General features: G+C 70.8%; 49 protein-coding genes (2 of these 49 only partly in view). 19 read left to right on the top strand and 30 right to left on the bottom strand.

Annotated features, from left to right (window positions below; all coding sequences use genetic code 11):
* The 4 genes from ACFY5C_RS19225 to ACFY5C_RS19210 form a co-directional block, all read left to right on the top strand.
* Nucleotides 1-2,151 carry the 3' portion of a nitrate- and nitrite sensing domain-containing protein gene (locus ACFY5C_RS19225; protein ID WP_389445668.1) on the top strand. It extends 1,083 nt beyond the left edge of the window, so only the last 2,151 of its 3,234 coding nucleotides appear in the window; its start codon lies off the left edge, out of view; it ends in the stop codon at nt 2,149-2,151.
* Nucleotides 2,152-2,161: 10 nt separating this feature from the next.
* Nucleotides 2,162-2,575, top strand: a complete 414-nt coding sequence (locus tag ACFY5C_RS19220) for a roadblock/LC7 domain-containing protein (protein WP_005479603.1) — start codon at nt 2,162-2,164, stop codon at nt 2,573-2,575.
* Between the two features lie 95 nt (nt 2,576-2,670).
* Nucleotides 2,671-3,243, top strand: a complete 573-nt coding sequence (locus ACFY5C_RS19215) for a DUF742 domain-containing protein (protein WP_389445667.1) — start codon at nt 2,671-2,673, stop codon at nt 3,241-3,243.
* The gene (locus ACFY5C_RS19210; RefSeq protein ID WP_026248371.1) at nt 3,224-3,805 is read left to right on the top strand and encodes an ATP/GTP-binding protein; all 582 of its coding nucleotides are present in this window, start codon (nt 3,224-3,226) and stop codon (nt 3,803-3,805) included. The genes ACFY5C_RS19215 and ACFY5C_RS19210 overlap by 20 nt, the downstream gene beginning before the upstream one ends.
* Nucleotides 3,806-3,953: 148 nt before the next feature.
* On the opposite strand, the gene ACFY5C_RS19205 is transcribed toward ACFY5C_RS19210, so the two are convergent.
* The 3 genes from ACFY5C_RS19205 to ACFY5C_RS19195 form a co-directional block, all read right to left on the bottom strand.
* Complete coding sequence (locus ACFY5C_RS19205) at nt 3,954-4,148, bottom strand: acyl-CoA carboxylase subunit epsilon (RefSeq protein WP_389445666.1); 195 nt, start codon at nt 4,146-4,148, stop codon at nt 3,954-3,956.
* A 46-nt stretch (nt 4,149-4,194) separates the two neighbouring features.
* On the bottom strand, nt 4,195-5,778 hold the full coding sequence (locus ACFY5C_RS19200) for an acyl-CoA carboxylase subunit beta (protein ID WP_389445664.1): 1,584 nt from the start codon (nt 5,776-5,778) through the stop codon (nt 4,195-4,197).
* Nucleotides 5,779-5,932: 154 nt separating this feature from the next.
* Nucleotides 5,933-8,263, bottom strand: a complete 2,331-nt coding sequence (locus ACFY5C_RS19195) for a polysaccharide lyase 8 family protein (RefSeq protein WP_389445663.1) — start codon at nt 8,261-8,263, stop codon at nt 5,933-5,935.
* A gap of 151 nt (nt 8,264-8,414) precedes the next feature.
* Between ACFY5C_RS19195 and ACFY5C_RS19190 the strand changes: the two genes are divergently transcribed.
* Nucleotides 8,415-8,969, top strand: a complete 555-nt coding sequence (locus tag ACFY5C_RS19190; protein ID WP_389445661.1) for a YceI family protein — start codon at nt 8,415-8,417, stop codon at nt 8,967-8,969.
* 51 nt (nt 8,970-9,020) lie between these two features.
* Here ACFY5C_RS19190 and ACFY5C_RS19185 read toward each other — a convergent pair whose 3' ends face one another.
* Both ACFY5C_RS19185 and ACFY5C_RS19180 read right to left on the bottom strand, forming a co-directional pair.
* A complete protein-coding gene (locus ACFY5C_RS19185; protein ID WP_389445659.1) occupies nt 9,021-9,590 on the bottom strand; it encodes a YdeI family protein in 570 nt (189 codons plus the stop codon).
* A 238-nt stretch (nt 9,591-9,828) separates the two neighbouring features.
* Nucleotides 9,829-10,443, bottom strand: coding sequence for a TetR/AcrR family transcriptional regulator (locus ACFY5C_RS19180; RefSeq protein WP_389445658.1), 615 nt, complete (start codon nt 10,441-10,443; stop codon nt 9,829-9,831).
* Between the two features lie 76 nt (nt 10,444-10,519).
* Here ACFY5C_RS19180 and ACFY5C_RS19175 point away from each other — a divergent pair, with 76 nt between their 5' ends.
* The 3 genes from ACFY5C_RS19175 (at nt 10,520) to ACFY5C_RS19165 (ending at nt 13,252) form a co-directional block, all read left to right on the top strand.
* Nucleotides 10,520-11,518 carry a DMT family transporter gene (locus ACFY5C_RS19175; protein WP_389445656.1) on the top strand — a complete coding sequence of 333 codons (999 nt, stop codon included), beginning with the start codon at nt 10,520-10,522 and terminating at the stop codon, nt 11,516-11,518.
* 546 nt (nt 11,519-12,064) lie between these two features.
* Nucleotides 12,065-12,295 carry a hypothetical protein gene (locus ACFY5C_RS19170; RefSeq protein ID WP_389445654.1) on the top strand — a complete coding sequence of 77 codons (231 nt, stop codon included), beginning with the start codon at nt 12,065-12,067 and terminating at the stop codon, nt 12,293-12,295.
* 174 nt (nt 12,296-12,469) lie between these two features.
* On the top strand, nt 12,470-13,252 hold the full coding sequence (locus ACFY5C_RS19165) for a S1 family peptidase (protein WP_389445652.1): 783 nt from the start codon (nt 12,470-12,472) through the stop codon (nt 13,250-13,252).
* An 82-nt stretch (nt 13,253-13,334) separates the two neighbouring features.
* On the opposite strand, the gene ACFY5C_RS19160 is transcribed toward ACFY5C_RS19165, so the two are convergent.
* Nucleotides 13,335-14,351 (bottom strand): GlxA family transcriptional regulator, encoded by a 1,017-nt coding sequence (locus ACFY5C_RS19160; RefSeq protein ID WP_389445650.1) that lies wholly within the window; start codon nt 14,349-14,351, stop codon nt 13,335-13,337.
* Between the two features lie 178 nt (nt 14,352-14,529).
* Between ACFY5C_RS19160 and ACFY5C_RS19155 the strand changes: the two genes are divergently transcribed.
* Nucleotides 14,530-15,108: a cysteine hydrolase family protein gene (locus tag ACFY5C_RS19155; RefSeq protein WP_389445648.1), complete on the top strand. Its 579-nt coding sequence runs from the start codon at nt 14,530-14,532 to the stop codon at nt 15,106-15,108.
* Nucleotides 15,109-15,165: 57 nt separating this feature from the next.
* Here the strand turns inward: ACFY5C_RS19155 and ACFY5C_RS19150 are convergent, their stop codons facing one another.
* On the bottom strand, nt 15,166-16,512 hold the full coding sequence (locus ACFY5C_RS19150) for a hypothetical protein (RefSeq protein ID WP_389445646.1): 1,347 nt from the start codon (nt 16,510-16,512) through the stop codon (nt 15,166-15,168).
* Nucleotides 16,513-16,616: 104 nt separating this feature from the next.
* A complete protein-coding gene (locus tag ACFY5C_RS19145; protein ID WP_389445645.1) occupies nt 16,617-19,643 on the bottom strand; it encodes a glycoside hydrolase family 3 N-terminal domain-containing protein in 3,027 nt (1,008 codons plus the stop codon).
* A 237-nt stretch (nt 19,644-19,880) separates the two neighbouring features.
* Here ACFY5C_RS19145 and ACFY5C_RS19140 point away from each other — a divergent pair, with 237 nt between their 5' ends.
* Nucleotides 19,881-21,743: a lectin gene (locus ACFY5C_RS19140; protein ID WP_389445644.1), complete on the top strand. Its 1,863-nt coding sequence runs from the start codon at nt 19,881-19,883 to the stop codon at nt 21,741-21,743.
* Between the two features lie 9 nt (nt 21,744-21,752).
* Here ACFY5C_RS19140 and ACFY5C_RS19135 read toward each other — a convergent pair whose 3' ends face one another.
* The 10 genes from ACFY5C_RS19135 to ureA all read right to left on the bottom strand — a co-directional run bounded on the left by ACFY5C_RS19135 (nt 21,753) and on the right by ureA (nt 31,052).
* Nucleotides 21,753-22,187: a VOC family protein gene (locus ACFY5C_RS19135; RefSeq protein ID WP_389445643.1), complete on the bottom strand. Its 435-nt coding sequence runs from the start codon at nt 22,185-22,187 to the stop codon at nt 21,753-21,755.
* Nucleotides 22,188-22,242: 55 nt separating this feature from the next.
* Nucleotides 22,243-23,847 (bottom strand): citramalate synthase, encoded by a 1,605-nt coding sequence (gene cimA / locus ACFY5C_RS19130; RefSeq protein ID WP_389445642.1) that lies wholly within the window; start codon nt 23,845-23,847, stop codon nt 22,243-22,245.
* Nucleotides 23,848-24,154: 307 nt separating this feature from the next.
* The gene (locus tag ACFY5C_RS19125; protein ID WP_389445641.1) at nt 24,155-25,414 is read right to left on the bottom strand and encodes a TolB family protein; all 1,260 of its coding nucleotides are present in this window, start codon (nt 25,412-25,414) and stop codon (nt 24,155-24,157) included.
* Between the two features lie 26 nt (nt 25,415-25,440).
* Nucleotides 25,441-25,602 carry a hypothetical protein gene (locus tag ACFY5C_RS19120; protein WP_389445639.1) on the bottom strand — a complete coding sequence of 54 codons (162 nt, stop codon included), beginning with the start codon at nt 25,600-25,602 and terminating at the stop codon, nt 25,441-25,443.
* Nucleotides 25,603-26,313 (bottom strand): TolB family protein, encoded by a 711-nt coding sequence (locus ACFY5C_RS19115; protein ID WP_389445637.1) that lies wholly within the window; start codon nt 26,311-26,313, stop codon nt 25,603-25,605.
* A gap of 140 nt (nt 26,314-26,453) precedes the next feature.
* Nucleotides 26,454-26,999 carry a TetR/AcrR family transcriptional regulator gene (locus ACFY5C_RS19110; RefSeq protein ID WP_389446108.1) on the bottom strand — a complete coding sequence of 182 codons (546 nt, stop codon included), beginning with the start codon at nt 26,997-26,999 and terminating at the stop codon, nt 26,454-26,456.
* A 56-nt stretch (nt 27,000-27,055) separates the two neighbouring features.
* Nucleotides 27,056-27,547 carry a hypothetical protein gene (locus ACFY5C_RS19105; RefSeq protein WP_389445636.1) on the bottom strand — a complete coding sequence of 164 codons (492 nt, stop codon included), beginning with the start codon at nt 27,545-27,547 and terminating at the stop codon, nt 27,056-27,058.
* A gap of 9 nt (nt 27,548-27,556) precedes the next feature.
* Nucleotides 27,557-28,609 (bottom strand): agmatine/peptidylarginine deiminase, encoded by a 1,053-nt coding sequence (locus tag ACFY5C_RS19100; RefSeq protein ID WP_389445635.1) that lies wholly within the window; start codon nt 28,607-28,609, stop codon nt 27,557-27,559.
* A gap of 20 nt (nt 28,610-28,629) precedes the next feature.
* Nucleotides 28,630-30,342: an urease subunit alpha gene (locus tag ACFY5C_RS19095; RefSeq protein ID WP_389445634.1), complete on the bottom strand. Its 1,713-nt coding sequence runs from the start codon at nt 30,340-30,342 to the stop codon at nt 28,630-28,632.
* Complete coding sequence (gene ureA, locus ACFY5C_RS19090) at nt 30,339-31,052, bottom strand: urease subunit gamma (protein WP_389445632.1); 714 nt, start codon at nt 31,050-31,052, stop codon at nt 30,339-30,341. The genes ACFY5C_RS19095 and ureA overlap by 4 nt, the downstream gene beginning before the upstream one ends.
* Nucleotides 31,053-31,181: 129 nt before the next feature.
* On the opposite strand from ureA, the gene ACFY5C_RS19085 reads away from it, so the two are divergent.
* Nucleotides 31,182-32,633 (top strand): cytosine permease, encoded by a 1,452-nt coding sequence (locus tag ACFY5C_RS19085; RefSeq protein WP_389445630.1) that lies wholly within the window; start codon nt 31,182-31,184, stop codon nt 32,631-32,633.
* On the opposite strand, the gene ACFY5C_RS19080 is transcribed toward ACFY5C_RS19085, so the two are convergent.
* Both ACFY5C_RS19080 and ACFY5C_RS19075 read right to left on the bottom strand, forming a co-directional pair.
* Nucleotides 32,630-33,736, bottom strand: coding sequence for a branched-chain amino acid aminotransferase (locus ACFY5C_RS19080; protein WP_389445629.1), 1,107 nt, complete (start codon nt 33,734-33,736; stop codon nt 32,630-32,632). The genes ACFY5C_RS19085 and ACFY5C_RS19080 overlap by 4 nt on opposite strands.
* Nucleotides 33,737-34,010: 274 nt before the next feature.
* Nucleotides 34,011-35,054 (bottom strand): 3-isopropylmalate dehydrogenase, encoded by a 1,044-nt coding sequence (locus ACFY5C_RS19075; protein WP_389445627.1) that lies wholly within the window; start codon nt 35,052-35,054, stop codon nt 34,011-34,013.
* A 142-nt stretch (nt 35,055-35,196) separates the two neighbouring features.
* Between ACFY5C_RS19075 and ACFY5C_RS19070 the strand changes: the two genes are divergently transcribed.
* Nucleotides 35,197-36,771, top strand: coding sequence for a purple acid phosphatase family protein (locus ACFY5C_RS19070; RefSeq protein WP_389445625.1), 1,575 nt, complete (start codon nt 35,197-35,199; stop codon nt 36,769-36,771).
* A gap of 23 nt (nt 36,772-36,794) precedes the next feature.
* On the opposite strand, the gene ACFY5C_RS19065 is transcribed toward ACFY5C_RS19070, so the two are convergent.
* Together ACFY5C_RS19065 and ACFY5C_RS19060 are read right to left on the bottom strand one after the other, a co-directional pair.
* The gene (locus ACFY5C_RS19065; RefSeq protein WP_107083653.1) at nt 36,795-36,935 is read right to left on the bottom strand and encodes a hypothetical protein; all 141 of its coding nucleotides are present in this window, start codon (nt 36,933-36,935) and stop codon (nt 36,795-36,797) included.
* Nucleotides 36,936-37,193: 258 nt separating this feature from the next.
* Nucleotides 37,194-37,751 (bottom strand): GNAT family N-acetyltransferase, encoded by a 558-nt coding sequence (locus ACFY5C_RS19060; protein ID WP_389445623.1) that lies wholly within the window; start codon nt 37,749-37,751, stop codon nt 37,194-37,196.
* Between the two features lie 84 nt (nt 37,752-37,835).
* Here ACFY5C_RS19060 and ACFY5C_RS19055 point away from each other — a divergent pair, with 84 nt between their 5' ends.
* Nucleotides 37,836-38,042 (top strand): DUF5988 family protein, encoded by a 207-nt coding sequence (locus ACFY5C_RS19055; RefSeq protein WP_389445622.1) that lies wholly within the window; start codon nt 37,836-37,838, stop codon nt 38,040-38,042.
* An 84-nt stretch (nt 38,043-38,126) separates the two neighbouring features.
* Here ACFY5C_RS19055 and pruA read toward each other — a convergent pair whose 3' ends face one another.
* Together pruA and ACFY5C_RS19045 are read right to left on the bottom strand one after the other, a co-directional pair.
* Nucleotides 38,127-39,758 (bottom strand): L-glutamate gamma-semialdehyde dehydrogenase, encoded by a 1,632-nt coding sequence (gene pruA, locus ACFY5C_RS19050; protein ID WP_389445620.1) that lies wholly within the window; start codon nt 39,756-39,758, stop codon nt 38,127-38,129.
* Nucleotides 39,759-39,942: 184 nt separating this feature from the next.
* Nucleotides 39,943-40,869, bottom strand: coding sequence for a proline dehydrogenase family protein (locus ACFY5C_RS19045; protein ID WP_389445619.1), 927 nt, complete (start codon nt 40,867-40,869; stop codon nt 39,943-39,945).
* A 173-nt stretch (nt 40,870-41,042) separates the two neighbouring features.
* Here ACFY5C_RS19045 and ACFY5C_RS19040 point away from each other — a divergent pair, with 173 nt between their 5' ends.
* From ACFY5C_RS19040 to ACFY5C_RS19020, 5 genes are all read left to right on the top strand, one after another.
* On the top strand, nt 41,043-42,248 hold the full coding sequence (locus tag ACFY5C_RS19040; protein WP_389445618.1) for a PucR family transcriptional regulator: 1,206 nt from the start codon (nt 41,043-41,045) through the stop codon (nt 42,246-42,248).
* A gap of 103 nt (nt 42,249-42,351) precedes the next feature.
* On the top strand, nt 42,352-43,851 hold the full coding sequence (locus ACFY5C_RS19035) for an ABC transporter substrate-binding protein (RefSeq protein ID WP_389445616.1): 1,500 nt from the start codon (nt 42,352-42,354) through the stop codon (nt 43,849-43,851).
* Between the two features lie 17 nt (nt 43,852-43,868).
* Nucleotides 43,869-45,617 (top strand): ABC transporter permease subunit, encoded by a 1,749-nt coding sequence (locus ACFY5C_RS19030; protein WP_389445614.1) that lies wholly within the window; start codon nt 43,869-43,871, stop codon nt 45,615-45,617.
* 13 nt (nt 45,618-45,630) lie between these two features.
* Complete coding sequence (locus ACFY5C_RS19025) at nt 45,631-46,596, top strand: ABC transporter ATP-binding protein (RefSeq protein ID WP_389446106.1); 966 nt, start codon at nt 45,631-45,633, stop codon at nt 46,594-46,596.
* Nucleotides 46,593-47,297 (top strand): ATP-binding cassette domain-containing protein, encoded by a 705-nt coding sequence (locus ACFY5C_RS19020; RefSeq protein WP_389445612.1) that lies wholly within the window; start codon nt 46,593-46,595, stop codon nt 47,295-47,297. Before ACFY5C_RS19025 ends, ACFY5C_RS19020 begins: the two co-directional genes overlap by 4 nt.
* Here the strand turns inward: ACFY5C_RS19020 and ACFY5C_RS19015 are convergent.
* Nucleotides 47,251-47,844, bottom strand: coding sequence for a TetR/AcrR family transcriptional regulator (locus tag ACFY5C_RS19015; protein ID WP_389445610.1), 594 nt, complete (start codon nt 47,842-47,844; stop codon nt 47,251-47,253). The genes ACFY5C_RS19020 and ACFY5C_RS19015 overlap by 47 nt on opposite strands.
* Nucleotides 47,845-47,927: 83 nt before the next feature.
* On the opposite strand from ACFY5C_RS19015, the gene ACFY5C_RS19010 reads away from it, so the two are divergent.
* Nucleotides 47,928-49,481, top strand: coding sequence for an MFS transporter (locus ACFY5C_RS19010; RefSeq protein ID WP_389445609.1), 1,554 nt, complete (start codon nt 47,928-47,930; stop codon nt 49,479-49,481).
* Nucleotides 49,482-49,537: 56 nt separating this feature from the next.
* On the opposite strand, the gene serA is transcribed toward ACFY5C_RS19010, so the two are convergent.
* From serA to ACFY5C_RS18985, 5 genes are all read right to left on the bottom strand, one after another.
* Nucleotides 49,538-51,127, bottom strand: coding sequence for a phosphoglycerate dehydrogenase (gene serA / locus ACFY5C_RS19005; RefSeq protein ID WP_389445608.1), 1,590 nt, complete (start codon nt 51,125-51,127; stop codon nt 49,538-49,540).
* 230 nt (nt 51,128-51,357) lie between these two features.
* A complete protein-coding gene (gene ilvC, locus ACFY5C_RS19000; RefSeq protein WP_389445607.1) occupies nt 51,358-52,356 on the bottom strand; it encodes a ketol-acid reductoisomerase in 999 nt (332 codons plus the stop codon).
* Nucleotides 52,357-52,484: 128 nt separating this feature from the next.
* Nucleotides 52,485-53,009 carry an acetolactate synthase small subunit gene (gene ilvN / locus ACFY5C_RS18995; RefSeq protein ID WP_030051183.1) on the bottom strand — a complete coding sequence of 175 codons (525 nt, stop codon included), beginning with the start codon at nt 53,007-53,009 and terminating at the stop codon, nt 52,485-52,487.
* 21 nt (nt 53,010-53,030) lie between these two features.
* Entirely contained in the window at nt 53,031-54,887 is a 1,857-nt protein-coding gene (locus ACFY5C_RS18990) for an acetolactate synthase large subunit (protein WP_389445606.1), read from the bottom strand.
* Between the two features lie 237 nt (nt 54,888-55,124).
* Nucleotides 55,125-56,710: the 3' portion of a putative bifunctional diguanylate cyclase/phosphodiesterase gene (locus ACFY5C_RS18985; protein WP_389445604.1), read on the bottom strand. Its footprint extends 1,465 nt past the window's final position; the window shows 1,586 of its 3,051 coding nt (coding positions 1,466-3,051); its start codon lies off the right edge, out of view; its stop codon occupies nt 55,125-55,127.

The following is a 56,710-nucleotide window of genomic DNA, read 5'->3' as shown; positions in this document are numbered from 1 at the left end:
GCGGGCACCGCGGTGAACGAGGCGTCCGCCATCTCGGACGACGCCAAGCGCGACGCGCTGATCACCGGCGCCGTCGTCGTGGTCGCCCTGCTCGCCGCGTTCATCCTGGCCGGGATGGTCGCCCGCCAGATGAGCCGCGCGATGCGCCAGCTGCGCAACGCCGCCTTCGGCATCGCCGAGCAGCGCCTGCCGATGCTGGTCGACCAGCTCTCGCGCACCGACCCGGGCCGCGTGGACACCCGCGTCCAGCCCATCCCGATCAACACCCGCGACGAGATCGGCGAAGTCGCCCGCGCCTTCGACCAGGTCCACCGCGAGGCCGTCCGGCTCGCCGCCGAGCAGGCCCTGCTGCGGGGCAACATCAACGCGATCTTCACCAACCTGTCGCGCCGCAACCAGTCGCTGATCGAGGGCCAGCTGACCCTGATCACCGACCTGGAGAACAACGAGGCCGACCCGGACCAGCTGGAGAACCTCTTCCGCCTGGACCACCTCGCGACCCGTATGCGCCGCAACGGCGAGAACCTCCTGGTCCTCGCCGGCGAGGAGCCCGGCCGCCGCTGGGACCAGCCGGTCCCGCTGGTCGACGTGCTGCGTGCCGCCTCCTCCGAGGTGGAGCAGTACGAGCGCATCGAGCTGTCGGGTGTCCCGGAGGCCGAGATCCACGGCCGCGCCGTGACCGACCTCGTGCACCTGCTCGCCGAGCTGCTGGAGAACGCGACGACGTTCTCCTCCCCGCAGACCAAGGTTCGCGTGACCGCCACCCGTCTCCCCGACGGTCGGATCATGATCGAGATCCACGACAAGGGCATCGGCCTCACCGCCGAGGACTTCGCGGACATCAACCACAAGCTGGCCAACCCGCCGACCGTCGACGCCGCGATATCCCAGCGCATGGGCCTGTTCGTGGTCGGCCGGCTGTCCGACCGGCACGGCATCCGCGTCCAGCTGCGCCCCTCCGGCGAGCAGGCCGGCACCACCTCGCTTGTCATGCTGCCCGACGCCATCACGCACGGCGGTGGCGGCGAGCAGCAGCCGGCCCAGGACGAGTTCACCGTCTCGCAGATCATCCCGGAGCAGAACTTCCAGGGTGGCGAGAGCTTCGGCCCGCCGATGCGCACGGCCGCCGAGCTGGGCTTCGACGACAGCCGCTACACCGAGGTCCCGGACGACATCCGCGATCTGGACCCGGTGGGCCGCTCCCTGATGCGCGAGGAGCGCCGCGCGGCCCTGGAGGCCCAGTCCCACGGCCCGGAGAACCCCGAGGCGCCCGGCTACGACAACTTCACCGGTCAGCCGGCCTACGACGGTCACAACGGCTTCCCCGAGCAGCAGGGCGGGTACGACCCGCAGCAGTCGTACGAGGAGCAGCAGCAGACGTCGTACGAGGAGCAGCAGCGGTCCGCGTACGAGGAGCCCCAGCGGGCGTCGTACGACGACACGTACTACGCGCCCAACGGCGGCCTGCAGCAGAACGACACCTTCTCGTCCGGCGGCGGCTACCCCGAGCCCTCCTATGCGGAGCCGGTCCGTGAGGAGCCCGCGGCTCCGAGCGCCCCCGCCTCGGAGTCCTTCCCGGCCTTCGAGCAGCGGCGCCACCAGGACGACTGGCCGCAGCAGAACGGCTTCGGGAACGGCTATCAGGACCAGTACGCTCCGGAAACGGAATCTGCGCAGGCCGGTGACGCAAACGAGCGCGACCGCGTAGGCTTCGACCGTCCGGGACCGGCCTCCTCCGCCGCCCACGCCATGACCGACGCCGGGCTCCCCCGCCGCGGATCGGGCGCGAGCGGCAGCAACGGCGGACGGCCCGTGCGGCAGGAACCGTCGGCCCCCGCGCCGGAGAGCAACGGCGACAGCAGCTGGCGTTCGGCCAACGACGACCGCTGGCAGCAGGCCTCGCAGCTCCGGAAGCCCAAGGCGGGCGGGGTCACCTCCTCCGGTCTGCCGAGGCGGGTTCCCAAGGCCAACCTGGTCGAGGGAGCCGCTGAGACCACCCCCCAGGGAGGTCCACAGATCTCCCGTGCTCCCGAGGACGTCCGGGGCAGGCTGAGCAACCTGCGCCGCGGTGTCCAGCGGGGACGCAGCGCAAACAGCGAAACGAACGGCCAGGGCTTCGGCCCTGACAGCACCTACAACCAGGAGCGTTAGTGTGAGCCCGATGAGCCAGGCGGCACAGAACCTGAACTGGTTGATCACCAACTTCGTGGACAACACCCCCGGGGTGTCGCACACGGTGGTGGTCTCCGCCGACGGACTCCTTCTGGCGATGTCCGAAGGCTTCCCGCGCGACCGCGCCGACCAGCTCGCGGCCGTCGCCTCCGGTCTGACGTCCCTGACGGCAGGCGCCTCCCGCATCTTCGAGGGTGGCAGCGTGAACCAGACGGTTGTGGAGATGGAGCGGGGATTCCTGTTCATCATGTCCGTCTCCGACGGTTCTTCGCTCGCAGTTCTCGCACATCCCGAGGCGGACATCGGCCTCATCGGGTACGAGATGGCCCTTCTGGTCGACCGTGCCGGTACCGTCCTCACGCCGGATCTGCGTGCGGAGCTCCAGGGCAGCCTGCTCAACTAACAGACAGTCGGTGCGTTTTGGCGTCCCGTGGCCGTAAGGTTTCGGGACGCGGCTCCACAAGATGGGTGCCAGGCACGGTCGGAGGAGGAGAGAAAGTGGCAACACCCCCAGACGGTTCGTCATCGGGCAACTGGTCGTACGGCCCTGGCCAGGGGCATGGCGACGGTTCCCGGAACCGGTACAACTTCCCCTCCACGCCCAGCCAGCGGCAGCCGTACTCCCCGCAGGGCCCCGGGCCCTCGCCGTACGACCAGCCGCCGGCGCCGCGCATCCAGCCGGTGCAGCCGCAGCGACGCGCCCCTGAGCCGGCACCCGCCGGGTCGTCGTCCAACCCCCTGGTGCGCCCGTACGCCATGACCGGCGGCCGGACGCGCCCGCGCTACCAGCTCGCCATCGAGGCACTGGTGCACACCACCGCGCAGCCGCACCAGATGCAGGGCCAGTTGCCCGAGCATCAGCGGATCTGCAACCTGTGCCGTGAGATCAAGTCGGTCGCCGAGGTCTCGGCCCTCCTGACGATCCCTCTCGGCGTGGCCAGGATCCTCGTCGCCGACTTGGCGGAGGCGGGCCTGGTCGCCATCCATCAGCCCGGCGGCGACGAGAACGCCGGCGGCCAGCCAGACGTGACACTGCTCGAAAGGGTGCTCAGTGGACTTCGCAAGCTCTAGCGGCGGTCCTTCCCGCTCCACCACCTCGGCGAAGATCGTGGTGGCGGGTGGCTTCGGCGTGGGCAAGACCACGTTCGTCGGGGCCGTCTCGGAGATCAACCCGCTGCGTACCGAGGCCGTCATGACGTCCGCTTCCGCGGGCATCGACGACCTCACCCACACCGGGGACAAGACCACCACCACGGTGGCGATGGACTTCGGTCGTATCACCCTTGACCAGGACCTGATCCTGTACCTCTTCGGTACGCCCGGCCAGGACCGCTTCTGGTTCATGTGGGACGACCTGGTGCGTGGCGCCATCGGCGCGATCGTCCTGGTGGACACCCGCCGTCTCGCCGACTGCTTCCCCGCGGTCGACTACTTCGAGAACTCGGGTCTGCCCTTCGTGATCGCGCTCAACGGCTTCGACGGCAATCAGCCGTACAACCCGGACGAGGTCCGTGAGGCCCTCCAGATCGGCCCCGACACCCCGATCATCACGACGGACGCCCGTCATCGGGCGGACGCGAAGTCGGCGCTGATCACTCTCGTGGAGCACGCGTTGATGGCTCGCTTGCGGTAGTGGACGTGCGGCCATCGGGCTGCCCCTCACGGTCATTGGCCGTCTGCGGGCAGTCGGTGGTCCTCGCGCAGTTCCCCGCGCCCCTAAGCGCCCAGGAACGTCGAAGGGCCCCTCTCTCGGAGAGGGGCCCTTCTTCATGCTCTTGAGGTCAGCGCCAGCTGTGCGGTGCGCGGAAGCCGGGCTCGCGCTCCAGGCGGCGCCAGCCGGCCTTGGCGCGGCCGCGGTGGGCCGGGGCGGCGTCGGTGGGCCTTGCGGCGGCACGCGCGAGCAGGATCGCCGTGATGGCGGCGACTTCCTCGGGCTCGGCGTGGCCCTTCTCGACGCGGATGTCAGGGAGGTTCATGGGTGTCAGTCTCCGTGAGAGAGGTTTCCGCAGCGGTACCGGTGGGTTACTGCGGGGGGTTGCCGTGCTTGCGGGACGGCAGGTCGGCGTGCTTGGTCTGGAGCATCGCCAGGGACTTGACGAGCACCTCGCGGGTCTCCGCGGGGTCGATCACGTCGTCCACCAGGCCACGCTCGGCCGCGTAGTAGGGGTGCATGAGCTCGGACTTGTACTCCTTGACCATGCGGGCCCGCATGACCTCGGGGTCCTCGGCCTCGGCGATCTGGCGGCGGAAGATGACGTTGGCCGCACCCTCCGCGCCCATCACGGCGATCTCGTTCGTCGGCCAGGCATAGGTGAGGTCCGCACCGATGGACTGGCTGTCCATGACGATGTACGCGCCTCCGTACGCCTTGCGCAGGATCAGGGAGATCCGGGGGACGGTCGCGTTGCAGTAGGCGTAGAGCAGCTTCGCGCCGTGGCGGATGATTCCGCCGTGCTCCTGGTCGACACCCGGAAGGAACCCGGGAACGTCCAGGAAGGTGACGATCGGGATGTTAAAAGCGTCACACATCTGGACAAAGCGCGCAGCTTTTTCCGACGCCTCGATGTCCAGAACACCGGCGAGGGACTGCGGCTGGTTGGCCACGATGCCGACGACCTGGCCGTCGAGGCGGGCCAGCGCGCAGATGATGTTGCGAGCCCAGCGCTCGTGGACCTCCAGGTACTCGCCGTCGTCGACGATCTCCTCGATGACCTTGGCCATGTCGTACGGCCGGTTGCCGTCCGCCGGGACCAGGTCGAGGAGCACGTCGCTGCGGCGGTCCGGTGCGTCCGTGGACTCCGCCCGGGGCGGGTTCTCACGGTTGTTCTGGGGCAGCAGCGAGAGCAGGTAGCGCACCTCGGCGATGCACGTCTCCTCGTCGTCGTACGCGAAGTGGCACACGCCGGAGGTCTCGGCGTGCACGTCCGCGCCGCCGAGGCCGTTCTGGGTGATCTCCTCGCCCGTCACCGCCTTGACCACGTCCGGGCCGGTGATGAACATCTGGGACGTCTCGCGGACCATGAAGACGAAGTCCGTCAGGGCGGGCGAGTAGGCCGCGCCGCCCGCGCACGGGCCGAGCATCACGCTGATCTGCGGGATGACGCCGGACGCCTTGGTGTTGCGCTGGAAGATGCCGCCGTAGCCGGCGAGCGCCGAGACGCCCTCCTGGATACGGGCGCCCGCGCCGTCGTTGAGCGAGACCAGCGGAGCTCCGGCCGCGATGGCCATGTCCATGATCTTGTGGATCTTGGTGGCGTGGGCCTCGCCCAGCGCGCCGCCGAAGATGCGGAAGTCATGGGCGTAGACGAAGACCGTGCGGCCCTCCACCGTGCCCCAGCCGGTGATGACACCGTCGGTGTACGGCTTCTTGGACTCCAGGCCGAAGCCCTGGGCCCGGTGCCGGCGCAGTTGCTCGACCTCCCGGAAGGAACCCGGGTCCAGGAGCAGCTCGATGCGCTCCCGGGCGGTCAGCTTGCCCTTGGCGTGCTGCGCCGTGGTCGCCTTCTCGCTCGGGCCGGCCAGCGCCTGGGCACGGATCTCGTGCAGCTCGGCGGTCCGCCCGCGGGCGTCGATCGGCTCACCCGGTGCCTCATCCAAAACGGTCATGTAGTGACCTTACGAAGGACACCGGGGAAAGCGAGCCGTTGACTCCGTACAGTCTCCGGAGCCATTTCCTGGTACCACTGAACAGAACCGTCGCGGCATGCAGCCCTTCTGACTGCTCAGAGGGCGTGCGGGTTGTTGGGGTCGCACAAAGCCGTCAGGCGAGAGCCACCTCACATCGATGGGTCGCGCATACCACCCCCGGAGTGACACGGACGCTCAGACGGCGTCCCGTCGAGAGGATCTCGACCGAGTCGTCCGTACGCAAAACCCGGCGTACGGGGTGGTCCCAGGTGATCTCCAGCGGCTCGCCCGAGCGCGGCGGCTCACTCACGCAGAGCGTAGCGGTACGGCCCCGGCGGCGGAGCAGCACGCTCGCACCGGCGGTGGCGGTGAGCGGGCCCACCGTACCCGGCTGCCAGAAGTTGGCGGCGGTGAGGCCCAGGGAACGGACGTGCACCGCCTGGCACGCGCTGTCGTTGGCGAGGACCGACAGCCAGCGGGTGCCCAGGGCGGCGCGGGCCGCCACCTGGTGCCGGCCGGCTCCGGGCATGAGGACGTAGACGTAGGTCGCGTCCGTCGGGTCCGTGCCGTGGTCGAGCCAGAGGGTCTGCCAGCGACGGGTGCGGCGCTCCGTCGTGCTGGTGGTGTTGATGTCGGCCCAGGCGCCGGTGCGGTCCTCGCGCAGGGTGCGCAGTCGGCCGTACGGCACCACCCAGCCGCCGTGACCCTCCAGGTGGGCCCAGCCGGGGCCGCGTACGAAGGTCTGGGTGCCGCCCTCCCCCAGGTTGCGGTTGTCGACGACGGTCTCGACGGGGACTGCGTCGGCGCAGGTGATGCCGGCTCCCAGGCAGATCACGGCGTCCGCGGCGCAGAACCACGACTTGCGGGCCTGCAGGGTCGAGCCGAGGCCCTTCAGATGCTGCCCGATCGCCGCGTACTCGCCGTCCGTCGCGCCGCCGACCCACCGCACGCCGGGCCTGGGCTCGCCCCACTCGCCGCCCGCCCTGTCGGGAAGGCGCTTGGTGGAGACCGTCGTACCGGGGAGGCGGTACCAGTCGACGGTCGGCCAGTACCAGTCCGTGTACTGATCGCCGAGTCCCGGCGCCCACCAGGAGAGCATTCCGGCGCCGGTGTGCCAGCCGCGCGGGTTCTCGCCGTTGCCGCATTCGTAGTGGGCGATGCGGTCACTGGCCATGGCGATGTCGGCGACGAAGCCCGGGCGGCGGTGGACGGCCCGGTCCATGGCAGCGAAGAGGTGATGGCCGACCGGCTCGGGGGCCGCGGCGACCGGCGACTCGGCGACGGTGTGCAGCCGGGCGAGGTCGGCCACCCCGAACTGACGGGCGGTCAGGATCGGCGTGACCGTGTCGCGTTCGATCCAGCCCTTGATACGGCCGTACCAGCGTTCCCGCTCCGCCGCGCTCGCGCCGCCCGCGAGCAGGGCGATGGCGGCGATGATGCCCTGACCGTGGAAGTGGTCGCTGCGCATCACGTGCCGGTCGTCGCTCTTGAGGTAACCCCGGCTGATGGCACGGCCGTTGACGCTGTCCATCATCAACCCGTCGTGAACGAGCGGGGCGTAGGCGTGCTCGACGCTGTCCAGGACGATCTGCCTCTTCGGGTCGGTCACCTGCCACTCGGATCCGGCGAGCAGGGCGAAGAGGCGGCCGAGGCCGTCGAGGAGGACCTGGCCGTAGGTGCCGGAGTAGGCGACCCAGGTGTGCTGGACGAACGAGCCGTCGGCGTAGAGGCCGTCGCCCTTCGTGACGTACGGGAAGACCGGGGAGAGCGCGTCCCGGGCGAGCGCGATCTTCGCCGGGGCCCGGCCGAGGATGCCGCGCAGGGCGACGCTGCGGCACAGGTCGACGCGGTTGGCGCCGGTGGAGGTGCCGGAGTAGTCGGTGAGCATCGCGTCCGGGATGAAGTGGTCGACGGCCGCGCAGGCGGCATCGACCCGGGCCTCGCCGAGGTGGTCGTACAGGGCGGCCGTGATGTCCGTCAGCAGGCGCGGGCTGCCGATCTGCCATTCCCACCAGTTGCCGTAGCGGGTGGTGGAGGGGTTGTAGACGGTGGCGGAGAGGTGGTCGAGGCCCCGCAGGACGTCGGCGAGGAGGGCGGGGTCGGCGGTGGAGCCGGTGCCCTGCTGGACGTAGGCCTGCGTCATGGTCCACAGGCGGCTGTAGCTCTGGGTGATGCCGGCGGGCGGGTCGTAGGGGTGGCCGGGCCACAGGGAGGTGGGCGTGGGGGCCATGGTGGCCCGGAAGCCGCGGGCGAGGGTGCCGGTCTCGGCCAGCCGGGAGGCGTACGGCTCCGCCGCGGGGTCGTAGCCCGTGCCGAGGGCGATATCGAGCCAGCGGAGGCGGAGGGTGTCGTAGGCGTCGGCCGCGGCGGTGCGGGCGGCGGGAGCGGCGGTGGCCAGGAGCGCCGCCGCGAGCAGGACGGCTCGGCGGGTGGGTCTCGTGAGCCCGGTGCGCTGAATGGTCATGTCATGGGCATCTACCACCTCAGAGTAATCACGCCAACACTTTGCGGATGATGTTGAATCTCGAACGGAATAGGTCTACGGTCGGTCGCGTTGATGTAGTTCAAGATTCAACATTGGGTCGCAAGGCCCCCTCATCCCTAAGGAGCACATCATGGCGAACACCGACCTGACCGCACTGACCGGCGAGTACACGATCGACGCGGCCCACTCCACCATCGGCTTCACCGTCCGGCACGCCATGGTCACCAACGTCAAGGGCAAGTTCCTCGACTTCAGCGGCTCGCTGCAGCTGGACGGCGCCGACCCGGCCGCGTCCAAGGCGTCGATCGACGTCAAGATGGACAGCATCGACACCGGCTCCGCGGACCGCGACGGACACCTCAAGAGCGCGGACTTCTTCAAGATCGATGAGTTCCCGACGATGACCTTCCGCTCCACCAAGGCGGAGTCCCTCGGCGGCGACGACTACCGCATCACCGGTGACCTGGAGATCCTCGGCACCACCAAGTCGATCACCATCGACCTGGAGTTCAACGGTGCCGCCAAGGACCCGTTCGGCAACGAGCGCGTCGGTTTCGAGGGCAAGGCGGAGATCCTGCGCTCGGAGTGGGGTCTCACGTGGAACGCGGCGCTGGAGACGGGTGGCGTGCTGGTCTCCGACAAGATCAAGCTGCACTTCGACATCTCGGCGATCAAGAGCGCGTGAGCCTTCTCTGAGGCACGCGACACGACGCGACAGCGCCGGTGAGTCCGTCACTCACCGGCGCTGTGTCAACTTCCGGAGGATCGCCGCGACTTGAGCCGTGCGGCTCTGTGGGGTCCGGGCGCGCAGAAGGCCGAGCATGAGCTGATAGCGCTCGCTCCGGCCCAGCTGCGCGAAGGCCGCACGGGCCCGGGCGTTCTCCGCCAGCGCCGCGGCCAGCTCGTCCGGGACCTCGGCATTGCGCTGCGACTCGTACGCCCCCTCCCACCGCCCGTCCGCCTTCGCGGCGTCCACTTCGGCGAGGCCCTGGGGGCGCATCCGCCCCTCGGCGGTCAGTTCCGCCACCCGCCGGACGTTGACCATCGACCAGAGGCTGCCGGGCCGGCGCGGGGTGATCCGCTGTACGTAGTACGAGGCGTCGAGTGCCTTGCGCTGCCCCGTGATCCAGCCGTGGCACAGGGCCACGTCGTTGACCTCGGCGGCTGTGACGGAGGGGATGCCGGAGTCCTTCTTGGCGACCCTGACCCACAGGCCGGGGTGCGGAGCCGGGTGCTCCGCCAGCCAGGTGTCGAGGGCGTCGGCGGAGGCGAAGGCGCGGGGTTCCGGATCGCGGTGCGGGCTCATGACGCAAACGTAGGGGCGAAGTAGGTCAGGAAGTGTCCTCCATCAAGTAGGTCAGGGAGTGTTCTCCATCGGCCGGCCCGGCTCCCCGGTCAGTAGGTGACGCTCGGGTACCGGTCGCCGCGCCCCTTCGGAAGCAGGTCGAGGAGGGTCCAGAACCGGGGCCAGCAGGTCGATGCCCCGCTCGCCGATGTCCTCGGACATGCGGGGGTGCACGGAGCAGAAGTGGCGGAGTGTGCCGTCATCGCTGCCCTTCCGGTGCCCGCAGGAGGGCCGCCGCCTGGTCGCGGGCGTGCGCGATCGGGTCCGGGAAGGTGTTCAGACCGTGGGCGACGAGCGCTCCCTCGTGAAGCAGCATCAGTGTCCGGCCCAGGCGGTCCCCGTCGTCCGGGGCGATGTCCCGGGCGAGACGGGTGAACAGGGAGAGCATCCACTCCTTCTGCCCGGCGATGATCGGGTAGGCCGGATGGGCGGGGTCGCTGATCTCGGCGTGCGCGTTGACCATGCTGCACCCCTTGGAGCCGTACTCCGCCGACCACGCGCGTGAGGCGTCGAACACCGCCAGGACGTGCGCCTGCGGTGTCGCGTGCGCCGCGTCGAGGTGGTCGTCGAGGTACCGCGCGAGGAAGGCCCGCCAGCGCTCGTCGCGGCCGGTCAGGTACTCCACGACGATCCGCTCCTTGGAGCCGAAGCGGTCGTAGAGCGTCTTCTTGGTCACCCCCGCCTCCGCGGCGATGAGATCCACGCCCACGGCGTGGATGCCGCGCTCGTAGAACAGCCGCTCGGCGGCTTCCAGGATGCGTCGTGCGGCGCGCGTCAGCGTGACGCGCTGCGGCTGCTGCTCTGCGGTGCCCATGGCATCCGAGTATACCGATCTGTATACTTTCTGGTGCGAGCAAGGTATACCGATCTGTCTACTGGATGTGGTTGGCGTGAACGCCCTGCTGTCCCTCGCCTTCGTCCTCAGCTGGAGCTCCGGGTTCATCGGCGCCAAACTCGGCGCCGGGAGCGCGTCCGCGGTGACGATCCTGATGTGGCGGTTCCTGCCGCTCGCGGTGATCCTGGTCATCGTGGCCGCGGTGCTGGGCCGTGCGTCGTGGCGGGGTCTCACCGGGCGGGACCTCGCCCGCCAGGCCGTGATCGGCACGCTGTCGCAGAGCGGCTATCTGCTCACCGTCTACTACGCCATCCAGCTGGGCGTCTCCAGTGGCACCACGGCCCTGATCGACGGCGTCCAGCCCCTGGTCGCCGGTGCCCTGGCCGGACCCCTGCTGGGGCAGTACGTCTCAGGCCGGCAGTGGCTCGGGCTGTGCCTGGGGGTGAGCGGCGTCGTCGTCGTCACCATGGCCGACGCCACGGCGGCGACCGGCGTTGCCGCGTGGGCTTATCTCATCCCCTTCCTCGGCATGCTCTCGCTGGTGGCGGCCACGTTCCTCGAAAGCCGCTCCCGGACGGCCGTTCCGCCCATGGTGGCGCTCACCGTCCACTGCGCCACCAGCGCCGTACTGTTCACGGCGTTCGCCCTGAGCACCGGAGCGGCCGCGCCGCCCGCCGAGGCCGGTTTCTGGGCCGCGATCGGCTGGCTCGTCGTGCTGTCCACCTTCGGCGGGTACGGGCTGTACTGGATGATCCTGCGACGCTCCGGGGTCACCAAGGTCAACACCCTCATGTTCCTCATGGCGCCGGTCACGGCGGTGTGGGGGGCGTTCATGTTCGGCGAGCACTTCAGTGCGCAGACCGCGATCGGCCTGGCGGTCGGACTTGCCGCCGTCGTCATCGTGTATCGCGGGGGCGGCACATCCCGTGCGCGTGCGCTCCGGCCGCGCCCCAGGACCGGTGGCTCTCCTCAACAGGTCCCGCACGGCCCGCCCGCGCCTCCGGCCCCGCAGTCTCCAGCCGCCGGCCACCGGCTCCCCGGTGGCTGCTCGTGAGGCCCCTCTGATCAGCGTTCGCTTCCGCTTCCGGGCTCACACCACTGCCGGACGGCCGTTCGGCATGCCGTGTCATCCTCGGCTTCGGGGTGCGGAGTTCTTCACGCCGTTCGCTCTTCTCCTGCTGGGCGCCGCCGTGTTCGCGCAGGGGACGTCCGAGTTCATCGGGAGTCGTACCGGGACATCCTCGACGGCATGACCGCCGCGGCATCCCGCCCCGACCGCCGGGGGCCACGTGGCCGTGCGCGAGGCCGGGACCGGCGCCCTGGACGCCTGCCGCTCCTCGCATCCGATGGCGCGGGCGGGCATCGACGGGACGCCTCTGGCGACGAGTGACGGGTGACGGCCCAGACGGGCAGACTGCCAGGCCCGGTGGCGAAATCGAGGCGCGGACGGGTGTCGCCCCCGGGCATCATCGTCGACATGACCGACACGCCCCGCCCCGCCCCCGCATGGGTCGCCGTCTCCTCGTACGAGATCGAGAAGCCGCTCCTGCACCCCGAGGCCGCCGTCCGCGCCTGACTGCGGGAGCGCGGCATCGACTGGATGCCGTTCGAGGCGGGTGAGGTGCGCTGGGACCGCGTGTGCGCGCCGGGGGCCGACGGGCGCCGGCGGGCGTGGATCACGGTCCATGTCGCCGCCGGTGCCCTGTGGCGGCTCGGATTGCATCCCGATCAGCCGACGTCCGTCGTCAACGGGCCGTCGCCGCCCGGCTGGTGGCATGCCGCCGGGGAGCGGTACGGGCGGCGGGGCTCGGGCGGGAGGGGCGGGGCCTGAGGGGGCGTGGCCGGAATTGGCCCCTTGTGGGGGCGGTCACAGGATTCCCATAATCCAGCAAAGGAATTGACCGGCGCATGTCAGCAGACAGTCACTCCCCTTGCTTGGCATGCCCCCTACATTTCAGTGCTCTCTCCACGTTCGCATGTCCAACCCCCCACGGAAGGCATCACGTTGAAGAAGCTCCTCACCGCCCTCAAGAGATGCGCGGTCCTCGGCGCCGCCGCTCTCGCGATCGTCAGCCTTCAGCCCGTCTCGGCCGCGCAGGCCGCAGACTCGCGCGTCGTCGGCGGAACCCGTGCCGCACAGGGCGAGTTCCCGTTCATGGTCCGGCTCTCCATGGGCTGTGGCGGCGCTCTCTACACCCAGCAGATCGTGCTCACCGCCGCGCACTGCGTGGGCGCGACCGGCCCCAACACCAGCATCACCGCCACGGCCGGCGTCGTGGACCTGCAGTCCACCAGCGGCCGCGTCCAGGTCCGCTCCACGTACGTGTACCGGGCCCCGGGCTACAACGGCGACGGCAAGGACTGGGCGCTCATCAAGCTCGCCCAGCCGATCAACCTGCCCACGCTGAAGATCGCCACGACCACGCAGTACAACACCGGCACCTTCACCGTGGCCGGCTGGGGCGCGGCCCGTGAGGGCGGTCCCCAGCAGCGCTACATGCTCAAGGCCAACGTGCCGTTCGTCAGCGACGCCCAGTGCCGCTCCTACAGCGGCTACAGCGGCCTCATCGCCAACGAGGAGATCTGCGCCGGCTTCCCGTCCGGCGGCGTCGACACGTGCCAGGGCGACTCCGGCGGCCCGATGTTCCGCCGCGACGCGAGCAACGCCTGGATCCAGGTCGGCATCGTCAGCTGGGGCATAGGCTGCGCCCGCCCCAACGCCCCCGGCGTCTACACCGAGGTCTCCACCTTCGCGTCGGCGATCGCCTCCGCGGCGTCGTCCCTGTGACCTCCCCGCACCTCTGAGCTTGCCGCGCCGCGGGCCCGGTGTCTTCGGACGCCGGGCCCGTGCCGCGCCGCACGCGCCCCGCTCACCCCGTTGCGGCCGTCACGCGCACCGCAGCGGCCCGGAACCTCGCCCGGTACTCGCTCGGCGTCGTGGCGTGCCGGCGGCGGAACGCCCGGATGAGGGTGTCGACCGTGCCGAACCCGCAGACGGTGGCGACCCGCTCCAGCGTGGCGTCGGTGCTCTCCAGCAGGTTGCCGGCCAACTCGACCCGCACCGACTCGATGTAGGCGTGCGGCGTCATACCGAGTCCGGACTTGAAGATGCGGGTCAGCTGGCGGTCGCTGACATGCGCATACGCGGCCAGGTCCGGGACGGTGAGGCGCTGGTCGATGTTGTTCAGGATGTGATGCCGGAGGTCCTCGATGCGCCGGGTCGTGGACACCGGCTCCAGCGGCACGCTGAACTGGGACTGCCCGCCGGGCCGCTTGAGGTACATCACGAGTTGGCGGGCGACGCGCAGCGCGACCTGCTCGCCGAAGTCCTCCGCGACCAGGGCCAGGGACAGGTCCAGGCACGCGCTGATCCCCGCGCCGGTCCAGATCTCGCCCTCCTCGCGGATGAAGATCGGATCCGGGTCGACCCGCACCGCCGGATGGTCGGCGGCAAGCCGCTGCGCCGTCGACCAGTGCGTGGTGGCGCGCTTGCCGTCGAGGAGCCCCGCGGCGGCAAGGATGTGCGCGCCGACGCACACGGAGGCCACCCGTCGGGCACGGCCGGCCAGCGTCTTCACCCAGGCCACCGTGCCGGGGTCGGTGACGGGGTGGATGCGGCGCTCGCCGTCCACCTCGACGGAACCGGGGACCAGGAGCGTGTCGATGGCCCGTTCGGCGACCTCCAGGAACGTGGTGTCGGGCAGGATCCGCACACCGGCCGCCGTCGTCACCGGCGCGATCGTCTCGGCGGCCAGGAGTACCTCGTAGCCGACGCCGCCGTCGGTTTCGTGGGGGACGAGCGAGAACACCTCCGGCGGGCCGGTGACGTCGAGGAGGTCGACGCCCTCGAACAGCACGATCACGATCAACCGGTTCACGGTCCCCACCCTGTACCCCCTGCCTCGGCCGCGGACGTGGGTGTCGGTTTCTGCGAACAGCACGTCATTGCCGACAGCCCGGCGCGGGCCATAGCGTCGCATACGGGTTCAACAAGCTGTTGAGCAACGGTTCGACCCGTTCGACGAACCCTCGGAACCTCAAGTCCCCAACCCCTGGAGAAGTCCTGTGACCAGCAAGACGCTGCGCGAACTCGGCGGTGCCGACGACACCCCTGCGGCCCTCGCGTCCTCGACGCTGATCCTCGTCGACTACCAGAACACCTACACCCGCGGTGCGATGGAACTCGACGGCTGGCAGCCCGCCCTGGAAGCGGCGTCGGATCTGCTGTCCCGGGCCCGCGAAGCTGGTGCCGAGGTCATTCACGTCCAGCATGACGACGGCGAGGGTTCGCTGTACGACATCCGCACGGAGACCGGCCGGATACACCCCGACGTCGCCCCCGTCGAGGGCGAGTCCGTGGTCGTCAAGAAGGCCCCGGACTCCTTCCACGGAACCGACCTCGGAAAGCTCGTGGACGACGCCAGGAACGAGACCGTGATCGTCGCCGGGTTCATGACCCACATGTGCGTCGCGTACACGGCGGCGTCCGCGGCCCTGCGCGGCAACAGGCCGACCGTGCCCGCGGACGCGTGCGCCACCCGGTCGGTCGTGGATGTGACCGCCGACGAACTGCACCGCAGTGCCCTTGCGGCCGTCGCCGACGCGTACGGCGTCGTCGTCGCGTCCGGACGGGAGCTCGTCTGACACGGCTGCGGCTTCGCTCGCGTCCGCCGCCCTGATCATGGCGGAACACAAGGATCCTCAGAACCCGCCGCCGTCGAACCCTCCTCCCCCACCGAAGTCCCCACCGCCGAATCCGCCCCCGAAGTCCCCGCTGTCGAAGTCCGCGCCGGAGACGTCGCCGCCCTCGTAGCCGCCACCGCCGTAGCCGTAGCCCGCTCCGTAGTCGGCGGCGTAGGCGGGCGTGGCCATCATGCTGCCGAGCAGGGTGCCGATGAGGAGGCCGGGGAGGATGCCGCCGCCGAAGTATCCGCCTGCCCAGGGCCCGTAGGCCGGGCCGGCCTCCCAGTACGGGCGGCGGCCGTACTCGGTGTCGACCTCGCGGATCACGGGGTCGCGGCCCTCGGAGAGGCGGGTTCGGTCGGCCGCGCAGACCGGGACCTCGCGGGCCGTGCCGCCGGGCGGGGTCCAGGTCTCGTCGGCCACCGCCGGACCGTGCCGCGGGTCGAAGAAGCACGGCGGCCGGCGTTCCGGCAGGGGCTGGTGTGCCCGGCGGGCGGCCAGCTGGGTGAGGGAGAAGCGGCCGTCCGCCAGGGCCTGGGTGACTGCTTTGACGTCCTCCGGTTTGCGGGCGGAGTCCATCAGCCGTTTCGCCTTTTCGTAGGCGTCCAGGGCGCTTTCGTAGTCCGCACGCATCGCATCGTCGGCGCCGGGCTCGCCTGGGTGGAAGTCCAGGCGGTCCAGTTCCTCGCCGAAGGCGGTGATGTCCTCGTCGACCACCACCCGTAGCTTCTCCAGGCCCTCCCGCTGCTCCGCCTCGTGGCGCCGCCGGTTGCGCTTGACCAGCGCGTACGCGCCCGCGCCGCCTGCCGCCAGCACCGCGCCGACGGCGATCAGACCGCCGGCGTCAAAGCCGTCGCCGCCCCCGCCGTCGCTCCAGCTGGCCGGTGCGGTGCCGTTCACGTTGCGCAGCGCCGAGTCGACGAAGTCGTTCAGCTGGGCCTTGGGGTCGCCGGCGCTCTGCACCGAGGAGACCAGGTTGTCCACCGCTTGCCGGGACATCACCGAGGAGTCGGCCGCCGCGTCGAACCGGTCACCGACGCGGACGCCGTACAGGCCCGTCACACCGGTTTCCGTGCGGAGGTTCGGCAGCAGGTTACTGGTCGGCTGATCGGCCGGCAGCACGGCGACGAAGACCGGCTTGTCGGCGTCCTTGATCTTGTCGGCGAGCGCTTCCGCGTCGGCCGACGACAGCTGGTCCGAGGCTGCGGGATCCACGTAGACGGGATCATCGCGCAGCGCCTCGGCAACCCGGGAAACGTCCGTGGCCGCATGTGCGCCGGGCGGGCCGGCCACAAGCACCGCCGCAGTCGCGGCGACCGGCACGATCAGCAAGCGCATGAGTCCCCGGAAGAGCGGAGTCCTCATACTCTCGACGCTACCTGATGGGACGGGCAAAGGCGCCGGTCCAGGTGGCTGGATTCCCACCGCGACCGGCGCCCCACGGCAGCCGCCGCGTGCCGTACGGCGGCTCAGGCCGCGCGGTACGCGGCGCTCAGCCTCTCCACCGCCGCCCCGTACCGGCCCGTCAGCAGCAGATGATCGGCCTCGGCGAAGGGCTTCGCCACCGCCTCGGTGATGTCGATGCCGGCGGCCCTGTGCTGGACGATCAGCCGGGCCTTGGTGACGAGCGCACGGCCCGCCTGCTGCGCCCCGGCCCTCTCGGCCGCCCGGGCCGCGATGCCGAGCGCCCTCAGGGTCCCGGCGCCCCCTTCCGGCACCGTGGTCAGGGTCGTCAGGCCCCAGCCGTAGGGGAACCTCGGGTCGTACGCGCTGTCCCCGACGTTGATCGGCAGCTGTGCCTCCGACTTCGGCCAGGTGACGGGGAGTTGCCCGGTGAAGGCGCGCTTGCCGTACAGCACGTCCGCCACGCCGTCGCCCTCCGTACCCGGCAGCCAGGAGGCGACCAGCGCGTCGATCCCGGCGAGCTGCTCGTCGTCGATCAGCTGCGGGCGCCCGGAGACGATCAGCACGGCACACTTCATGGCGCCGCACACCTTGTCGACGGTGGCCCGGTCGGCGGCGCTCAGCTCCAGATCGTTGCCGTTGCCGACGTCACCGACACCCTCGGCGTACGGGGTCTCGCCGACGACGACCACGCCGACGTCATGGCCGTCCGTCGGCGCCGAGGCGTCCTTGGAGTACGTCAGCCCCGGGGCGTTCTTCCGGATCGCCTCCAGGATCGTCGTGCCGGGGGTGATGTCGCCGGACGCACCCTGCCAGGTGATCGTCCAGCCGCCGCTCTGGTTGCCGATGTCGTCGGCGTTGGATCCGGCGACGTAGATCTTCTGCGACTTGCGCAGGGGCAGCACGCCGTTCGCGTTCTTCAGCAGCACCTGCGACTGGGCTGCCGCCTGCCGCGCCACCGCCCGGTGTGCGGCGGACCCGATCCGGTCGGCCCCGCTGGTGTCGGCGTACGGCTTCTCGAAGAGTCCGAGGCGGAACTTCTGCGTCAGGATGCGGGAGACGGCGTCGTCGATCCGCGCCTCGCCGACCCGCCCGGCCCGGGCCTCCTGCACGAGCGTGGTGTGGAAGTCGCGGAAGGCGTACGGGGCCATGACCATGTCGAGGCCCGCGTTGACGGACGTACGGATGTCCGAGGCGTAGTCGCCGGGGAGCTGGTCGATGCCGTTCCAGTCGCTGATGACGAAGCCGTCGAAGCCCATCCGGTCCTTGAGCATGCCGTTGATCATGTCGGCGCGACCGTGCATCTTGACCGGGCCCCGTCCGTCGCCGATCAGGTCGAGCGAGGAGTACGACGGCATGACCGTGCCGACGCCTCGGTCCACCGCCGTCTCGTACGGCGCCAGGTGCACGGCTTCCAGCTGCTGCCGGGTGACCTTGGTGACGCCCTGGTCGATGGTGTACGTACCGGTGCCGGAGGAGCCGTACTCGGTGCCGCCGTCGGCGACGAAGTGCTTCGCGGTGGCGAGGACCTTGTCGTCACGGTCCAGGTCCCGTCCGTCGGACCGGCCCTGGAGGCCCTGGATGACGGTCTCCATGGAGTCGACGAGCGCCGGGTCCTCACCGAAGGACTCGTACGCGCGTCCCCACCGGTCGTCCCGCGTCACGCACAGACAGGGCGCGAAGTCCCAGGGGATGCCGGTCGCCCGGGTCTCGGCAGCCGTCACCGCGCCGGCCCGCTGGGCCAGCTGCGGGTCCCGGGACGCGCCGAGCCCGATGTTGTGCGGCAGGATCGTCGCGCCGACCAGGTTGTTGTGGCCGTGCACCGCGTCGACGCCGTAGATCAGCGGGATCTGGAACCGCGTCGCCTGCGCCCGCAACTGGAAGCCGTCGATCATCTTCGCCCAGGCCTCGGCCGTGTTGGGCGTCGGGGTGGAGCCGCCGCCGGAGAGGAGCGAGCCGAGCGCGTACGTGGCGATGTCACCGGGCGCGGTCAGGGCGCCGCGTTCGGCCTGGGTCATCTGGCCGGCCTTCTCCTCCAGGGAGAGGCGGGAGACGAGGTCGGCGACGCGCTTGCGCACCGGCAACCTGGGGTCGAGATACGGCAGTCCGTGCGCGTCGACGACGACCTGCGGGGTCTCCGCCGGGGACTTGGCGCCGGTGACGGTCAGCTTCAGCGGGATCGTCTCGGCGGGCTCGGCGGACCTGTCCTTGCGGGTCGGGACGCGGACCTCGCGGCTGGTTCCGGAGACGGTGCCGGCCGGGAAGGTGACGGTTCCCGCGACCGGGGTGTAGTCCGATCCGGGGTCGGCGGTGCCGCCGGTGGTCTCGTACGTGACGGTGACGGGTTCGTCGATGGGGGCGGAGCCGGTGGTGGCGACGGTGAGCCGTACGTTCGCCGTGCCGCCCTCGTCCGTCGGGTAGACGGCCGAGTCGGTCAGCACGGAGGCCTTCAGGGACTGGTCGGCCCTGCCGTACAACTCGACCCCGTCCATGGCGAACTGCCCGTTGACGCCGACCGGCAGGGTGACGCCGTAGCCCCAGGTCTCGGTGAGGCCGAGGATGTGGTCGATGCCGCCGACCGGCTGGTGGTCCGTGCGGTAGGTGAAGTCGGTGAAGGGCAGCTCGATCTGTTTCCAGCCGCTGAAGTCGTCGGTGAAGGAGGTCGTCCACAGCTCGGAGGCCTCGCCGTTGGCGCCGCCGTCCTTGAGTTCGAAGACGATCTTCTTGCCGTTGTTCCGGCCGTCCCACCACAGGCGGAGGCCCTTGTGGGCGGACCAGTCGTGGGCGGGCTCGGCGAAGGCGAAGTCGTGGGTGAAGCCGCCGTAGCCGCTGATGTCGTAGGTGCCGGAGAGGACCTTCTCGCCCTCGGGCGCGTCGCCGCGGGCGGCCAGCTCCAGGGTGGGCGGGTCGTCGTTGTCGCTGCCCCAGGTGAAGAGGCCCCCGGCGGGCGGGCTCGCGAAGGGGACCTCGCCCTCGAAGCGGTCGACGGGGACCGGGGCGGGGTCGTCGGCGCCGGACGCGGGGGCTGCGGAGGTGAGCGGAAGCAGTGCGGTCAGCAAGGCGGCGGAGGCGAGCAGGGCGGTTCTTCGCATGGAACGTCCCTCGACTCTCGTGGTCCACTTATGACTTACCTCACGCCTTGAGTTAACTGGGGGCGCCGGTTGGCGTCAAGACTTCACGTCAGAACCGGTGCGCACTCAACTCCTGGCCGGAGCAGTGCCGTTGTCCTTTCACCTCATGAACGCGCGACCCCTTGACGCGTATACGAAGCCGTCATTTACTCACGGCTCGCACGCCCCCATCCCCCACCTCCAGAAGGGCGGCGCTCCATGAGGAGATCGACGCGGACGCTCGGGCTGCTTCTCACCGGGCTCCTCACCACGGCCGGCTTCACGGCGGCCACCCCCGCGCAGGCTGCGGGCGAACAGGTCACCGCTTGGCTCACCACGACGGACGACACCGCAGGACGCCATGTGACCCGCGGGCTGCAGCCGCAGACGCCGTTCGCCTTCCAGGCGGGCTCCGGCGGCAGCGGCGAGAACATCACGGTCGACGAGAACACCCGCTACCAGTCCTTCACCGGCGGCGGCGCGTCCTTCACGGACACCGCGGCCTGGCTGATGGACGGCAGCGGCGCGCTGTCGCAGGCCACGAGGGACGACACGATGCGCAAGCTGTTCTCCCCGACGGAGGGCATCGGGCTGTCGTTCCTGCGCAATCCCATGGGCGGCTCGGACCTCGCCCGCTTCGGCTACACCTACGACGACATGCCGGCCGGGCAGACCGACCCGGACCTCTCCGAGTTCTCGATCGCCCACGATCTCCAGGACGTCGTGCCGCTGACGAAGCAGGCACGTCAGCTCAACCCCGGGCTCACCGTGATGGCCTCACCCTGGACCGCGCCCGCCTGGATGAAGGACAACGGGCAGCTCAACGGGGGCTGGCTGAAGGCGGAGCACTACGGGGCGTACGCCTCGTACTTCGTGAAGTACGTGCAGGCCTACCAGGCCCAGGGCATCCCGATCTCGTACGTCACCGCCCAGAACGAGCCGACCTGCTGCGCGGGCTATCCCTCGATGAGCTGGAACGCGAGCGGGCTCGCGTACTTCACGAAGAACGAACTGCTGCCGAAGCTCCAGAACGCCGGGCTGTCGACGAAGGTGCTGGCGCACGACTGGAACTGGGACACCTACGACGCCTACGCCGCGCAGACGGTCGACGACGCCGCCGTCCGCAACCACCCGAACTTCGGCGGGATCGCCTGGCACGGCTACGGCGGTGACGTGGCCAAGCAGACGCAGGTGCACAACCAGTATCCGCAGCTGGACGCGTTCGGCACCGAGCACTCCGGCGGCACCTGGATCGCCAACCAGCAGCGCGAGGACATGATGAACATCATCGACTACACCCGGAACTGGGCGAAGTCGGTGACCAAGTGGTCGCTCGCGCTGGACCAGAACCGGGGTCCGCACAACGGCGGCTGCGGGACCTGCGACGGTCTGATCACCGTCCACAACGGGGACTCCCGGCACGGGCAGGTCGACTACACCGTCGAGTACTACACGATGGGCCACCTGACGAAGTTCGTGAAGCCGGGCGCCCAGCGCATCGCGTCCACGGCGTCGTCGTCGGTGCCGAACGTGGCGTGGCGCAATCCGGACGGTTCGAAGGCGCTGATCGCGTACAACGATGCGTCCAGCGCGAAGACCGTCACGATCAACTGGGGCTCACAGCACGCCACTTACTCGCTTCCCGGCAAGACGTCGGCGACGTTCACCTGGTCGGGCACCCAGACCGAGGGCCCGTCGCAGTCGGGGGCGTTGGTGGGTCTTGCGGGCAAGTGCCTCGACGTGGCGGGCGGTTCGCCGGCCGACGGCACGGCGGTGCAGCTCTACGACTGCAACGGCTCGACCGCCCAGCGCTGGACCGTGCAGTCCGACGGGTCGGTGCGGGCGCTGGGCAAGTGCCTCGACGTCGCGTCCGGAGCGACCGCGAACGGCGCGAAGGTCCAGCTGTACGGCTGCAACGGGTCGGGGGCGCAGCAGTGGTCGTACGACGCGACGACGGGCGACCTGGTCAACCGCGCCGCGGACAAGTGCCTCGACGTGACGGACAACTCCTCGGCCAACGGCGCCCGCGCACAGATCTGGAGCTGCACGGGCGCCGCCAACCAGAAGTGGCGGCTGCAGTAGGGCGCCGGCTCAGACGAACGGCTCGCCGATGCCGAGCAGGTTGCCCTCGCTGTCGTGGAACCAGGCGGCGCGCTCCCCGCGGAAGCCCTTGCTCGGGTAGTGGCCCTGGACATCGGCGATGCCGTTGGTCGTGCGGAGCCCGGGCACGTCGACGTCCTCGAACTCCACGCCGCGCCGCCCGAGTTCCGCGACGACCGCATCGATGTCCTCGACCTGCCACCCCATCTGGGTGAACGTGCCGGGGGAGGCTCCGGTCGACTGGTACACGGCGAACTCCGTGCCGCCGCACCGGTACAGCAGCCCGCCGGGCCGTTCGTCGACCGGGTCCAGACCGAGCTTCTCGGAGTAGAAGCGCCGGGCCCGCTGAAGGTCCTGGGCGGGCAGCCGGGTAGCCACCTGTCCCCGGGCGAGCAGGTAGCGGGCGTCCGTGGCCTTGTCGTCCATGGCTCCACTGTGCCGTGGACGACGGGCCCGGGGCAGGCGGCGAGGTCCGTTCGGCCTACTCGGCCGGTGTCACCCCGGCCCGCAGCAGCCCGTACGTGTACGCGTCCTCCAGCGCCTGCCAGGACGCCGCGATGACGTTCTCGGCGACGCCGACCGTGGACCACTCCCCCGCCCCGTCGGACGTGGAGATCAGGACGCGGGTCGTGGACTGGGTGCCGTGCACGCCCTCCAGGATGCGGACCTTGTAGTCGACGAGGTCAAGCTTGGCGAGCTGCGGGTAGATCTTCTCCAGGGCCACCCGCAGTGCGCGGTCGAGGGCGTTGACCGGGCCGTTGCCCTCCGCCGTGGCGACGATGCGCTCGCCCTTGGCGAAGAGCTTGACCGTGGCCTCGTTGGCGTGGCTGCCGTCGGGGCGGTCCTCGACGATCGCGCGCCAGGACTCGACCTGGAAGTACTTCAGCGGCTTGCCCTCGACCTCGGTGCGCAGCAGGAGTTCGAAGCTGGCGTCGGCGGCCTCGTACGTGTAGCCCTCGAGCTCGCGCTCCTTCACCCGCTCGACCACCCGGCCGACCAGCTCCCGGTCGCCGCCGAGGTCGATGCCGAGCTCCTTGCCCTTGAGCTCGATCGAGGCACGGCCCGCCATGTCGGAGACCAGCATCCGCATGGTGTTGCCGACCTGCTCGGGGTCGATGTGCTGGTACAGGTCCGGGTCGACCTTGATCGCGGAGGCGTGCAGGCCGGCCTTGTGCGCGAAGGCGGAGACGCCGACGTACGGCTGATGCGTGGACGGCGTGAGGTTGACGACCTCGGCGATGGCGTGCGAGATACGGGTCATCTCGCGCAGGTGGCCGTCGGGGAGGACCTTCTTGCCGTACTTCAGCTCCAGGGCCGCCACCACCGGGAACAGGTTGGCGTTGCCGACCCGCTCGCCGTAGCCGTTGGCCGTGCACTGGACGTGGGTCGCGCCCGCGTCGACCGCCGCGAGGGTGTTGGCGACCGCGCAGCCGGTGTCGTCCTGGGCGTGGATGCCGAGGCGGGCGCCGGTGTCGGCGAGGACCGTCGAGACGACCGCCTGGATCTGGGCGGGGAGCATGCCGCCGTTGGTGTCGCAGAGGATCACGACGTCCGCGCCGGCCTCCGAGGCCGTACGGACGACGGATTTCGCGTACTCCGGGTTGGCGCGGTAGCCGTCGAAGAAGTGCTCGCAGTCGACGAAGACGCGGCGGCCCTGCTCGCGCAGGTACGACACCGTGTCGCCGACCATGGCGAGGTTCTCGTCCAGCGTGGTGCGCAGGGCGAGCTCGACGTGCCGGTCGTGGGACTTCGCGACCAGGGTGATCACCGGGGCACCGGACTCCAGCAGCGCCCTGACCTGCGGGTCCTCGGAAGCCTTGCCGCCCGCGCGGCGGGTGGAGCCGAAGGCGACCAGCTGGGCGTGCCTGAAGGTGATCTCCTGCTGGGCGCGCGCGAAGAACTCGGTGTCACGGGGGTTGGCACCGGGCCAGCCGCCCTCGATGAAGCCCACGCCGAAGTCGTCCAGGTGACGGGCGATGGCCAGCTTGTCGGCGACGGTGAGGTTGATGCCCTCCCGCTGGGCGCCGTCGCGCAGGGTGGTGTCGAAGACGTGGAACGAGTCGTCCAGCTCGCTGGTTACCGACATGGTCGTAAGGCTCCTGTATTGGATCTCGGTCTACCGGAATGACCGGCTCCACCGCCCCCACCTATGGTCCCTCACGCTCTCCGCCCGGCTGCGGGTGGGCCGGGAAACAGAAAAACCTCTCGCGGGTGCGAGAGGTCTGCGCGCGGGTCGAGGACGACGGTGTCCACCCGTACCTGGTCGTACGTGGTGGTCACTGCGGACCGGCGCGCCTGCTGCCAATAATCATGGCGAACGAGAGCACGGGGGCAGTCTGGCACAACTCACCCCCGTGCTCACCGTCCGTCTCAGGATGCGAGCACTGCGCTGATCACCGCAGGTGGCGGACGTAGACGTGGGTGGTGTCGGCGGTGTCGTCCGGCACCAGGTCGGCGCCCCGGCTGCTGAAGGCGACCGTGCGGCCGTGCCGGTCGATCACCGGGTAGTCCGCGTAGTCGGCGCTCGGGCCGCCCTGCGCCGCGGCGCTGACGAGCACCGTGCGTCCGGTGCGCAGGTCGCGCACGTACACCTGACGTGCGGCGTTCGGGTCGGCCGGGGCGGCGGAGCCGAACGCGAGGTACCTGCTGTCGGCGCTGAGCCGGGCGAAGCCGGTGTGGGCGGCCGGGTCGGCGGCGTCGATGCGGCGCAGGTCACCCGTCTTCAGGTCGCGGACGAAGACGTTGTGGGAGCCGTTGGTGTCGCCCGGCGTCAGCTTCGAGTCCAGCGAGTTGAACACCGCGTACCGGCCGTCGGCGCTGACCTGCGGGTACTCGGTGTGCCCGTCGGACGCCGCGCCGTCCGGCGCCTTGTCGACCTGGGTCAGTTCGCCGCTGCGCACGTCACGGACGTAGGCGTCGCTCCAGTCTCCCCGGGTGGGGTACGGCACGAAGAACTGGTAGCCGACCTTGTTGCCGTCCGCGCTGATGGTCGGCTGGGTGGCGGCGGACTTCCAGGCGCCCTCGCCGGGGACCTGGCTGATGCGGACCCGTTCGCCGGTGACGCGGTCGACGCGGTAGACCCGGTTGGAGCCGTCGCCCGCCTGCCCCGTGTCGCCGGTGCGCAGGGCGACGAAGGCGACGTAGCGGCCGTCGGCGCTGAGGGCGGGCATGCTGCCGGCGCTGTAGCCCGTGTCGACGGCGTCGTCGATCCGCTGGAGGGCACCGGTCCGCAGGTCCTTGACGAAGATGTGGTTGTCGTCGGTGTTGTAGGTGGGGTTGGAGGTGAACGCCAGGTACCGGCCGTCGGCGCTCAGCGAGACGTCCAGGACGTTGGCGTCCCCCGGGGTGCCGTCCGCCGCGGTGCCGGCCAGGCGGGTGACGCCGGTCCGCAGGTCGCGCACGAACGCGTCGGCGACGCCGTTGGAGTCGCCCGCGACGAGGTTGTCGGCGTCGGAGACGAAGGCCAGATAGCGGCCGTCGGCGCTCAGGCTCTGCCCGTCGGAGCCACGGTTGCCGTCCGTGCCGTCCGGGGCCACGCTCGCCTTCTCCGTGTACGGCGCCCTGGGCGCGGCGGCCGCCGACGCCCCCGACAGCGTCGCCGTCGCGGCGGCCAGGGCGATGGCGAGCGCGACAACTCGCTTGGTGCTGTGCATGGTTGTTCCCCCGTTGATGGTTGTTGTCATTGAACTGTCCGCAGGAAGACGTCCGACACCCCGTTGGTGTCCCCCTCCACCAGATCGGGTGACGCCGACTCGAATGCGACGACAGTGCCGTCGGCGTTGACGGAGGGGTGCCGCGCCGGGAGGTCGCCCCGGCCGCCCCAGCGGTCGACGCTGACCAACTACCGTTTCCCCGTGGTGAGTTCGAGCAGGTACACGGCGTCTCGCGAGGTGTACGCGAGGTGCGTGCCGCTTCCGGAGAGCGAGTAGGCGACCCGTTCGCCGTCGCCGCTCACCGAAGCCCCGGGCTTGTCGCCCTCCTCGGCCGGTGAGATCAACTCGTCGGTGCCGGTGGCCGTGTCGCGGACGTACAGCAGCCGGAAGTTCTGATCGCCGTTGCGGTTGCCGATGGTGTACGCGACGTGCGTGCCGTCCGGGCTGATGGACTGCACGCGCCCCAACTCGTTGGAGCCGGGCGGGTTCTCGGGCCACAGCCGCTCCGAGCGGCCGGTGGCGCGGTCGTACAGGTAGGGCGCGAGGAACCGGGTGCCCGCGGAGAAGGCGATACGGCTCCCGTCGGCGCTCGGCACCGGCGAGCCGTACGTGTAGCCGCCGCCGAGGTCGATCCTCGTGACCCCGCCGCCGGTCAGGTCCTTCACGAGCAGGCACGGGGTGAAGCGCGCGCAGCCGAGGCTCGGCGCGGTGGACACGAACACGGCATGGCGGCCGTCGGCGCTGAGCGCGGCGCCGTTCGAGGGGCCGTCGGCCTGGGCGCCGTCGGCGGCGGTGCTGACACGTTCGACGCGCGGTGGGTGTGGCGCCGCGCCGGCGCTCGGGGCCGCCGTCCCGGCGAGCGCGAGCAGCAGCGCCGCACCTAACGAGGCTCTGGACACACGTGCGACTCCGGACATGTTCCCCCCTGTGGTCCCCGCCGACGCTTCACCCCCGGCCCCCGCCGGGAGTTCCCCCTGAGGCAAACGCATCACCGACCACAGGGTCAATCGGTCTTATTGCGTACAACCCGGGCGCGAGGTCAGGCGTCCGCGAGGAGGCCGTCGTCCAGGAACTCCCGTACGTGGCCGAGAATCGTCTCCCGGTCCGTGCCGCGCAGCCCGATGGCCACGTGGATGGAGAAGCCGTCCAGCAGAGCCCGCAGGCGGGCGGCGAAGCGGTCCGGGTCGACCGCCCGGAACTCGCCTCTCGACACCCCCTCGGCCAGCAGCGCCACCAGGTCCCGGTGCCAGGCCCCCTCGATCGCGGCCTGGCGGTCGCGGGCGTCGTCGTCGGCGTTCTGCGAGCGGTTCCAGACCTCCAGCCACAGCGTCCAGTGGGGATCGCGGTGGCCGTCGGGGACGTACAGGTCTACGTATGCGTCGAGGCGTTCGCGGGCGGAGGCGGTCCGGGTGAGCAGCCGCCCGCGCTCGGCACCGAGCCGGCCCTCGCTCCACTCCAGGGTCCGCAGCAGCAGTTCGTCCTTGGAGTGGAAGTAGTAGAGGAGATGGCCGCTGCTCATGCCGACCGCCCGGCCTAGGGCGGCCATGGTGAGCTTCTCCAGGCCGCGTTCGGCGATCATCGCCATCGCGGCGGCGAGGACGTCCTCGCGGGGTGGGGCGGGGGTACGGCGGCGGGCGGCGGTCACGCGACGGCCTCCACACGGACGGCGTCGGGTACGAGCCGGGTCTCGTAGCCGCTCGTGCAGTCGGTGGCGACGATCGCCACCTCGGCCCCGCAGCCGCAGACATGGTTGACCCCCGCCTGGCCGTCCGGCCCGCAGCAGCCGATGAGCCGGTGCGGGTCGGAGTGCGGGGCGATGTCCACGACGTCGTCCGGGTGCAGGACGTAGGTGCCGCGCGGCCCGGCGGAGACCAGGAAGCCCCGCGCATCGGACTTCCACATGCCGCCGGGCACGACACCGTCGTACTCCTCGTCGGGACCGACCGGCTCGAACGGCGCCCCGAACGGCAGCGGATCGACGACGAACGTCCCGCGCGGCACGCTGGGCGGACCGTGCCGCCGGCCGTCCGGGCCCGGCAGCCCGTCCCAGCCGGGGTACGCGGGCATCTCGTCGAGCTGCCGGACCGGCTCGGTCAGCCGGGTTCCGCAGGTGGCGCAGAGCAGTACGTTCACCCGTACGTTCTACCTGACCCCGGCCCTCGGCTGCTGCTGAGTGATGCAGTGGATGCCCCCGCCGCCGGCGAAGACCGTCCGGGCGTCCACGAGCGTCACCGTCCGCTCCGGGAACAGCCGGCGGAAGATGCCGGCCGCGATCTCGTCACGCGGGTCGTCGAAACCGCACAGCACCACGCCGCCGTTGCAGAGGTAGTGGTTGATGTAGGAGTAGTCGGCCCAGTGGCCGTCCGCCTCCAGGACGGTCGGCGCGGGCACCTCGACGACCTCGAGGCGGCGGCCCCGGGCGTCCGTCTGCGACTTCAGCAGACCGACGATCTCCTTGGTCAGCTCGTGGTCGGGGTGGGCGGGGTCCGGCTGCACATGGGCGACGACCACACCGGGACGGGCGAACGCGGCGACGATGTCGACATGTCCGAGGGTGCCGAAACCGTACGGCGGGTAGTCGCCGGTCAGGCCGCGGGGCAGCCAGATCGCCTTGCGGGTGCCGAGGTGGGCGTGGATCTCGGCCTCCACCTGCTCGCGCGTCCAGTGCGGGTTGCGCTCCGGGCCGAGCTGGACCGTCTCCGTGAGCAGGACGGTGCCCTCGCCGTCGACGTGGATCGCGCCGCCTTCGTTGACGAGTTCCGAGGCGTACGTCCTGGCCGACCCCGCGAGGTCGGAGACGTACGCGGCGATCTTCGCGTCGTGCTCCCAGCGGGCCCAGTCCTGCGCACCCCAGCCGTTGAACGTCCAGTCCACAGCGGCGAGTTCGCCCTCGGCGCTGGTCAGGAAGGTCGGGCCGATGTCACGCATCCAGGCGTCGTCGAGGTCCCGCTCGACCGTCTCGATGCCCTGGCCGAGCAGCGCGCGGGCCTCCGCCGACTGGCCGGGGCCGCACACCACCGTCACCGGCTCGAAGCGGCGGACCGCACGGGCGACGGACGCCCAGGCGATCCGGGATGCCGCGAGGTCGTCCGGGTCCTCGAAGGTCGGGTTGGGTCCCGGCCAGGCCATCCAGGTGCGCTCGTGCGGGGCCCACTCGGCGGGCATGCGGAAGCCGTCGGCGGCGGGGGTCGTCATGGCGGGTCCTTGTCTGAACGTCACAGGAAATAGAGGCGGTTGAGGGAGACCGAGTCCGCCGGCTCGGAGCGCAGCGGCTCGCCGTCGAGGGTGACCAGACCGGTGCGCTGGTCCACGTCGACGGCCCCGGTACGGGAGTTGAGGCGCAGGTCGGCCGGCCCGATGCCGCGCGTGCCGCGCACGGCGACCCTGCGGCGCCGGGTCGGCATGGTGTCGTTGCCCTGGTCGACGGCGGCCTGCGCGACGAAGGCGACGGAGATGTCGGCGGGCGTGGCGCCGTACGCCCCGAACTGCGGTCCCAGGACGAGGGGTTCGCAGGTGTCGGTGGCCGCGTTGGGGTCGCCGACCACCCCGTAGGCGGGGAAGCCGGACTTCAGCACCAGCTGCGGCTTGGCACCGAAGTACTCCGGCCGCCACAGCACGATGTCGGCGAGCTTGCCGGTCTCGATCGACCCCACCTCGTGCGAGAGGCCGTGCGCGATGGCCGGGTTGATGGTCAGCTTGGCCATGTAGCGCAGGACGCGCTCGTTGTCGTCGCCGTCGTCCGGGGCGCCGAACTCTGCCTTCATCTTCCCGGCCATCGCGAAGGTACGGCGGACGGTCTCGCCCGCACGCCCCATGCCCTGCGCGTCCGAGGAGGTGATGCCGATCGCGCCCAGGTCGTGCAGCACGTCCTCGGCGCCCATCGTCCCGGCGCGGATGCGGTCGCGGGCCATGGCGGCGTCGCCGGGCAGGTCGGTCTTGAGGTCGTGGACGGAGACGATCATGCCGTAGTGCTCGGCGACCGCGTCCCGGCCGAAGGGCAGAGTCGGGTTTGTGGAGGAGCCGATGACGTTGGGCACGCCGGCCATCTTCAGCACGTTCGGGACGTGCCCGCCGCCGCAGCCCTCGATGTGGAAGGCGTGGATGGTGCGGCCCTCCAGCACGCGCAGGGTGTCCTCGACCGAGAGGCATTCGTTCAGGCCGTCGCTGTGCAGGGCGACCTGGACGTCGTGTTCCTCGGCGACACGCAGGGCCGTGTCCAGCGCCCGGGTGTGGGCGCCCATGTCCTCGTGGACCTTGAAGCCGGACGCGCCGCCCTCGGCGAGGGCCTCGACCAGCGGGGCTGGCTCCGACGAGGAACCGCGCCCCAGAAAGCCGATGTTGACCGGCCAGGCGTCGAAGGCACTGAACGCGTGGCGCAGCGCCCACGGCGAGTTGACGCCGACGCCCCACACCGGCCCGAACTCCTGCCCGATGATCGTGGTCACGCCGGAGGCGAGCGAGGCCTCCATGACGCGCGGCGACAGCAGGTGCACATGCGTGTCGACGGCCCCGGCGGTGGCGATGAGCCCCTCGCCAGACACGATCGACGTGCCGGTGCCGACCACGACGTCGACACCGTCGAGGGTGTCGGGGTTCCCGGCCCGCCCGATCGAGCAGATCCGGCCCTCCCTGATGCCGATGGAGACCTTGCGGATCCCCAGCGCCGCGTCGATCACGACGACGTTGCTGATCACCACGTCACAGGTCTCCCGCACGGCGGCGGCCTTGAGGTGCAGCCCGTCCCGGGCGGTCTTGCCGAATCCGGCGAGGAACTCGTCGCCGTAGCGCTGGGAGTCCGACTCGACGCGGATGGTCAGGCCGGAGTCGCCGAGGCGGATGCGGTCGCCGGCGCGGGGGCCGTGGGTGGCCGCGTACTCGTACGGGGTGAGGCGGCGGGCCTCCGCCGGGTGCCCTCCGGGACGGCTCATCGTTCGACCTCCTGCTCCTGATCAGGTATGTCCGATACGCCGAGATAGCCGCAGGCGGCGGCGCGGCGCAGTGCCTCCTCGCGGGCGCCCGGCGCGTCCAGCGCCCCGTCGACGAGCCCCGCGAACCCGATCGCGATCCGCTCGCCCCCGATCGGGACCAGCCCGACCTCGACGCTCTCCCCCGGCCCGAAGCGCGTCGACGACCCGGCCGGGACGGCGAGCCGCATGCCGTAGGCCGCGCCGCGGTCGAAGTCCAGGCGGGGGTTGGCCTCGAAGAAGTGGAAGTGGGAGGTGACGGAGACCGGCACGGTGGCGGTGTTCGTCACAATCACCCGCAGGACCGCCTCGGGCTCGGCGTGCTCGGGCCCCGGCAGCAGCGCGCCCGGGCCCTGGTCCGCGAGTCCGCCGCCACCGATGGGGTCAGACACGACCGCCAGTCGCGAGCCGTCGTCGAAGACGGCCTCGACATGCACCTCGGTGACGACGTCCGCCACGCCCGGCAGCACGTCGTCCGGCCCGAGCACGGACCGGGCACGCTCGATCGCCTCGGCGAGCCGGGCCCCGTCCCGGGCGGCCTCGCAGACGGTGTCCGCGATGAGCGCGGTCGCCTCGGGCACGTTCAGCCTGAGCCCTCTGGCCCGGCGGGCCCGGGACAGTTCGGCGGCTCCGAAGAGCAGCAGCCGGTCACGTTCCGTCGGGGTCAGTCTCACGACGCGGCACCTCCTTGTCTTCCTCGCTTTAGAGCATCACTCTAAACACCAGATTGATGCAACCGGAACCTTGACGGCAGAGGTTAGGACACATCACATTGAACGTCGTTCTAACCGAGGGAGACCAATATGCCGATGGAACAGCGCGGAGTCGACACCATCCCCGATGGGGAACGCACGAGCGGGCCCCGGGATCTCGTCTCGATCCTGCTGGGGTCCAACCTCTGTCTCGGAGTGATCGTCTTCGGCTGGCTGCCGCCGTCGTTCGGCCTGGACTGGTGGGCGTCGGTCAGCTCGATCGTGGTGGGCACGGTGGCCGGGACGGCCCTGACCGCCCCGCTCGCCCTGATCTCACTGCGCACGGCGACGAACCTGTCCACGTCCTCGGGCGCCCAGTTCGGCGTGCGGGGCCGCCTGGTCGGCTCGGTGGTCGGCCTGCTGCTGGCCCTCGGCTACACCGCCCTGACGGTGTGGATCGGCGGCGATGTGATGGTCGGCGTGCTGGGCCGGCTGACAGGACTGCCGGCGAGCGGGACCTCGTACGGCGTGGTCTACGGGCTGCTGGCCGCGGCGACCGTCGCGGGCGCGGTGTACGGCTACCGCGTGCTGCTCGCCATGTCGCGTGTCCTCGCGATCGGCATGACGGCCCTGCTGGTCCTCGGCGTGATCGCCTACGCCCCGCACTTCACGACCGGCCCGCTGCCGGAGGCGGGCGGTTACCTGCTGGGCGGTTTCTGGCCCACCTGGTTCCTGGCGACGGTGGCTGCGGGCCTGTCCGGGCCGATCGCCTTCATCACCCTCCTCGGCGACTACACCCGCTACATCTCCCCGGCCCGCCACTCCTCACGCCGGGTGCTGCACGCGACGTGGCTCGGCCTCTGTCTCGGCCTGCTGATCCCCCAGCTCTTCGGCACCTTCACGGCGTACGCGGCGGGGGCCGCCCTCGACTACGCCGGGCCGCTGGTCTCCGCCTCCCCCGGCTGGTACCTGGTCCCCCTGTTGCTGGCCGCGTCGGCCGGGTCGGTCGGCAACGCGGGCCTGATGCTCTACTCCATGGGCCTCGACCTGGACGCCATCCTGCCGCGCGCCTCCCGGGCGACGGCGACGTACGCGGTCGCGGTGATCGCCACCGCCTGTGTCTTCGTCGGCCACTACTACTCGTCCGCGCAGGACGCGATGACGTCCTTCGTCCTGCTGCTGACGGCGATCGGCACCCCGTGGGCGGTCGTCACCCTGATCGGCTTCGCCCGGTGCCGTGGCGTGTACGACGCGGAGGCCCTCCAGGTCTTCAACCGCCGGGCGCGGGGCGGGATCTACTGGTACCGGGCCGGCTGGAACGTCCCGGCGACGGTGGCGTGGGCGCTGGGCGCGACGGTCGGCCTGCTGGCCGTCTCCCTCCCGTCGTACGAGGGTCCGCTGCTGACCCTGACCGGCGGGGTGGACTGCAGTTTCCTGCTGTCGGGGCTGGTGGGGGGTGTGGCGTACGTGCTGCTGACGATCGCCGACGCCGCTCTCGTACGTGAAAGGGCCGCCGCGGACTCGGAGGCCACGGCGGCCCTGACGGTCAAGGCCGAGCGTTAACCCAGCTTGTGCATCCAGCCGTGCTTGTCCTCGGCCTTGCCCCGCTGGACGTCGAGAAGAGCCTGGCGCAGCTTCATCGTGACCTCGCCGGGCTCCCCGTCGCCCTGCCGCCACTGGGCGCCGGTGCGCTTCACGGTGCCGACCGGGGTGATGACGGCGGCCGTACCGCAGGCGAAGACCTCGGTGAGGGTGCCGTTCTCCGCGTCGCGCTGCCACTGGTCGACGGAGACGCGGCCCTCCTCGGCCTCGTAGCCGAGGTCACGGGCGACGGCCAGGAGGGAGTCGCGGGTGACGCCCTCCAGGATGGAGCCGGTGAGGGACGGGGTGACGATCACCGGCTTCTCATCGGACGCAGCGCCGTACACGAAGTACAGGTTCATACCGCCGAGTTCCTCGACCCACTTGCGCTCGACCGCGTCCAGGTAGCAGACCTGGGCGCAGCCCTCGGCGGCGGCCTCGGCCTGGGCCAGCAGGGAGGCGGCGTAGTTGCCGCCCGTCTTGGCGTCGCCCATGCCGCCCGGCACGGCGCGGACGTGGTCCTCGGAGACCCAGATGGACACCGGCTTGACGCCGCCCGGGAAGTAGGCGCCGGCCGGGGAGGCGATGACGATGAAGAGGTACTCGCTCGCGGGCTTCACGCCCAGGCCGACCTCCGTCGCGAACATGAACGGGCGCAGGTAGAGGGACTCCTCGCCGCCGTGCTCCGGGACCCAGGCCTGGTCCTGGCTCACCAGCGCGTCGCACGCCTCGATGAACGTCTCGACCGGCAGCTCGGGCATGCCGAGCCGGCGGGCGGAGGACTGGAAGCGCTGGGCGTTCTTCTCGGGACGGAACGTGGCCACGGACCCGTCGGGCTGACGGTAGGCCTTGAGGCCCTCGAAGATCTCCTGTGCGTAGTGCAGGACCATCGTGGCGGGGTCGAGGGAGAGCGGCGCGTACGGCACGAGCTGGCCGTCGTGCCAGCCGCGACCCTCGGTCCACTTGATCGTCACCATGTGATCGGTGAAGTGGCGGCCGAACCCGGGGTTGGCCAGTATCGCCTCGCGGTCTGCGGCGGCGAGCGGGCTGGCGGACGGCTTGAGCTCGATCGTGGGCGTCGTCATGAGTAGATGTCCTTCACCGGTTTCGTTGTGGCGGGCCGCGATCACACCAGTACTGCCTGTGGCCAGTGCTAGGACGTCCGAGCATTCCTTCGTACCGCGGCTCCGCGTTCGATTATCTCAAGCGGGTGCCGTGGAAGAAATCGGCCTGTTCGACGTGATCGGCGCGAAATCGCGATCCAGGGGTTGATGGTGTCACCCGGCGGCGGACATGGGGAAGCCGCCGGGTGCGAGTGACCCGACGGCTTCGAAAGTTGTTCGAGGAGCGCGACGGGCGTCAGCCGGCTACTCGTACGGCCAGCGCGTCGCCGATCTCCGACGTGCTGCGGGCGGGCTTGCCGGTGCGCTCGGCGAGGTCGGCGGAGACCGCCTCGTCGATGCGGGCGGCCTCGGCGTCGTAGCCGAGGTGGCGCAGGAGCAGGGCGACGGACAGGACCGTGGCGGTCGGGTCGGCCTTGCCCTGCCCGGCGATGTCCGGGGCCGAGCCGTGGACCGGCTCGAACATGGACGGGAACGCGCCGGACGGGTTGATGTTCCCGGACGCGGCGACGCCGATGCCGCCGGAGACGGCCGCGGCGAGGTCGGTGATGATGTCGCCGAAGAGGTTGTCGGTGACGATGACGTCGAACCGCTCGGGCTGGGTGACCAGATAGATGGTCGCGGCGTCGACGTGCATGTACTCGGTGGTGACCTCGGGGAACTCCTCGGCCACCTTGTTGAAGACGTTGGTCCACAGGTGACCGGCGAAGGTCAGCACGTTGTTCTTGTGGATCAGCGCGAGCTTCTTGCGCGGGCGGGCCTGCGCGCGGGCGAAGGCGTCACGGACCACGCGCTCGACGCCGAAGGCCGTGTTCACGGAGACCTCGGTGGCGACCTCGTGCTCGGTGCCCTTGCGGATGGTGCCGCCGTTGCCGGTGTACGGGCCCTCGGTGCCCTCGCGGACCACGACGAAGTCGATCTCGGGCTGCCCGGCGAGGGGCGTGGCGACACCCGGCAGGAGCCTCGACGGACGCAGGTTGACGTGGTGGTCGAAGGCGAAGCGGAGCTTCAGCAGGAAGCCGCGCTCCAGGACGCCCGACGGCACGCCCGGGTCGCCGATCGCGCCGAGCAGGATCGCGTCGTGCTTCTTGAGGGCGTCAAGGTCGGCGTCGGTGAGGGTCTCACCCGTGGCGTGGTAGCGCCTGGCGCCGAAGTCGTACTCCTTGGTCTCCAGCTTCACATCCTGCGGAAGGACGGCGGAGAGGACCTTCAGGCCTTCGGCCACGACCTCCTGGCCGATGCCGTCACCGGGAATCACTGCGAGATTGAGGCTGCGAGACATGTCGGCACCCTACTCCTCGTCCCATGGGATGACACACGATGTCCGCGATACGGACACCCCGATGGGGGACGGCGTTTGCGTGTCGACCGGCGTTCACCCGTACGTATGGCGGGCGTTGGCCTGTGCTGGGAACTTTCCCAGCATGGACCTCCCCGACTTCGGCATCCCGCCCCAGCTCGCCCGCCGCATGAGCATGGCGGAACAGCACGAGTACCTGCGTACGAAACTGACCCGTCGCCGCACGCTGGTGACGGCGGGCGCGGTGGCGGGCGGTCTGCTGACGGGCTGCTCGGGGTCGGGGCCGGGCACGCCCGGTGCGAAGCCCTCCGTCTCGGCGCCGGCGTCCACCCTGACGAAGGTGCCGGGCTCCGCCGTCGCCCCCTTCGGCCGCCATCTCGCCTTCGGCGCCGACCCGAAGTCGCAGATGCGGATCTCCTGGCAGGTACCGGCCGCGGTGAAGAAGCCGTACGTCCGGATCGGCCTGCGTCCGGACGACCTCAGCCGCAGGATCGACGCCGAGATCCGGGATCTGTACACCCCCGAACTGCAGGGCATCCGTGCGGCGTTGGAGCAGTACTACGTCCACGCGGCACTGGACTCGCTGCGCCCCGGCACGACGTACTACTACGGCGTGGGCCATGACGGCTTCGACCCGGCGGCGCCGAAGAACCGCGCGACGATCGCCTCCTTCCGCACGGCTCCCGCGAGCCCGGAGACCTTCACCTTCACGGCCTTCGGCGACCAGGGCGTCAGCGAGGCGGCCGCCACCAACGACAAGCTCCTGCTGGGCCAGAACCCGGCCTTCCACCTGCACGCCGGGGACATCTGCTACGCGAACGTCAAGGGGCTGGGCAAGGAGTCGGACGCCTACGACCCCGGCTTCTGGGACGGTTACCTCCGGCAGACCGAGTCGGTGGCCAGGTCGGTGCCGTGGATGGTGACGACCGGCAACCACGACATGGAGGCCTGGTACTCGCCGGACGGCTACGGCGGTCAGCTGGCCCGCTGGTCCCTGCCGGACAGCGGCTTCGATTCCCGTACGGCCCCGGGCGTGTACTCCTTCACCTACGGCAACGTCGGCGTCGTGGCGCTGGACGCGAACGACGTGTCGTACGAGATTCCCGCCAACCGGGGCCACACGGACGGCCGTCAGACGAAGTGGCTGGACGAGCGGCTCGGTGAGCTTCGGGCGGCCGACGGCGTCGACTTCATCGTCGTCTTCTTCCACCACTGCGCGTACTCGACGTCCTCGCACGCGTCCGACGGGGGTGTGCGGGCGGAGTGGGTGCCGCTGTTCGCCCGGCACCAGGTGGACCTGGTGATCAACGGGCACAACCACGTCTACGAGCGGACGGACGCCATCAAGAACGGCGAGGTCGGCAGGCAGGTACCCATCGGCGCCGCCACGGACCCGACACGGGACGGCATCGTGTACGTCACCGCGGGCGGGGGCGGCAAGGAGCTGTACGGCTTCCCCGCGGGCGTCGAGGAGAGCTACGAGGGGCATGTGACCGAGCGCGAGTCGGTCGACACCTTCAAGTGGACCAGGTCACGCGACACCAAGGCGGAGAGCGTGCAGTGGTCGCGGGTGCGCTACCGGGGCTTCTCCTTCCTCACCGTGGAGGCGGAGGGCGGCACGAAGCCCCGGCTGAAGGTGTCGGCCCTGGCGCAGAACGGGGAGCGCATCGACCACTTCGAGGTGCGGCGAGGCGGCTGACCGACCTGAGGTGCGGCGCGGCGTCAGGCCGCCTGGTGGCCGGTGGCTCCGCCGTTGTCCCTGCGGTCGAGGGCGCGCTGGAGGGCCGCGGCGGCGTTCTTGCGGTCGGACTCGCTCGTACGGGAGAGGTGACGGACTCGGCGGCGGGCGGTCGTCTCGGCCATGGGAAATCGACTCCTTCGACAATCCGGGAGTGCAGACAGGGGATACGAGACGCCGGATGGGGCGGGGAGCGGTGCCGCAGGGGTTGCCTGCAAGGGGCCCGGCTCACGACCGCCATTCGCTTGATCGAGCGAGACGTTCGGCTCCTACAAAGCTAAGGGAGGACGGCGCGTCTGTCTCCACAATTACTCGGACTTCCTACTATCTGAGACGGTGGACTAGGTCACACCCCACTGACCTGGGCTTTCCATCTTCGCCCGTCAGAGCACGTCCCCGTCCCGCCAGTCGAAGACGAGCTCGCAGGCGGGATCGAGCGCACCGGCGAGGGCGGGCCGCACGAAGGTCGTGCCCTCCTCGTCCGGCAGATGCACGACGCCCTCCGGCCCCAGCGCGCAGACCCGGCCGCGCCACACCTCCCAGCCGCGAGCGGCGTACAGCGCGGCCCCCTCGTCGCTCGCGGACAGCATCCCGGCGTCGTACGCCCGGTCGATGACCCGCTCCAGCTCCGTCATCACCCGGCCCCCGAACCCGGCCCGCCGCGCATCGGGCCGCACGGCGACCGCCTCGACGTACCCGACCCGCAGCCACCGGTCCCGGTACCGCACCCGCCGCATGATCACCGAACCGTGCGCGACGATCCGCCCGGCGTCGTCCTGGACGAGGGCATGCACACCGCCGAGCCCGTGCTCGAAGTCCTCGTCGGAGAAGTCCCCCTCGAAGGCGTCGTCCAACAGGGCGCGGATCGCGCTCAGTTCGGCGGGGGTGAGGTCGGCGGTGTGCGCGGTGCGCGGGGTGCCCGCCGGTGCGTCGGTGGTCATCCCACCAGTATTCGGCATCGCCCACTCGGCTGATCCTCCGCGCCGCCCGGGAGACGGGGTCACGTCCAGGGGAACGGTGAGGTCATGAACGACACGTCGAAAGTGTTCCTCGAGGGCGGCCCCGAGGATCTGCCCGAGCGGATCGTCGGAGCCCCGTCTCCCGGTCCGGATGTGAAGATCAAGCTCCGCGGTGGATACGAGCACTTCAGGCCGACCTCGCGCCAGGAGAACACCCCGCAGGGCGCGCTGCCGGTCTACGAGTGGTGGGAGCGGACGGAGATCGCCGAGTAGCGCACTCTCCGCGCACGGCGAAGGGCCGGGTCCGTCAAGACCCGGCCCTTCGCGTTGAGTTGGGGTGTCAGCCCAGGTGCGGTGTCAGCCCATGTGCGGGTACGCGTAGTCGGTCGGCGCGACCAGCGTCTCCTTGATGGCGCGGGTCAGCGTCCAGCGCATCAGGTTCTGCGGGGCGCCGGCCTTGTCGTTGGTGCCGGAGGCGCGGCCGCCGCCGAAGGGCTGCTGGCCGACGACGGCGCCGGTCGACTTGTCGTTGATGTAGAAGTTGCCGGCCGCGTAGCGCAGCTTGTCCATCGTGTACGCCGCGGCCGCCCGGTCGCCGGAGATGACCGAGCCGGTCAGCGCGTAGGCGGACACCGACTCCATCTGCTCCAGCATCTCGTCGTACTTGTCGTCCTCGTAGACGTGCACGGCGAGGAACGGGCCGAAGTACTCGGTCGTGAAGACCTCGTTCTCCGGGTCGGTGCACTCGACGACGGTCGGGCGGACGAAGTAGCCGACCGAGTCGTCGTAGGAACCACCCGCGACGATGGTGCAGGTCGGGTCCTGCTTCGCCCGGTCGATCGCCGCCTTGTTCTTGGCGAACGCCCGCTCGTCGATGACCGCGCCGATGAAGTTCGACAGGTCCGTCACATCGCCCATGGTGATGTAGTCGACCTCGGCCGCGAACTCCTCCTTGAAGCCGGAGTTCCAGATCGACGCCGGGATGTACGCCCGGGAGGTCGCCGAGCACTTCTGGCCCTGGTACTCGAAGGCACCACGGGTCAGCGCGGTCTTGAGCACCGCCTTGTCGGCGCTCGGGTGGGCGACGACGAAGTCCTTGCCGCCGGTCTCGCCGACGATGCGCGGGTAGGAGCGGTACTTCTCGATGTTGTTGCCGACCGTCTTCCACAGGTACTGGAAGGTCTTGGTCGAGCCGGTGAAGTGGATGCCGGCGAGGTCGCGGTGCTCGAGGGCGACCTTGGAGACCTCGATGCCGTCACCGGTGACGAGGTTGATGACACCCTTGGGCAGGCCCGCCTCCTCCAGCAGCTGCAGGAGCAGCACGGCGGCGTGGGTCTGCGTCGGGCTCGGCTTCCACACCACGACGTTGCCCATCAGCGCGGGCGCGGTGGGCAGGTTGCCCGCGATCGCCGTGAAGTTGAAGGGCGTGATCGCGTAGACGAAGCCCTCCAGCGGGCGGTGGTCCAGGCGGTTCCAGACGCCCGGGGAGTTCGCCGGGGGCTGCTCGGCGAGCAGGTCACGGGCGTACTTGACGTTGAAGCGCCAGAAGTCGACCAGCTCGCAGGGCGTGTCGATCTCGGCCTGCTGGGCGGTCTTCGACTGGCCGAGCATGGTGGAGGCGGCCAGCGTCTCGCGCCACGGGCCGGACAGCAGCTCGGCGGCGCGCAGGATGATCGCCGCGCGGTCGTCGAAGGACATCGCGCGCCAGGCCGGCGCGGCGGCGAGGGCCGCGTCGATGGCGTCCTGGGCGTCCTGCTGGGTGGCGTTGCCGTAGGTGCCGAGGCGGGCCTTGTGGTTGTGCGGCTGCACGACGTCGAAGCGCTCGCCACCGCCCAGCCGCCGCTCGCCGCCGATGGTGCACGGCAGGTCGATCGGGTTCTCGGCCAGCTCCTTGAGCTTGGCCTCCAGCCGGGCGCGCTCGGGCGAGCCGGGGGCGTAGCCGTGCACCGGCTCGTTGACGGGGGTGGGGACCTGGGTCACAGCGTCCATGGGTTCCGTAACTCCTTACTGAGCGGTGTGTTGCGAGCCGTTGTGTCGGGGCTCAGCCCTTGCTGACCATCGAGCGGAGGAAGAAGCGCAGGTTCGCCGGCTTCTCCGCGAGCCGCCGCATGCTGTGCTTTCCCGGGGGACAACCCCTGGACCCCCGGCCGACGGCGCGGCACAGCTTCGTGCGTCAGCCACGGGTGATCATGCTCCTAACAAAGAAGCGCAGGTTCGCCGGCTTCTCCGCGAGCCTCCGCATGAAGTAGCCGTACCAGTCGGTGCCGTAGGCGGTGTAGACGCGCATGCGGTGGCCCTCCGCGGCCAGCCGCAGATGCTCGTCGCTGCGGATCCCGTACAGCATCTGGAACTCGTACTCGTCCAGCTTGCGCCCGGCGCGCCGGGCGAGCTCCTGGGCGATGGAGATCAGGCGCGGGTCGTGGGACCCGATCATCGGGTACCCGGTGCCCTCCATCAGAACCTTGAGGATCCGGACGTACGCCTTGTCGATCTCCTGTTTCTGCTGGTAGGCGACCTCGGCGGGCTCCTTGTAGGCGCCCTTGACGAGCCGCACGCGGCTACCGTTCGCGGCGAGGCGGCGGGCGTCGGCCTCGGTGCGGAAGAGGTAGGCCTGGATGACGCAGCCCGTCTGCGGGAAGTCCTTCCGCAGCTCCTCGTGGATGGCGAACATCGAGTCGAGGGTGGTGTGGTCCTCCGCGTCCAGCGTGACCGTCGTACCGATGGCGGCGGCGGCCTCGACGACCGGGCGGACGTTGGCGAGCGCGAGTTCGTGACCGCCCTGAAGCGCCTGGCCGAACATGGAGAGCTTGACGGACATCTCGACGCGCTCGCCGAGCTCCAGGTCCTTGATCCGGTCGACGAGCGCCAGGTAGGCGTCCCGCGCGGCCTCGGCCTGCTCGGGGCGGGTGATGTCCTCGCCGACGACGTCCATCGTCAGCTCCAGGCCGTTGCCGGTGAGCTCCTCGATGATCGGCACGACCTCGTGGACGGTCTCGCCGGGGATGAACCGGTCGACGACCTGTTTGGTCACCGGGGCCGCCGAGATCAGGCGTCGCATCCGGTCGCTGCGCGACGCGGCGAGAATCACGGGACCCAGCACGGGGCACCTCCACAAACACTGCCGAATGACGGCCGACACCCCGATAAGTGATGTTCCGGGTACGGCACGGAGAACCACCGTGAAACCTAAGGATCCCTCCGAACGGCGGCCATCGACAGCTGTCACGCATCCGTGCCACAGATCTCAGACAGATGTATGAAGGCTGCGCGAGAATGCGGGAGAATGCCCGGGTGACGCCGGAATTCAAGGACCACAAGGACCACAAGGACGACTACCAGGAGCTGGTCGACGAGATCTCCGAGCTGCTGGGCGCGCCCGCCACGCTGGAGAACCGCGACTTCGAGCTGATCGCCTTCGGCGCGTACGACAGTGAGGGCGATCTCGACGCGTCCGCCCTGGATCCCGTCCGCACCCGCTCGATCCTGACGCGGCGCTCCACGGCGGCGGTGCGGACGTGGTTCGAGGGCTTCGGCATCACCCGGGCGACGGGCCCGGTACGCATCCCGCCCACTCCGGAGGCGGGCGTCTACCGGGGACGCGTCTGCCTCCCCGTACGCCACCGGGGAGTGGTCCTGGGTTACGTCTGGCTGCTGGACTACGATCCGGGCCCCACGGACCAGCAGCTGTCGGCCGCCATGGAGGTGACCGCCCGGATCGGGGCACTGCTCGCCGACGAGGCGCAGCACGGGGCGGATCTGAGCCGGGAACTGCGGGCCGCGCTGACCGCGGAGCGGGGCTGGCAGGGGGACCAGGCACTGGCGGCCCTGCGCACGGCGCTCGGCCCGCGGGGCGAGGGCACGCACACCGTGGTCTGCGTAGCCCCGTGGCCGTCCGCCGACCCCGACGACGCCCCCTCCGTCCGTACGGTGCCGCACGCGACGGCGCTGTGCACGGTGCCGTGGGGGGAGAGCGGGCAGAGCCTCGCCATCCTGGTCCGGCTGCGCTCGCCGGAGGTACGGACGCCGGCCCAGGCGGCGGCGTCCCGGCTGCTCAAGGAGGGCGCGGTACGGGGAGCCGCCGGCATCGGCGCACCCCGCTCCGGCCTCGCCGACCTCGCCGTCACCTGGCAGGAGGCGTCGGCCGCGGCTCGCGCCGCGCTGGCCGAACCCCGCCTCGGCCCGGTCGCCGAGTGGGCGCACATCGGCCCGTACCGCCTGCTGACGTCCCTCCCCCCGGAGGCCACCCGGGACCCCGCAATCGCCCAGCTCCTCTCCCCCGCCCACCACGAACTCGCCCGCACCGCCGAGATCTACCTCGACCGCGCGGGCCAGGCCGGCCGCACCGCCGCCGAACTCGGCATCCACCGCCAGACCCTGTACTACCGCCTCTCCCGCGTCGAACAGCTCACGGGCCTGGACCTGGACGACGGCGAGGACCGGCTGCTGCTGCACATGGCGCTGAAGGGCGCACGGCTCTAGCCATGCCGGGCTGACAGCCCCGGGCGGCTATTGGAAATGATTGTCATCATGCTAGGGTCCACAGCAACCGCTCTCTTGACCACCCTTTTACCCGGAGGGCCCCGTGCGCCTGCCCACCCGCCTCCTGCTCCCCGCCACCGCCCTCGCCGCGGCCTCCGCGCTGCTCACCGGCTGCTTCGCCGGTGCGGAGTCCGCCGAGGACGCGGGGGCCGGCGGCAAGCGCGTCCGGGTCGCGATGATGCAGCCCCCGCGCTCCGGGCTGTCCCCGCTGTCCGACGACGCGTTCAAGCTGTCGCGCTGGTCGACCGCCGAGACCCTCGTGAAGCTGGACGAGGACGGCGACGCGCTGCCCGCGCTCGCCACCCGGTGGCAGCAGTCCGGCCGTACCTGGACCTTCGAGATACGCGGCGGTGTCACCTTCCACGACGGCACCGAGCTCACCGCCGCGGCGGTCGCCGACTCCCTCACCAGGGCCGCCACCGCCTCCCCCAAGCCCCGCATCCTCGACGGCGTGGACCTGACCGCCAAGGCCGCGGACACCGACACCCTCACCGTCACGACCACCACCGAGGACCCCCTCGTCCCGCAGCGCCTCAGCTCGCCGCAGCTGTCGGTCCTGGCGGCCAAGGCGTACCGGGGGAAAACGGTCGACCCGGTCGGCGCCGGCACGGGCCCCTTCGAGCTCACGAAGGTCAACGGCACCGCCTCCGCCACCCTCGACCGCTACGACGCCTACTGGGGCGACAAGGCCAAGGCACCCGGGATCGACGTGACCTTCGTCCCCGACGGCACGGCTCGCGCGGCGGCCCTGCGCAGCGGCGAGGCCGACATCGTCGAGGCGATACCGGTGTCACAGGCCGCGGTCCTCGACCCGGACCTGATCACCGAGGTCCCGATGCCGCGCACCAACACGCTGTACCTGAACACCGCAAAGGGCCCCTTCAAGGACGCCACGCTGCGGGCGGCGGCCCGCGAGGCGATCGACGCCGAGGCGCTCGTCAAGGGCGTGTACGAGGGTCGCGCCGACGTCGCCGACGGGCTGCTGGGGCCCGCACTCCCCTGGGCCGCCGAGCTGCGCGGGCCGGTGACGCGGGACGCCGAGGCCGGGGCGCCGGACGGCGAAGCGATCACCATCGGGACGTACACGGACCGGGCCGAGATGCCAGAGGTCGCCGCCACGCTGCAACAGCAACTCCAGAAGGCCGGGTTCAGGGTGAGGCTCGACGTCCGCGAGTACACCAACATCGAGGCCGACGCCCTCGCGGGCAGGTTCGACGCCTTCGTCCTCTCCCGCGCCACCGTCCTCGACTCCGGCGACCCTGCCGCCTACCTCTACAGCGACTTCGCGTCCGACGGCACCTTCAACCTGTCCCGTTTCGCGGACAAGGACGTGGACGCAGCCCTGAAGAAGGCGTCCGACGCCGAGGTCGGCGATGCCCGCCGAGCCGCGATCGTCGCGGCCGAGGCCGCCGTGCTCGCCGCGGACGCGGCCGTGCCGATGCTCCACGAGCGGGTGGTCCAGGGTGACGCCGCCGGTGTCGTCGACGCCGCCCACGACCCGCGCGAGCGGGAGCTCGTCACGGCGGACACGTACGTCAGGTGAAGCTCCGCCCGCGTCACATGGGGTCCGCCGCCAGGAAGCCGATCGGCCCCGCCGCCCTGACCCGCCTCGTCAGCCTGGTCGCCGTCCTGGCCACCGTCGGCCTGCTCCCCTGGCTCTCCCGCAAGGACCCGGCGCTCACCGTGCTGCGCGCCCGGTCGGCCGAGCAGGAGGCGACCGGGGAGGCCCTGTCCGCGATCCGCGAGGATCTCGGGCTGGACGCCGGTCCCCTTTCCCTGCTGGCGAGTTGGGCCTCGGACCTGCTGCGCGGCGACTTCGGCACCTCCTGGGTGTCGGGCACCGACGTGCTGCCGTCCGTCGTGGCCGGCCTCCAGGTGTCGCTGGGCCTGATGGGCGCGGCGCTCGGCGTGGCGGTCGCGCTGGCGGCCGTGCTGGTGGCGCCGGTGCTGGTGCGCGCTCGCGGGTCGGCCGGCGCCTTCGCCGCCATGCTCGCCGCCGTACCAGAGTTCCTGCTGGCCACCGTCGCGCTGCTGGTCTGCGGGGTGTGGCTGGGCTGGCTGCCGACAGCCGGATGGGCCGGCCCCGAGTACCTGGTGCTGCCCGCGCTCGCCCTCGGCGTCCCGGCGGGCGGCCTGCTCGGCCGACTGGTCGCGGACGCGCTGCCCGCGGTCCTCGACGAACGGTGGGTGGAGCTGTGGCGGGGCGCGGGGGTGAGCCGTACGACGATCTCGACGGCCGCCCTCAAGCGCGTACTGCCGCCGCTGGTACCGCAGTTCGGCATGGTCGCCGTCGGCCTGACCGGCGGCGCGGTCGCCGTCGAGCTGGTGTTCGCGGTGCCCGGCATCGGCCGTACCGCGCTGGGCGCGGCCAAGTCGCAGGACCTGCCGCTGCTCCAAGGCTCGGTGCTGGCACTGCTGCTGCTCGGCCTGGTCGCCGGCGCGGCGGCTGCGCTCACCCGGCGCCGGCTGCTCGGCTCCGCCCTGCGGGACGCCGGACTGACACTGCCTCCGGCCCGCCCGGTCCGTACCCACCCGGCGATCCCGTCGGCACTGCTGACCGTCCTCGCGGTGACCATCGGCTGGGGCCTGCTGCGGGACCCGTACACGGTCAATACGGCAGCCCGCCTCGCCGCCCCCTCCTGGGCGCACCCGCTCGGCACCGACGCACTCGGCCGGGACGTGCTCGCCCGGCTCGGCCACGGGGCCGCTTCGACCGTGGGCACGGCCGCCGCCATCTGCGCGCTGAGCCTGCTGCTCGCGCTCGCGCTGGGATTCCTGCCCGGCATCGCGGCGGGCGCCGCGGACATCGCCAACGCCCTGCCCCCGGTGATCGTCGGCATCCTGGTCGCGGCGGCGACCGGTCCCGGCACCGGCGGCGCGGCCCTCGCCGTCGCGCTGATCTCGTGGCCCGCGCTGTCCGCGCACGCGGCGGCGCTGGTGCAGGAGGTGCGCGCGTCGGCGTTCCTCTCCGCCCAACGGGCCATGGGCGCGACCCCGTTCTGGATCCTCACCCGGCACGTCCTGCCGTCCGTCGCCGCCCCGGTCGCCCGCCACGCCCTGCTGCGCCTGCCCGGTATCGCGCTCGCCCTGGCCTCCCTCGGCTTCCTGGGCCTGGGCGCACAGCCGCCGGCGCCCGAGTGGGGCCTGCTGCTCGACGAGTCGCGCGCCTACGTCGAACGCGCCCCGTGGGCGGCCCTGGCCCCGGCCGTCGCGCTGGCCCTGCTGGCAGGGCTGGCGGTCACGGGAGCGGCGGCGGTACCGGGCCGGGGAGCACGTGCCGTACGAAAGGAGACCCCCGTTGGAGCCTGAGAACAGACCCGAGATGCTCCTCTCGGTACGCGACCTGCGTATCGCCTTCGACGGCGTCGAGGCCGTGCGCGGCCTGTCCTTCGACGTCCGTCCACGCGAAGTCCTCGCGATCGTCGGCGAGTCGGGCGCGGGCAAGTCCCTCACGGCACGGGCGCTGATGGGCATGTTGCCTCGGGGCGCGACGACGGGCGGCACGATCGAGCCGGACCTCTCGGCCCATCGCGGCCGCCGAATCTCGCTCGTCCCGCAGGACGCCCTGTCCGCCCTCTCCCCCGTGCACCGGGTCGGCGATCAACTCGCCGCCGCCGTACGGTCGGTGACCCGCGTCTCCCGCAAGGAGGCCCGCGCCCGGGCGGTCGCCGCGCTCGACCGGGTCGGCATCCCGGACGCAGCCCGCAAGGCGCGGGCGTATCCACACGAGTACTCCGGCGGCATGCGGCAGCGCGTGGTCATCGCCATGGCGATGATCAACGAGCCCCACATAGTCGTCGCCGACGAACCCACCACCGCCTTGGACGAGGAGCACCGCGACCAGGTGCTGCGGGTGCTCGCCGAGCGGCGGGAGGCCGCCGGTGCCGCGCTCGTCCTGGTCACACACGACATGGACGCCGTACGGGACCACGCGGACCGCGTGCTGGTCATGTACGCCGGGCGCCTCGCCGAACTCGGCCCGGCGGACGGGGTGCTGAGCCATCCCCGCGCCCCGTACACGGCCGGCCTGCTGGCCGCCCTCCCCCAGCACGCACCCCCCGGCCGCCGCCTCCCCGCCCTGCGCGGCACCCCACCCGTCCCGGGCGCCCTCCCACCGGGCTGCGCCTTCACCCCGCGCTGCCCGCTGGCGACGGACGCCTGCCGGGCGAAGGAACCGGAGCCGCAAGAGGTGCGGGGACGTCTGGTGGCTTGTGACCGCTGGACGGAACTCCCCCACCCGGCCACGAAGTTGTTCCTGACCGATGACGAGGAGCGGCAGCCCGCATGAGTGAGGCCCTGCTCGACGTCCGCGACCTCGTGGTCCGCTACGGCGACGTCACCGCCGTCGACCACGTCTCCTTCACCCTGGCCGCCGGCGAGACCCTCGCCCTGAACGGCCCTTCCGGCTGTGGCAAGTCCTCCACCGCCCTGGCGGTCCTTCAACTGCGCCGCCCGGATGCCGGTGAAGTCCGCTTCGAGGGCCGGGAGCTGACGACCCTCACCGAACGCGACCTGCGCCCGATCCGCCCGCGCCTGCAGCCCGTCTTCCAGGACCCCTACGGCTCACTCAGCCCCCGCCACCGCATCCGCGACGCGGTGGCGGAACCACTGCGCGTCCAGGGCCGCCGGCCCACCCCCGGCCAGGTGGCCGAACTCCTCGACCGGGTCGGCCTGGACCCGTCGTACGGCGACCGCCGCCCGCACGAACTCTCCGGCGGCCAGTGCCAACGCGTCGGAATCGCCCGCGCGTTGGCCTCGGAACCACGCCTGCTGGTCCTGGACGAACCGGTGTCGTCCCTCGACCCGTCGGTGCGCGCCGGGGTGCTGAACCTGCTCGCCGGCCTGCAGGACGACCTCGGCCTCGGGTACCTGTTCATCTGCCATGACCGGGCGGTCGTACGGCACTTCGCGGACCGGGTGATCGAGATGCGGGACGGCCGGGTCACTTCCGAGTGGCGGCCTGAAGTACCTGGCGCAGGCCCTCGGTGAGCTGATCCGCGCCGGGCGCGGTCTTCGGGTCGAACATCCACTGCGCGATGAGACCTGTCATCAGGGTCACGTAGAACCTGCCGAGGGTGTCCACGGTCTCCTCCGGGACGTCCTCCTCCCGTCCGCCCATGAGCAGCGGAATCAGTCCGCGACAGGCCTCCCGCTGAGCCACCGCCAGATGGTCGCGGACTTCCGGCAGCTGGTCGCCCATGACGACGATCTCCATGCTGAGCCGCCACATGGAGCCGGGCCCGCTCATGGTGCCGATGATGTTCGACCACACCTCGCGGAACCGTTCGAGCGAGCCGGGCTCGGCGGTGACCGCGGTGCCCCCGGTGACCTCGTCGCCCTCGAAGGCATCGCTCGTCCCCTCGACCAGCGACACGTACGCCTGGGCGAGCAGCGCGTCCTTCGAGCCGTAGTGGTAGCCGATGGAGGCCAGGTTGGTCCCCGACTCCTTGACGATGTCCCGCGCCGTCGTGCGCGCGAACCCCTTGTCGAGCAGGCAGCGCTTGGCGCCCTCGAGCAGATCCTCACGGTGTCCCATGCCCCCACCCTACCGCCGAGTCATACAACCGTCCTATACAGCCGTTCTAGACAGCCGTTTAATACGCGCGTACATTCACCGTCATGACAACCAACCCGACGAGCACCACCACGCCTTCTTCTCCCGGCGCCGGACGCCGCGAATGGACCGCTCTCGGCGTGCTGATGCTGCCGCTGCTGCTGGTCTCGATGGACGTCTCCGTCCTCTACTTCGCCATCCCGTCGATCAGTGCGGACCTGGAGCCGAGCGGCACCCAGCAGCTGTGGATCTTCGACATCTACGCCTTCGTGCTGGCCGGCCTGCTGATGACGATGGGCTCGCTCGGCGACCGCATCGGCCACCGCCGGCTCCTGCTGATCGGCGCCGCCGCCTTCGGCACCGCCTCGCTGCTGGCCGCGTACGCGAGCAGCGCCGAGATGCTGATCGCGGCCCGCGCGATCCTCGGCATCGGCGGCGCGACCCTGATGCCGTCGACGATGGCCATGCTCCGCACGATGTTCACCGACTCCGGCCAGCGCGCGAAGGCGATCGGGGTGTGGTCCGGCGTCATGACCGCCGGGATCGCCCTCGGCTCGGTGATGAGCGGCGTGCTGGTCGAGCACTTCTGGTGGGGCTCGGTCTTCCTGGTCAACCTGCCGGCGATGGCACTGCTGCTGGTCCTCGGCCCGCTGCTGCTCCCCGAGTCGAAGAACCCCTCCCCCGGCCGTTTCGACTGGCTGAGCGTCCCGCTCTCCCTGGCGGCCGTGCTCCCCGTGATCTACGGCCTGAAGGAGATCCCCTCCGAGGGCTTCAACGTCCGCTACGTCGTCTCGATCACCGTCGGCCTGCTGTTCGCGGCGCTCTTCGTGCACCGCCAGCGCACGGCCGCCTCACCGATGATCTCCCCGGCCCTGTTCCGGGGGCGGGGCTTCGCACCGTCGGTCGTCCTGAATCTCGTCTGCATGTTCGGGGTGATGGGCTCGGCCTACTTCACCACGCAGTACCTGCAGTCGGTGCTCGGCAAGGGCGCGCTGGAGGCGGCCCTGTGGGCGCTGCTGCCGTCGGTGCCGATCGGTGTGGCCGGGCCGGTCGCGACCCAGCTGGTGCAGCGGGGCGTCAACCATGCCTACGTCGTCACGGCGGGCTTCGCGATCTCCGCGGCCGGGTTCGCGCTGCTCGCCCTCGCCGGTACGGACTCGCTGTGGCTGGTGCTGACGTCGTGCGCGGTCCTCGCCGTCGGGGGCGTCGTGGTGATGTCCCAGATCATGGACCTCGCGATGAGCACCGCCCCGGTGGAACGGGCAGGCTCGGCGTCCTCCCTGATGGAGACCGCCGGCGAGTTCGGCGGCGCCATGGGCATGGCGGTGCTCGGTTCGATCGGTACGGCGATCTACCGCCACGAGATCCCCGCCTCGGCTCCGGGCGTTGCCCAGGAGACGCTGGGCTCAGCGCTGGCGGTCGCCGACCGGGTGCCGGGTCTGGCCCCGCTCGCCCGGGAGGCCTTCACCAGCGGGATGCAGGGGGCGGCGATCGCGGGCGCGGTACTGCTGGCGGGGGCGGCCATCATGGCCACGGTCGCGCTGCGCCGGGTCGAGCTTGGGGAGCGCGCATGCCAAACGCCGGACGAGCCGAGTCACCTAAGCCCGTCCGGCGTTTGAGGACGAGGCCCGTTCAGGGCCGATGCGGGGGGCGGCAGCCCCCAGTCACGGCAAGCTCAGGCCAGGTTCACCGCACGGGCCGACGTCGCCCCGATCTCCTCGGCGACCTCGGTCAGCACCCCGGCGGGCACCGTGTCGTCGACCGTCAGGACGGCCAGCGCCTCGCCACCGGCGACGGCACGCGAGACCTGCATGCCGGCGATGTTGATGCCCGCCTCGCCGAAGACCCGGCCGACCGTGCCGACGACGCCCGGACGGTCCTCGTACCTCAGGACGACCATGTGGTCGGCGAGCGCGAGGTCCACGTCGTAGTCGCCGACCGCGACGATCTTCTGCAGGTGCTTGGGGCCGGCCAGCGTGCCGGACACCGACACCTCCTCGCCGCCCGCGAGCGTGCCGCGCACGGTCACGACGTTGCGGTGGTCGGTCGCCTCCGAGCTGGTCGTCAGCCGCACCTCGACGCCGCGCTCCTGGGCGAACAGCGGGGCGTTGACGTACGACACCGTCTCGTCGACGACGTCCTCGAAGACACCCTTGAGGGCGCTCAGCTCCAGCACCTTCACATCGTGCTGGGTGATCTCGCCGTACACCTCGACGTCGAGGCGGACCGCGACCTCACCGGCGAGCGCCGTGAAGATGCGGCCCAGGCGCTCGGCGAGCGGCAGACCCGGCTTGACGTCCTCGGCGATGACGCCGCCCTGGACGTTGACCGCGTCGGGCACGAGCTCACCGGCGAGAGCGAGGCGCACCGAGCGGGCCACGGCGATACCGGCCTTCTCCTGCGCCTCGTCGGTGGAGGCGCCGAGGTGCGGGGTGCTGACGACCTGGTCGAACTCGAACAGCGGGGAGTCCGTGCAGGGCTCCTTCGCGTAGACGTCGAGACCGGCGCCGGCGACCCGGCCCTCCTTGAGGGCGGAGTACAGCGCCTCCTCGTCGACGATCCCGCCGCGCGCGGCGTTGACGATGCGCACGCTCGGCTTGACCTTGCGCAGCGCCTCGTCGCCGATCAGGCCGAGGGTCTCGGGCGTCTTGGGCAGGTGGACGGTGATGAAGTCGGAGACCTCGAGCAGCTCGTCCAGCGACAGCACCTTGACGCCCATCTGCGCGGCCCGCGCGGGCTGCACATAGGGGTCGTAGGCGACGACCTTCATGCCGAAGGCCGACATGCGCTGCGCGACGAGGGCGCCGATCCGGCCCAGACCCACGACTCCGAGGGTCTTCTCCGCCAGCTCGACGCCCGTGTACTTGCTGCGCTTCCACTCGCCGTTCTTCAGCGCGGCGTTGGCCTGCGGAATGTTGCGGGCGGTGGCGAGCAGGAGACCGCAGGCGAGCTCGGCGGCGGTCACGATGTTCGAGGTGGGGGCGTTGACGACCATCACGCCGGCCTTGGTGGCGGCGGAGACGTCGACGTTGTCCAGGCCGACGCCGGCTCGTGCGACGACCTTGAGCTTGCGCGCGGCGGCGACGGCCTCGGCGTCGACCTTGGTGGCGGAGCGGATCAGGATCGCGTCGACGTCGGCGATGGCGGGCAGCAGCTCGGCCCGGTCGGCGCCGTTGCACTGCCGGATCTCGAAGTCCGGACCAAGCGCGTCCACGGTCGCGGGCGAAAGCTCTTCAGCGATGAGTACGACGGGTTTCGAGCTCACGTGAGTCCTCACATGTCCATTGCGGACGGCCGTCCCGACGGCCGCATGCGGTGGAGGGGGCTTGCCGCGTGGAAGACGCACGACGCTGTGGGCCTGACGCGTATTTATTACGGCAGTCTAGTGCCGTGACAGAGGTCGTCCTGCGCCTCTTCGGAAGGATCACCCGTCCGTGATGCGACGGGTTGGACAACGGGGCCGGAGCAGCGTGCTCCGGCCCCGTCGCCTGAGGCTTACGCCTCCTCGTTCACCCAGCTCATGAGCTTGCGCAGCTCCTTGCCGGTGGTCTCCAGCAGGTGCTCGGAGTCCTGCTGCTTGTACTCGTTGTACTTCTTCAGACCGCCGTGGTACTCGTCCATCCAGGCCTGGGCGAAGGTGCCGTCCTGGATCTCGGCGAGGACCTTCTTCATCTCGGCCTTGGTGGCGTCGGTGATGATCCGCGGGCCGGTGACGTAGTCACCCCACTCGGCGGTCTCGGAGATCGACCAGCGCATCTTCTCCAGGCCGCCCTCGTACATGAGGTCCACGATCAGCTTCAGCTCGTGCAGGCACTCGAAGTACGCGATCTCCGGCTGGTAACCGGCCTCGGTCAGCGTCTCGAAACCGGCCTTGACCAGGGCGGCCGTACCACCGCAGAGGACGGCCTGCTCACCGAACAGGTCGGTCTCGGTCTCCTCGGTGAAGGTCGTCTTGATGACGCCGGCGCGGGTGCCGCCGATGCCCTTGGCGTACGACAGGGCCAGCGCGAAGGCGTTGCCGGAGGCGTCCTGCTCGACGGCCGCGATGCACGGCACGCCACGGCCCTCCTCGTACTGGCGGCGCACCAGGTGGCCCGGGCCCTTCGGGGCGACCATGCAGACGTCCACGCCGGCCGGGGGCTTGATGAAGCCGAAGCGGATGTTCAGGCCGTGGCCGAAGAACAGCGCGTCGCCGTCCTTCAGGTTGTCCTTGATGTGCTCCTCGTACACCTGGGCCTGGATCGGGTCCGGGACGAGGATCATGATGACGTCGGCCTCGGCGGCGGCCTCCGACGGCGTCACCACGCGCAGGCCCTGCTCCTCGGCCTTCGCCTTGGACTTGGAGCCCTCGTGCAGACCGACGCGGACGTCGACACCCGAGTCACGGAGCGACAGCGCGTGGGCGTGGCCCTGGCTGCCGTAACCGATGACCGCGACCTTGCGGCCCTGGATGATGGACAGGTCGGCGTCGGCGTCGTAGAACAGCTCGGCCACTTTGGGTTCTCTCCTTGTGTGCAGGTGTTGCGTCCCACCGTATGACGGGGGGCGGAGGGGAAGTTTCGGGGTCTCGCTATACGGGCGCTATCCGGACGGCCGGTGTCACCCGGCCGTCCGAACGCGTCCTACGCCGAGCGGTCGAGCGCGCGCAGCGAGCGGTCCGTGATGGAGCGGGCGCCGCGGCCGATCGCGATCGTGCCGGACTGGACGAGCTCCTTGATGCCGAAGGGCTCCAGCATCTTCAGCATGGCCTCGAGCTTGTCGCTGGAGCCGGTGGCCTCGATGGTGACGGCCTCCGGGGAGACGTCGACGGTCTTGGCGCGGAACAGCTGGACGATCTCGATGATCTGGGAGCGGGTCTCGTTGTCGGCGCGCACCTTCACCAGAACGAGTTCGCGCTGAACGGCCGAACCCGGCTCCAGCTCGACGATCTTCAGCACGTTGACGAGCTTGTTGAGCTGCTTCGTCACCTGCTCCAGCGGCAGGTCGGCGACGCTCACCACGATGGTGATGCGGGAGATGTCGGGGTGCTCGGTGACACCGACCGCGAGCGAGTCGATGTTGAAGCCGCGGCGGGAGAACAGGGCGGCGATCCGGGCCAGGATGCCGGGCGTGTTCTCCACCAGGACGGAGAGCGTGTGCTTGGACATGGTCTTTTACGTCTCTCTCGCTCAGTCGTCTTCGTTGTCGCCGAAGTCGGGGCGCACGTCCCGGGCGGCCATGATCTCGTCGTTGGAGGTGCCGGCGGCGACCATCGGCCAGACCATCGCGTCCTCGTGGACGATGAAGTCGACGACGACGGGGCGGTCGTTGATGGAGTTCGCCTCTTCGATGACCTTGTCGAGGTCCTCCGGCGACTCGCAGCGGATCGCGTAGCAGCCCATGGCCTCCGACAGCTTCACGAAGTCGGGGACGCGGGTGCCGGCGCTCGGCTGCTTGCCGTCCGCCTCCGGGCCGCTGTGCAGCACGGTGTTGGAGTAGCGCTGGTTGTAGAAGAGGGTCTGCCACTGGCGGACCATCCCGAGGGCGCCGTTGTTGATGATGGCGACCTTGATCGGGATGTTGTTCAGGGCGCAGGTGGTGAGCTCCTGGTTGGTCATCTGGAAGCAGCCGTCACCGTCGATCGCCCAGACGGCCTTCTGAGGCGCGCCGGCCTTGGCGCCCATCGCGGCCGGAACGGCGTAGCCCATTGTCCCGGCGCCGCCGGAGTTGAGCCAGGTGGCCGGCTTCTCGTACTGGATGAAGTGCGCGGCCCACATCTGGTGCTGGCCGACGCCGGCCGCGAAGACCGTGCCCTCCGGCGCGAGTTGGCCGATGCGCTCGATGACCTGCTGCGGGGACAGCGAGCCGTCGTCGGGCTGGTCGTAGCCGAGCGGGTAGGTGTCGCGCCAGCGGCTCAGGTCCTTCCACCAGGCGCTGTAGTCGCCCTGGTGGCCCTCGGCGTGCTCCTTCTGCACGGCCTGGACCAGGTCCGCGATGACCTCACGGGCGTCACCGACGATCGGCACGTCGGCGTCGCGGTTCTTGCCGATCTCGGCCGGGTCGATGTCGGCGTGGACGATCTTGGCGTACGGGGCGAAGCTGTCCAGCTTGCCGGTGACGCGGTCGTCGAAGCGGGCTCCGAGGGCGACGATCAGGTCGGCCTTCTGCAGCGCGGTGACGGCGGTGACCGCACCGTGCATGCCCGGCATTCCCACGTGCAGCGGGTGGCTGTCGGGGAATGCGCCGAGCGCCATCAGGGTGGTGGTGACGGGCGCTCCGGTGAGTTCGGCGAGGACCTTCAGCTCGGCGGTGGCGCCGGCCTTGAGGACGCCGCCACCGACGTAGAGGACGGGCCGCTTGGCGGCGGTGATCAGCTTGGCGGCCTCGCGGATCTGCTTGGCGTGCGGCTTGGTGACGGGCCGGTAGCCGGGCAGGTCCATCACGGGCGGCCAGGAGAACGTGGTCTTCGCCTGCAGGGCGTCCTTGGCGATGTCGACCAGGACCGGGCCCGGGCGGCCGGTGGAGGCGATGTGGAACGCCTGCGCGATCACCCGCGGGATGTCCTCGGCCTTGGTGACGAGGAAGTTGTGCTTGGTGATCGGCATGGTGATGCCGACGATGTCCGCTTCCTGGAAGGCGTCCGTGCCGATGGCCTTGGAGGCCACCTGCCCGGTGATCGCCACGAGCGGCACCGAGTCCATGTGGGCGTCGGCGATCGGCGTGACCAGGTTGGTGGCGCCCGGTCCCGAGGTGGCCATGCAGACGCCGACCCTGCCGGTGGCCTGCGCGTAGCCGGTGGCGGCGTGGCCCGCGCCCTGCTCATGGCGGACCAGGACGTGGCGCACCCTGGTGGAGTCCATCAACGGGTCGTACGCCGGAAGGATCGCACCACCCGGAATGCCGAATACCGTGTCGGCGCCGACCTCCTCGAGCGAACGGATGAGGGACTGCGCACCCGTGACGTGCTCGGGGGCGGACTGGTGTCCTCCGGATCGGGGCCGGGGCTGCGGGTGATGGGCCCCGGTGGCCTGCTCGGTCATCGGCATTCTCTTCTCGATGCTGAGGGTTTTTGCGAAGTTTGAGCGGAGTTTCGGTGCTGCACGACAGGTGCCTGTGCAACAAAAAACCCCTCGTGCCATAAGGCAAGCGAGGGGAGCGCGCCGGGTGTGGTCGCTGGGAGTTCCGGGTCTGTCCGGACGTCACCAGCTTCAGCCGACGCGCTTTCCAAGTACGAGAATTCGGGTGCGCATGGCACAGACCCTCCCCCCGGCACGCACCCACTGTCAAGTGGGTGGGACGGGAGTCTCATTATGTGAGCGCAGGCCACTTCCGCCTCCGAGAACAGCGGGCACACCACCGGTGTACACCCCCGCACCCCTCTCCACCGCTCGTTCACCTCTCACGCCACCCGCGAACGCGGGCTCGGCCGGTCCGTGCGGCACCGGATAGTGGCCGGAACTCAGCGCCCGGCGCAGCCGGTACTCGTCCAGCGGTCCGGAGAACGCCATGCCCTGCCCGTGCGTGCACCCCATCGCGCGCAGGGCGACGACCTGTTCCGGCAGGTCCACTCCGTCGGCCACGGACTGCAGCCCCAGGTCGCCGGCGATCCGCAGCAGCCCACCGGTGATCTTGTGCAGCCGCGCGGACTCCACGACACCCTCGACCAGACCGCGGTCGAGTTTGAGCACGTCGACGGGGAGCCGGCGCAGGGCCGTGATCGCCGCGTATCCGCTGCCGAAGCCGTCCAGGGCGACCCGGACGCCGAGTCGGTGCAGACCACTCAGGCGGCGCTCCAGTTCGTCCAGTGAGACACGGTGGTCCAGGTCGGACAGCTCGATGATCAGCGACCCGGACGGCAGCCCGTGCCGGGTCAGCAACGCCTCGATCGAGCCGAGCGGCATCGACCGGTCCAGCAGCCGACGCGCGCCCACCCGCACGGCGACGGGTACGGCGAGCCCGGTCGCGGTGCGCTCGGCGGCCTGCTCCACGGCCTCCTCCAGCATCCAGCGGCCCAGCTCGGCGGTCTTGTCGCTGTCCTCGGCCACCCGCAGGAACTCCGCGGGCGTGAACAGCACCCCCTGCGAGGACCGCCAGCGCGCCTGGGTGACGACCGATGCGATCCGGCCAGTGTCCAGACACACCACCGGCTGGTGCAGCAGCGCGAACTCCCCGTCGTGCAGCGCGGCCCGCAGACGCGTGGCCAGCTCCGCCTTCCGTACGACGTCCTGCTGCATCTGCGGCTTGTACAGCTCGACCCGCCCCTTGCCGCCCGCCTTCGCGCGGTACATCGCCAGGTCGGCGTTGCGCAGCAGCTCCCCCGCGCCGAGGCCGGGCTCGGCGAAGGCGACGCCGATGGAGGCGTTGACGCGGACATCGTTGCCGTCGATGAGGTACGGCTGCGACAGCGTCCCCCTGAGGCGGTCGGCGAGCTCCAGGATGTGCCGTTCGCGGGCGGTGCGGTCGCGGGTGTTGTCCCCGGCGATCAGGGCCGCGAACTCGTCGCCGCCCAGCCGGGAGGCCGTGTCCCCGCCCCGGACGGCGTCCTGGAGTCTGCGGGCGGCCTGGACGAGCAGTTCGTCCCCGGCCTGGTGTCCGATCGTGTCGTTGACGCCCTTGAAGCCGTCGAGGTCGATGAACAGGACGGCGGTGTTGCGCAGGGCGATGCCCCGGTCGGAGGCGCGGCGGCCGGACAGGGCCTGCTGGACCCGCTTGGTGAACAGCGCGCGGTTGGGCAGGTCGGTGAGCGGGTCGTGTTCGGCGTTGTGCTGGAGCTGCGCCTGCAGGCGCACTCTTTCGGTCACGTCCCGGCTGTTGAAGATGAGGCCGCCGTGGTGACGGTTGACCGTCGACTCGACGTTGAGCCAGCCGT

It is taken from the genome of Streptomyces sp. NPDC012935, assembly GCF_042900345.1.
Lineage (GTDB): Bacteria > Actinomycetota > Actinomycetes > Streptomycetales > Streptomycetaceae > Streptomyces.
Note: the sequence above shows the minus strand (reverse complement) of the source record. Positions and strands in the feature narration are given on the sequence as shown.

What these genes read in the sequence shown, in the direction of transcription:
- ACFY5C_RS19135 (WP_389445643.1), bottom strand. Translation starts at nt 22,187, where the DNA reads ATGGACGACAAGGCCACGGACGCCCGCTACCTGCTCGCCCGGGGACAG.
- ACFY5C_RS19125 (WP_389445641.1), bottom strand. Translation starts at nt 25,414, where the DNA reads ATGCACAGCACCAAGCGAGTTGTCGCGCTCGCCATCGCCCTGGCCGCC.
- ACFY5C_RS19205 (WP_389445666.1), bottom strand. Translation starts at nt 4,148, where the DNA reads ATGAACCTCCCTGACATCCGCGTCGAGAAGGGCCACGCCGAGCCCGAG.
- ACFY5C_RS19055 (WP_389445622.1), top strand. Translation starts at nt 37,836, where the DNA reads ATGAACGACACGTCGAAAGTGTTCCTCGAGGGCGGCCCCGAGGATCTG.
- ACFY5C_RS19190 (WP_389445661.1), top strand. Translation starts at nt 8,415, where the DNA reads ATGGCGAACACCGACCTGACCGCACTGACCGGCGAGTACACGATCGAC.
- ACFY5C_RS19065 (WP_107083653.1), bottom strand. Translation starts at nt 36,935, where the DNA reads ATGGCCGAGACGACCGCCCGCCGCCGAGTCCGTCACCTCTCCCGTACG.
- cimA (WP_389445642.1), bottom strand. Translation starts at nt 23,847, where the DNA reads ATGTCGGTAACCAGCGAGCTGGACGACTCGTTCCACGTCTTCGACACC.
- ACFY5C_RS19170 (WP_389445654.1), top strand. Translation starts at nt 12,065, where the DNA reads ATGCCGTTCGAGGCGGGTGAGGTGCGCTGGGACCGCGTGTGCGCGCCG.
- ACFY5C_RS19070 (WP_389445625.1), top strand. Translation starts at nt 35,197, where the DNA reads ATGGACCTCCCCGACTTCGGCATCCCGCCCCAGCTCGCCCGCCGCATG.
- ACFY5C_RS19180 (WP_389445658.1), bottom strand. Translation starts at nt 10,443, where the DNA reads ATGGGCACCGCAGAGCAGCAGCCGCAGCGCGTCACGCTGACGCGCGCC.
- ACFY5C_RS19030 (WP_389445614.1), top strand. Translation starts at nt 43,869, where the DNA reads ATGGGGTCCGCCGCCAGGAAGCCGATCGGCCCCGCCGCCCTGACCCGC.
- ACFY5C_RS19025 (WP_389446106.1), top strand. Translation starts at nt 45,631, where the DNA reads ATGCTCCTCTCGGTACGCGACCTGCGTATCGCCTTCGACGGCGTCGAG.
- ilvN (WP_030051183.1), bottom strand. Translation starts at nt 53,009, where the DNA reads ATGTCCAAGCACACGCTCTCCGTCCTGGTGGAGAACACGCCCGGCATC.
- ACFY5C_RS19185 (WP_389445659.1), bottom strand. Translation starts at nt 9,590, where the DNA reads ATGAGCCCGCACCGCGATCCGGAACCCCGCGCCTTCGCCTCCGCCGAC.
- ACFY5C_RS19080 (WP_389445629.1), bottom strand. Translation starts at nt 33,736, where the DNA reads ATGACGACGCCCACGATCGAGCTCAAGCCGTCCGCCAGCCCGCTCGCC.
- ACFY5C_RS19010 (WP_389445609.1), top strand. Translation starts at nt 47,928, where the DNA reads ATGACAACCAACCCGACGAGCACCACCACGCCTTCTTCTCCCGGCGCC.
- ACFY5C_RS19220 (WP_005479603.1), top strand. Translation starts at nt 2,162, where the DNA reads ATGAGCCAGGCGGCACAGAACCTGAACTGGTTGATCACCAACTTCGTG.
- ACFY5C_RS19015 (WP_389445610.1), bottom strand. Translation starts at nt 47,844, where the DNA reads ATGGGACACCGTGAGGATCTGCTCGAGGGCGCCAAGCGCTGCCTGCTC.
- ACFY5C_RS19020 (WP_389445612.1), top strand. Translation starts at nt 46,593, where the DNA reads ATGAGTGAGGCCCTGCTCGACGTCCGCGACCTCGTGGTCCGCTACGGC.
- ACFY5C_RS19040 (WP_389445618.1), top strand. Translation starts at nt 41,043, where the DNA reads ATGCGGGAGAATGCCCGGGTGACGCCGGAATTCAAGGACCACAAGGAC.
- ACFY5C_RS19195 (WP_389445663.1), bottom strand. Translation starts at nt 8,263, where the DNA reads ATGACCATTCAGCGCACCGGGCTCACGAGACCCACCCGCCGAGCCGTC.
- ACFY5C_RS19085 (WP_389445630.1), top strand. Translation starts at nt 31,182, where the DNA reads ATGCCGATGGAACAGCGCGGAGTCGACACCATCCCCGATGGGGAACGC.
- ACFY5C_RS19110 (WP_389446108.1), bottom strand. Translation starts at nt 26,999, where the DNA reads ATGGCGATGATCGCCGAACGCGGCCTGGAGAAGCTCACCATGGCCGCC.
- ACFY5C_RS18990 (WP_389445606.1), bottom strand. Translation starts at nt 54,887, where the DNA reads ATGCCGATGACCGAGCAGGCCACCGGGGCCCATCACCCGCAGCCCCGG.
- pruA (WP_389445620.1), bottom strand. Translation starts at nt 39,758, where the DNA reads ATGGACGCTGTGACCCAGGTCCCCACCCCCGTCAACGAGCCGGTGCAC.
- ACFY5C_RS19150 (WP_389445646.1), bottom strand. Translation starts at nt 16,512, where the DNA reads ATGAGGACTCCGCTCTTCCGGGGACTCATGCGCTTGCTGATCGTGCCG.
- ACFY5C_RS19140 (WP_389445644.1), top strand. Translation starts at nt 19,881, where the DNA reads ATGAGGAGATCGACGCGGACGCTCGGGCTGCTTCTCACCGGGCTCCTC.
- ACFY5C_RS19060 (WP_389445623.1), bottom strand. Translation starts at nt 37,751, where the DNA reads ATGACCACCGACGCACCGGCGGGCACCCCGCGCACCGCGCACACCGCC.
- ACFY5C_RS19200 (WP_389445664.1), bottom strand. Translation starts at nt 5,778, where the DNA reads ATGACCGTTTTGGATGAGGCACCGGGTGAGCCGATCGACGCCCGCGGG.
- ACFY5C_RS19075 (WP_389445627.1), bottom strand. Translation starts at nt 35,054, where the DNA reads ATGTCTCGCAGCCTCAATCTCGCAGTGATTCCCGGTGACGGCATCGGC.
- ACFY5C_RS19095 (WP_389445634.1), bottom strand. Translation starts at nt 30,342, where the DNA reads ATGAGCCGTCCCGGAGGGCACCCGGCGGAGGCCCGCCGCCTCACCCCG.
- ACFY5C_RS19100 (WP_389445635.1), bottom strand. Translation starts at nt 28,609, where the DNA reads ATGACGACCCCCGCCGCCGACGGCTTCCGCATGCCCGCCGAGTGGGCC.
- ACFY5C_RS19145 (WP_389445645.1), bottom strand. Translation starts at nt 19,643, where the DNA reads ATGCGAAGAACCGCCCTGCTCGCCTCCGCCGCCTTGCTGACCGCACTG.